The sequence below is a fragment of the Akkermansia muciniphila genome, assembly GCF_018709685.1.
Lineage (GTDB): Bacteria > Verrucomicrobiota > Verrucomicrobiia > Verrucomicrobiales > Akkermansiaceae > Akkermansia > Akkermansia muciniphila_E.
On record NZ_JABDHQ010000001.1, the window covers coordinates 1 to 57671 of the forward strand.

At 58.6% G+C, this 57671-nt stretch carries 36 protein-coding genes (1 of these 36 running past the window's edge); 19 read left to right on the forward strand and 17 right to left on the reverse strand.

Annotated elements, in window-relative coordinates; translation table 11 throughout:
• The first annotated feature begins 271 nt into the window (after positions 1-271).
• Positions 272-1240 (forward strand): PEP-CTERM sorting domain-containing protein, encoded by a 969-nt coding sequence (locus HHJ06_RS00005; protein WP_215426761.1) that lies wholly within the window; start codon positions 272-274, stop codon positions 1238-1240.
• 124 nt (positions 1241-1364) lie between these two features.
• Here the strand turns inward: HHJ06_RS00005 and clpB are convergent, their stop codons facing one another.
• Positions 1365-3947, reverse strand: a complete 2583-nt coding sequence (gene clpB / locus HHJ06_RS00010; RefSeq protein ID WP_215426762.1) for an ATP-dependent chaperone ClpB — start codon at positions 3945-3947, stop codon at positions 1365-1367.
• A 189-nt stretch (positions 3948-4136) separates the two neighbouring features.
• On the opposite strand from clpB, the gene HHJ06_RS00015 reads away from it, so the two are divergent.
• A complete protein-coding gene (locus HHJ06_RS00015) occupies positions 4137-5741 on the forward strand; it encodes a putative Ig domain-containing protein (protein WP_215426763.1) in 1605 nt (534 codons plus the stop codon).
• A gap of 151 nt (positions 5742-5892) precedes the next feature.
• Here the strand turns inward: HHJ06_RS00015 and kdpC are convergent, their stop codons facing one another.
• From kdpC to HHJ06_RS00045, 6 genes are all read right to left on the reverse strand, one after another.
• Positions 5893-6459, reverse strand: coding sequence for a potassium-transporting ATPase subunit KdpC (gene kdpC / locus HHJ06_RS00020; RefSeq protein WP_215426764.1), 567 nt, complete (start codon positions 6457-6459; stop codon positions 5893-5895).
• A gap of 29 nt (positions 6460-6488) precedes the next feature.
• Positions 6489-8600, reverse strand: a complete 2112-nt coding sequence (kdpB, locus tag HHJ06_RS00025; protein WP_343206582.1) for a potassium-transporting ATPase subunit KdpB — start codon at positions 8598-8600, stop codon at positions 6489-6491.
• A gap of 33 nt (positions 8601-8633) precedes the next feature.
• A complete protein-coding gene (gene kdpA, locus HHJ06_RS00030; RefSeq protein WP_215426766.1) occupies positions 8634-10334 on the reverse strand; it encodes a potassium-transporting ATPase subunit KdpA in 1701 nt (566 codons plus the stop codon).
• Positions 10335-10447: 113 nt separating this feature from the next.
• Positions 10448-11227: a hypothetical protein gene (locus HHJ06_RS00035; protein WP_215426767.1), complete on the reverse strand. Its 780-nt coding sequence runs from the start codon at positions 11225-11227 to the stop codon at positions 10448-10450.
• A gap of 154 nt (positions 11228-11381) precedes the next feature.
• Positions 11382-12080: a response regulator gene (locus tag HHJ06_RS00040; protein ID WP_215426768.1), complete on the reverse strand. Its 699-nt coding sequence runs from the start codon at positions 12078-12080 to the stop codon at positions 11382-11384.
• A gap of 14 nt (positions 12081-12094) precedes the next feature.
• Complete coding sequence (locus HHJ06_RS00045) at positions 12095-14770, reverse strand: DUF4118 domain-containing protein (RefSeq protein ID WP_215426769.1); 2676 nt, start codon at positions 14768-14770, stop codon at positions 12095-12097.
• A 193-nt stretch (positions 14771-14963) separates the two neighbouring features.
• Here HHJ06_RS00045 and HHJ06_RS00050 point away from each other — a divergent pair, with 193 nt between their 5' ends.
• From HHJ06_RS00050 to HHJ06_RS00060, 3 genes are all read left to right on the forward strand, one after another.
• Positions 14964-18101, forward strand: a complete 3138-nt coding sequence (locus HHJ06_RS00050; RefSeq protein WP_215426770.1) for an exo-alpha-sialidase — start codon at positions 14964-14966, stop codon at positions 18099-18101.
• Between the two features lie 269 nt (positions 18102-18370).
• Entirely contained in the window at positions 18371-19396 is a 1026-nt protein-coding gene (locus tag HHJ06_RS00055) for a hypothetical protein (RefSeq protein WP_215426771.1), read from the forward strand.
• 15 nt (positions 19397-19411) lie between these two features.
• Positions 19412-20080: a PEP-CTERM sorting domain-containing protein gene (locus HHJ06_RS00060; RefSeq protein ID WP_215426772.1), complete on the forward strand. Its 669-nt coding sequence runs from the start codon at positions 19412-19414 to the stop codon at positions 20078-20080.
• Between the two features lie 286 nt (positions 20081-20366).
• On the opposite strand, the gene HHJ06_RS00065 is transcribed toward HHJ06_RS00060, so the two are convergent.
• Positions 20367-24161 carry a glycoside hydrolase family 2 TIM barrel-domain containing protein gene (locus HHJ06_RS00065; protein ID WP_215426773.1) on the reverse strand — a complete coding sequence of 1265 codons (3795 nt, stop codon included), beginning with the start codon at positions 24159-24161 and terminating at the stop codon, positions 20367-20369.
• 139 nt (positions 24162-24300) lie between these two features.
• A complete protein-coding gene (locus tag HHJ06_RS00070; protein ID WP_215426774.1) occupies positions 24301-25362 on the reverse strand; it encodes a lipid A deacylase LpxR family protein in 1062 nt (353 codons plus the stop codon).
• Between the two features lie 124 nt (positions 25363-25486).
• On the opposite strand from HHJ06_RS00070, the gene HHJ06_RS00075 reads away from it, so the two are divergent.
• The 5 genes from HHJ06_RS00075 (at position 25487) to HHJ06_RS00095 (ending at position 29887) form a co-directional block, all read left to right on the forward strand.
• Positions 25487-26302: a TatD family hydrolase gene (locus HHJ06_RS00075; protein ID WP_215426775.1), complete on the forward strand. Its 816-nt coding sequence runs from the start codon at positions 25487-25489 to the stop codon at positions 26300-26302.
• 69 nt (positions 26303-26371) lie between these two features.
• The gene (locus HHJ06_RS00080) at positions 26372-26860 is read left to right on the forward strand and encodes a LysM peptidoglycan-binding domain-containing protein (RefSeq protein WP_215426776.1); all 489 of its coding nucleotides are present in this window, start codon (positions 26372-26374) and stop codon (positions 26858-26860) included.
• A gap of 30 nt (positions 26861-26890) precedes the next feature.
• Positions 26891-27598 carry a L,D-transpeptidase family protein gene (locus tag HHJ06_RS00085; protein WP_215426777.1) on the forward strand — a complete coding sequence of 236 codons (708 nt, stop codon included), beginning with the start codon at positions 26891-26893 and terminating at the stop codon, positions 27596-27598.
• A 687-nt stretch (positions 27599-28285) separates the two neighbouring features.
• Positions 28286-29344, forward strand: a complete 1059-nt coding sequence (locus HHJ06_RS00090; protein ID WP_215426778.1) for a hypothetical protein — start codon at positions 28286-28288, stop codon at positions 29342-29344.
• 102 nt (positions 29345-29446) lie between these two features.
• Positions 29447-29887: a hypothetical protein gene (locus HHJ06_RS00095; protein WP_215426779.1), complete on the forward strand. Its 441-nt coding sequence runs from the start codon at positions 29447-29449 to the stop codon at positions 29885-29887.
• A gap of 307 nt (positions 29888-30194) precedes the next feature.
• Here the strand turns inward: HHJ06_RS00095 and dnaN are convergent, their stop codons facing one another.
• Positions 30195-31295, reverse strand: coding sequence for a DNA polymerase III subunit beta (dnaN, locus tag HHJ06_RS00100; RefSeq protein ID WP_046436403.1), 1101 nt, complete (start codon positions 31293-31295; stop codon positions 30195-30197).
• A gap of 476 nt (positions 31296-31771) precedes the next feature.
• Between dnaN and HHJ06_RS00105 the strand changes: the two genes are divergently transcribed.
• Positions 31772-32482: a LamG domain-containing protein gene (locus HHJ06_RS00105; RefSeq protein WP_215426780.1), complete on the forward strand. Its 711-nt coding sequence runs from the start codon at positions 31772-31774 to the stop codon at positions 32480-32482.
• Between the two features lie 79 nt (positions 32483-32561).
• Here the strand turns inward: HHJ06_RS00105 and HHJ06_RS00110 are convergent, their stop codons facing one another.
• Positions 32562-33479 (reverse strand): hypothetical protein, encoded by a 918-nt coding sequence (locus HHJ06_RS00110; protein WP_215426781.1) that lies wholly within the window; start codon positions 33477-33479, stop codon positions 32562-32564.
• Positions 33480-33801: 322 nt separating this feature from the next.
• Here HHJ06_RS00110 and ribD point away from each other — a divergent pair, with 322 nt between their 5' ends.
• Positions 33802-34857: a bifunctional diaminohydroxyphosphoribosylaminopyrimidine deaminase/5-amino-6-(5-phosphoribosylamino)uracil reductase RibD gene (gene ribD, locus HHJ06_RS00115; protein ID WP_215426782.1), complete on the forward strand. Its 1056-nt coding sequence runs from the start codon at positions 33802-33804 to the stop codon at positions 34855-34857.
• Between the two features lie 652 nt (positions 34858-35509).
• Here ribD and mnmG read toward each other — a convergent pair.
• Entirely contained in the window at positions 35510-37387 is a 1878-nt protein-coding gene (mnmG, locus tag HHJ06_RS00120) for a tRNA uridine-5-carboxymethylaminomethyl(34) synthesis enzyme MnmG (RefSeq protein ID WP_215426783.1), read from the reverse strand.
• A complete protein-coding gene (gene holA, locus HHJ06_RS00125; RefSeq protein ID WP_215426784.1) occupies positions 37387-38493 on the reverse strand; it encodes a DNA polymerase III subunit delta in 1107 nt (368 codons plus the stop codon). Before holA ends, mnmG begins: the two co-directional genes overlap by 1 nt.
• A gap of 248 nt (positions 38494-38741) precedes the next feature.
• Here holA and HHJ06_RS00130 point away from each other — a divergent pair, with 248 nt between their 5' ends.
• The 3 genes from HHJ06_RS00130 to hrpA all read left to right on the forward strand — a co-directional run bounded on the left by HHJ06_RS00130 (position 38742) and on the right by hrpA (position 44571).
• The gene (locus HHJ06_RS00130; protein WP_215426785.1) at positions 38742-40205 is read left to right on the forward strand and encodes a trypsin-like peptidase domain-containing protein; all 1464 of its coding nucleotides are present in this window, start codon (positions 38742-38744) and stop codon (positions 40203-40205) included.
• Between the two features lie 123 nt (positions 40206-40328).
• Entirely contained in the window at positions 40329-40811 is a 483-nt protein-coding gene (ilvN, locus tag HHJ06_RS00135; RefSeq protein WP_102712969.1) for an acetolactate synthase small subunit, read from the forward strand.
• 70 nt (positions 40812-40881) lie between these two features.
• Positions 40882-44571 carry an ATP-dependent RNA helicase HrpA gene (gene hrpA / locus HHJ06_RS00140; RefSeq protein ID WP_215426786.1) on the forward strand — a complete coding sequence of 1230 codons (3690 nt, stop codon included), beginning with the start codon at positions 40882-40884 and terminating at the stop codon, positions 44569-44571.
• 33 nt (positions 44572-44604) lie between these two features.
• Here the strand turns inward: hrpA and HHJ06_RS00145 are convergent, their stop codons facing one another.
• On the reverse strand, positions 44605-45309 hold the full coding sequence (locus HHJ06_RS00145; RefSeq protein WP_022396118.1) for a potassium channel family protein: 705 nt from the start codon (positions 45307-45309) through the stop codon (positions 44605-44607).
• 10 nt (positions 45310-45319) lie between these two features.
• Positions 45320-47068: a TrkH family potassium uptake protein gene (locus HHJ06_RS00150; RefSeq protein ID WP_215426787.1), complete on the reverse strand. Its 1749-nt coding sequence runs from the start codon at positions 47066-47068 to the stop codon at positions 45320-45322.
• Between the two features lie 403 nt (positions 47069-47471).
• Between HHJ06_RS00150 and hisF the strand changes: the two genes are divergently transcribed.
• The 4 genes from hisF to HHJ06_RS00170 all read left to right on the forward strand — a co-directional run bounded on the left by hisF (position 47472) and on the right by HHJ06_RS00170 (position 53738).
• Positions 47472-48239 carry an imidazole glycerol phosphate synthase subunit HisF gene (hisF, locus tag HHJ06_RS00155; protein ID WP_215426788.1) on the forward strand — a complete coding sequence of 256 codons (768 nt, stop codon included), beginning with the start codon at positions 47472-47474 and terminating at the stop codon, positions 48237-48239.
• A gap of 132 nt (positions 48240-48371) precedes the next feature.
• Positions 48372-50423, forward strand: a complete 2052-nt coding sequence (locus tag HHJ06_RS00160; RefSeq protein ID WP_215426789.1) for a glycoside hydrolase domain-containing protein — start codon at positions 48372-48374, stop codon at positions 50421-50423.
• Between the two features lie 290 nt (positions 50424-50713).
• Positions 50714-52669 carry a hypothetical protein gene (locus HHJ06_RS00165; RefSeq protein ID WP_215426790.1) on the forward strand — a complete coding sequence of 652 codons (1956 nt, stop codon included), beginning with the start codon at positions 50714-50716 and terminating at the stop codon, positions 52667-52669.
• A gap of 1 nt (position 52670) precedes the next feature.
• The gene (locus tag HHJ06_RS00170) at positions 52671-53738 is read left to right on the forward strand and encodes a hypothetical protein (RefSeq protein ID WP_215426791.1); all 1068 of its coding nucleotides are present in this window, start codon (positions 52671-52673) and stop codon (positions 53736-53738) included.
• 598 nt (positions 53739-54336) lie between these two features.
• On the opposite strand, the gene HHJ06_RS00180 is transcribed toward HHJ06_RS00170, so the two are convergent.
• Both HHJ06_RS00180 and nifJ read right to left on the reverse strand, forming a co-directional pair.
• Positions 54337-54630 (reverse strand): hypothetical protein, encoded by a 294-nt coding sequence (locus HHJ06_RS00180; protein WP_215426793.1) that lies wholly within the window; start codon positions 54628-54630, stop codon positions 54337-54339.
• 207 nt (positions 54631-54837) lie between these two features.
• Positions 54838-57671, reverse strand: the 3' portion of a protein-coding gene (gene nifJ, locus HHJ06_RS00185) for a pyruvate:ferredoxin (flavodoxin) oxidoreductase (protein WP_215426794.1). It continues 745 nt past the right edge of the window; 2834 of the gene's 3579 nt are visible here — the last part of the coding sequence; its start codon lies beyond the right edge, outside the window; it ends in the stop codon at positions 54838-54840.

Here is a 57671-nt window from a genome sequence, read left to right on the forward strand (position 1 = left end):
TCCATATCCTCAACCAAGAGGAAATAGGGCACAAAGGAGAAGGGCAGAGAGTCTTTCCCTTTTATCGGGAAAGGAGGGAAGGGTTCTACTTTTTCTGAAGGGAACCGGGCGCCTTCCCCCGGTTTCCGCCCTCCCCCCTGCATGGCGCGCTCTTTCCATGGAGACGGAATGCCTTCCCATCTTCCCCGAAGGAGGCCGGAGCCGCCGGTTTTCGAATGGACGGAAGGATTTTTTCTGCTATATATAGGAAGTTTTCATTATTTCGCCATTTATGAAAAGATCATTCTGGATTGGAATTATTTGCGCTGTCTGCTGCCTGGGAAGCATCCCTCTTTCATCCGCTGTACAAACAGCCAGTGTAGGCTCCACTTTTTCCTGCACCTTCCTGGATTCCGGCGACCAGGGATTTTTTGATTCGTCAAGCACCCATACATGGGACCAGGGCCAGATAGACGCCGCCCTACGGGCGCTGTCCACCTGGGACAGCTTAATCACTTCTACCCCCGGCAGGACGCTTACCGTGGGCCTCACCTGGTACGACGGCGCCAATTCCTCCACCCTGGCCTCCGCCTATTCCCCTTATTTTTACTACCAGTCCAACGGACCGCAGCAGGTTTCCACCCTGGCGGAGTCCGTCTGGCGCGATGGAAGCACAAGGGCCGGCACAGGTTATGATATTTACATCCAGTGCAATACCGCCCATTTGAATTCCCTTTACTATGAGGCCGCCTTATCCCCGGAGCATACCGGGAAATATGATTTTCAAAGCATTCTGACCCATGAGGTGGGGCATACCGTAGGGTTCCTCTCCCTGGCTACACAGAACAGTACCTTCCAGGTCCAGTCCGGGAATGCTTCCGCAGCATACAGCACCATGCTGTATACCCGGTATGATTCCCTGTTAACCAACCGGGAAGGCCAGTCCATCGTGGAAAAGGCGGGGAACGGAAATACGGCGTTTACACTGGGAGAAACCCTGTCGCTAGCCGATACCGGGTTGACCGCCTATAATCCCTCCACGTGGCAGCAAGGGTCCAGCATGGCCCATATTGACAGCGCGAGCGATCCGGACGCCCTCATGCAGTATTCCCTTTCTCCGGATACCTACCACCGCACCCTGACAGAGGGGGAAATGGAACTGATGCGCTCCATGGGCTGGAACATGGTGCCGGAACCCTGCACCTCCGCGCTTGCCCTTTTGGGGCTGGCCGCGCTGACGTTGCGGAGACGCCGTTGCTGACGGCATGGCGCTCCCGGGTTTTCCTTTATCCACCAGGTTCAGGCATTCATAGCATAAGGGCGCTCCTGACAGGGAGCGCCCTTATGGTTTTCCCGGCAATGCGCCGGAGAAGCAGGTTTTCCGGTTATTTCTTTTCCTTGGTAAAGTCAAGCTTGCCGCCCTTTTCCCTCACCACGATTTCCGTTCCTTCCGGGAATTCCCCTTCCAGGAGCTTGAGGCTGAGGGGATCCAGCAGGTCATGCTGGATGGCGCGCTTGAGCGGACGGGCTCCGTAGACGGGATCAAAGCCATGATCCGCCACCAGGGCCGTAGCCTCCGGAGTCATGCGCAGGAACAGGCCTTTGGCTTCCAGGCGTTTGCGGACACGCTTAAGCTGAATGTCCACAATGCCCTTGAGTTCTTCCGCCGTCAGGCGGTCAAAGATGATGATTTCATCAATGCGGTTCAGGAATTCCGGCCTGAAGTGGCCGCGCAGGGCATCCAGGGCCTTGGCTTCCCGCTGTTCCGGGTTGGATTCATTAAGGATGTACTGGCTGCCTATGTTGGAGGTCATGATGATGACCGTGTTGCGGAAGTCGACCGTACGCCCCTGCCCGTCCGTGATGCGGCCGTCATCCAGTACCTGGAGCAGCACGTTGAAGACGTCCGGATGGGCTTTTTCAATTTCATCAAAGAGGACCACGCAGTACGGATGGCGGCGCACGGCTTCAGAGAGCTGGCCGCCTTCTTCATAACCCACGTATCCGGGAGGCGCTCCAATGAGGCGCGCTACGGAGTGCTTTTCCATGTATTCCGACATGTCAATGCGGACGATGGCGTTTTCATTGTCAAAGAGGAATTCCGCCAACGCCTTGCTGAGCTCCGTCTTGCCCACGCCCGTGGGCCCCAGGAACAGGAAGGAGCCGATGGGCTTGTTTTCATCCTGAAGTCCCGCGCGGGCACGCCTCACGGCGTCGGACACGGCCTTGACGGCCTGCTTCTGCCCGATCACCCGGGCGCCCAGGCGTTCTTCCATGTGCACCAGCTTGACGCGTTCCCCTTCCTGCAGGCGGTCGGCGGGAATGCCCGTCCAGGTAGCCACCACCTTGGCGATGTCCGCCTCCGTGACTTCCTCCTTCAGCAGGCCTCCGTCTTCCTTCTGCATTTTGTTAAGCTTTTCCTTGCCTTCCTTCAGGGCCTGTTCGGCTGCCGGGAGTTCACCGTACGTGATTTCGGAGGCGCGGGTCAAGTCCCCCATCCGCTTGGCCCGTTCACTTTCCAGTTTCAGGGCTTCTATTTTTTCCTGTTCCACACGCACGGCGTCCAGAGCGGCTTTTTCACTCTTCCATTTGGCAATCATGGAGCCTGATTTTTCCTTTAGGTCAGCCAGGTCCTTGGTGATTTTTTCCAGCCGGGCCTTGCTGTCCGCGTCTTTCTCCTTAGCCAGGGCCTGCCGCTCCATTTCAAGCTGCATGCCCTCGCGTTCAATCTGGTCGATCTCCGTGGGCATGGAGTCCAGCTCAATCTTGAGCCTGGCCGCCGCTTCGTCCACCAGGTCCACCGCCTTGTCAGGCAGGAAACGGTCGGAAATGTAACGGTCGGAAAGGGTGGCCGCCGCCACAATGGCGCCGTCCGTAATGCGCACGCCATGGTGCACTTCATAACGCTCCTTCAGGCCGCGCAGGATGGCAATGGTGTCTTCCACGCTGGGTTCCGCCACCATGACGGGCTGGAACCGGCGTTCCAGGGCGGCATCCTTTTCAATGTATTTGCGGTATTCATCCAGCGTTGTCGCGCCGATGGTACGCAGTTCACCGCGGGCCAGCGCAGGCTTGAGCAGGTTGGAGGCGTCCACGGCCCCTTCACTGGCGCCCGCTCCCACAATGGTGTGCAGTTCGTCAATGAACAGGATGATTTCACCGTTGGAGTCCGTCACTTCCTTGAGGAAGGATTTCAGGCGCTCTTCAAATTCGCCGCGGTATTTGGCCCCCGCGAGCATGGACCCGATGTTCAGGGAAATGATGCGCTTGTTGCGCATGCTTTCCGGCACGTCCCCGTTGACAATGCGGCGCGCGAGGCCTTCCGCAATGGCGGTCTTGCCCACGCCGGGCTCCCCGATGAGCACGGGGTTATTCTTGGTCCGGCGGGAAAGGATCTGGAGGACGCGGCGGATTTCCGTATCACGGCCGATGACGGGGTCAATTTTTCCGGCGCGGGCGCGGGCCGTCAGGTCCGTACCGTATTTTTCCAGCGTCTGGTACTTGCCTTCCGGATTGTCGTCCGTCACGCGCTGGTTGCCGCGCACTTCCTTCATGGCGGCCAGATAGTTGTCCTTGGTCAATCCAAAGGTGTCCGTCAGCTGGTGCACCTTGTTCTGCGTATCCAGGGCGCCCAGCATGAAGTGTTCCACGCTGAGGTAGTCGTCCTTGAGCTTTTTGCGCTCTTCTTCCGCGGCGTTCATCACCGTCTCCAGGTCACGCCCCATGCGGGGCTGCGTGGTTGCCCCGCTCTGGGAGGGTTCGCGGGCCACTTCCCTCTGCGCCGCCTGCAGCAGCAGGCCCGGATCACAGGAGGCTTTCCGGAGAATGGGGGACAGGATGCCGCCGTCCTGCTCGAGCAACGCTACCAGAACGTCCAGAGAGGAAATTTCTGGCTTCCCGAGCCGCCCCGCAGTCTGCTGCGCCTGCATCAGCGCTTCCTGAAATTTTGTTGTTAGATTGTTAAGCATGGTATGTTGGTAATTTAGACATAAGAATAACTCCAACCGTTGAATGGGAAAGCAGGATTTTTCCTGTTATCCGGATTTTTTTTGACCCTTCAAACTGCCTGTAATATTCTCATGTGCCCGGCGTATTTTTAAAAAACCCGCATTTTAGCTGCAATTCCTTATTTCCTGTCTCCAGTTTCAGTTGTTCCTATGATCCGCATTCCTTTTCTTTCGTTTCTCTGCTTCGCCCTGCTCGTGGCCCATACAGCCGCTTCCGGCAGGGAAATGCCTTCCCCGTATCCGGCTCCGGAACCGGGCGTGCGCCTGACCCCTCCGGAATCCCCGGCGCCCCTGATTAATGAACCGCGGCTTTTCGGAGCCACTCCCGGCGCGCCCATCCAGATGTCCATCAGCGCGAGCGGGAAGCGTCCGATGAGTTTTGCGGCCGCCAAGCTTCCTCCGGGATTGAAGCTGGACAGGGAAACCGGCGTCATTACCGGAAGAATCAGCCGCCCGGGCACTTACTCCTTTCCCGTGCAGGCGAGCAACAGCCACGGTAAAACCACCGGGACCATGACCGTCCGCATCGGAAAGGAGATCTGCCTGACGCCTCCCATGGGCTGGAGCAGCTGGTATTCCTACAGCGGCGGCGTCAGCCAGGAAAATATCCTGAAAACCGCCCGGCTGATGGTGGAGTCCGGACTGGCCCAGTACGGTTATTCCTACGTCAACATTGACGACTGCTGGCAGGGCAGCCGGGGCGGCAAGTACCGCGCCATCCAGCCCAACAAACGTTTTCCGGACATGAAGTCCATGTGCCGTGAAATCCACCGCCTGGGGCTGAAGGCGGGGATTTATTCCACCCCCTGGATGGGCACTTACGCCGGCTACATGGGCGGCACTTCCCCCAATTCCCAGGGGGATTATTCCTCCCTGGCCCTTCCCGAGAATAAACGCCCGCAGCCCGACCAGCTGTTCGGAGGCTGTCCCGGTTCCCAGCGGCTGGGAGCCGCCAAAATCGGCCCCGTATGGATGGTTTCCCAGGACGCCAAGCAGTGGGCGGAATGGGGTTTTGACTACGTCAAGATGGACTGGTACCTGATCGACGTGCCGAGCACGGAAAGAATTTCCGCCGATTTGAAGAAGAGCGGCCGGGACATCGTCTTGAGCGTTTCCAATTCCACTCCGTTTGAGATTGCCGGCCCCATCAGCAAAACGGCCAACGTCTGGCGTACCACCGGGGATATTGAGGATCACTGGGGGAGCTTGAAGAAGATCGCCTCCTCCCAGGAAAAATGGCAGCCCTATGCCGGACCGGGGCACTGGAATGATCCGGACATGCTCCAGATCGGCCGCCTGGGCAAGGTCGGGAAGGCGAACACCACGTTCCAGCCCACCCGTCTGACGCCGGACGAGCAGTATTTTCAAATGTCCTTCTGGGCCATGATCTCCGCCCCCCTGATTATTTCATGTGATCTGGAGCACCTGGACGATTTCACGCGGGGCATCCTGTGCAACCGGGAAGTGATTGCCGTGAACCAGACGTTTCACGGCCCCTCGGAAAAGGTTTTAGCCCAAGATGGCTGCGAAGTCTGGATCAAGCCCCTGGGGGAAGGCCGTACTGCCGTCGGGTTTTTCAATACGGGCAATGAACGCCAGACCGTGAAGGTTCCCCTTTCCCTGCTTAAACTGAAATCTCCCCAGCATGTCCGCGACGTGTGGAAGCAGGAAAACGCCGGCACGGCGCGCCAGGAAATGAATGTGCAGCTCAACCCGCACGGAGCGGCCCTGTTCCTTCTGGAGGGTAAAAAATAGCCCGTGGGCCGGGAGGCCGCCTTCCGCCGCTTCATCAATAAAAACCGCCCCGGCTGCCGGAGAAAGATGCGGAACCAAGGCGCCGGCTGACGCCGGGCGATTTTCCGCCGGGATTATTCTCCGGACCGGGGCGGCGTGGCGTTCCCTACCGCTAACCACGGGGCAATGTATCCAGCGCGGCGTTCAGGGTCATCACGTTGATCACGTTTTCCCCCAGAATGCCACCCCGGACGAAGTGTTCCGCCACCAGTTCCCGGATTTTTTCCGGGGGCAGTCCGCGCGCGGCGGCCACACGGTTCAACTGGAATTCCGCCGCTTCCGGAGAGATGAAGGATTCCAGTCCGCTGCCGGACGCAAAGAGCATATCCGCCGGAACAGGCGTTTCCTCCGGCAGGTTGTGGGCTTTCAGCAGGGCCGCCCTGCGCTCTGCCACTGTCTTGACCAGCTCCCCGGAGGTCCAGGAGAGGTTGCTGGCTCCGGAAGGCATGGTGGCGTAGTCCCCGGCGGAGGGCCGGGGCCAGAAGTACCGGGCGGAGGTGAAGGGCTGGGCGATGAGCTCCGAGGCGATGACTTCCCCCCGTTCATTCCGGATCAGGGAACCGTGCGCCTGGTGGGGGAACAGAACCAGGCTGACAAGCGTGACAGCCAGGGGGTAAATGCCGCCGGTGATGACGGCCAGCGCCAGAAACAGGCGCAGATTGGGAAATGTCCATTTCATAATGATTCAGCAGGTTGGGTTTGGATTGTTCAGACAAGGCGCAGGGCGGTGACGGCCATGTCAATGAGCTTGATGCCGATGAAAGGCGCAATCAGGCCGCCTACCCCGTAAATGAGGATGTTGCGTTTCAGCAGGGAGGACGCTCCCGCCGGGCGGTAGGAAACCCCTTTCAGGGCCAGCGGGATCAGCGCCACGATAATGAGGGCGTTGAAGATCACGGCGCTGAGGATGGCGCTCTGGGGGGAGTGCAGGCCCATCACGTTCAGGGTGGAGAGCGGCCCCTGGGCCATGCCGCCAGCTACAAAGAGACCGGCAAACATGGCGGGGATGATGGCGAAGTACTTGGCCACGTCATTGGCGAAGGAGAAGGTGGTCAGCGCGCCGCGGGTGATCAGCATTTGCTTGCCGATTTCCACGATTTCAATCAGCTTGGTCGGGTTGCTGTCCAGGTCCACCATGTTGCCGGCCTCCCGGGCGGCCTGCGTGCCGGTGTTCATCGCCACGCCCACGTCGGCCTGGGCCAGGGCGGGAGCGTCGTTGGTGCCGTCCCCGGTCATGGCCACCAGATGGCCTTCCGCCTGTTCTTCACGGATGCGCGCCAGCTTCATTTCCGGCGTAGCTTCCGCAATGAAGTCGTCCACCCCGGCCTCCGCCGCAATGGATGCGGCAGTCAGGGCATTGTCCCCGGTCACCATGACGGTGCGGATGCCCATGGCCCGGAGCCGGGCGAAGCGTTCCTTGATGCCGCCCTTGACGATGTCCTTCAGATAGATGACGCCCAGTACGTCCCTTCCCCGGGCCACCACCAGCGGCGTGCCGCCCGCCCGCGCGACGTTCTGCACGGTCATTTCCACCTCTTGCGGGAAGGTTCCGCCCTGGTCCTTCACCCACTGCGCCACGCTTTCCGCAGCGCCCTTCCGGATGGAAACGGCCGGCTGGCCATCGTGCTCCGCCATGTCCACGCCGCTCATGCGGGTGGAAGCGGAGAATGGAACAAAGGAGATGTGGTCCGCGTCCATGTGGCGGCCCCGGATCCCGAACTGCTTTTTGGCCAGCACCACGATGCTGCGGCCTTCCGGCGTTTCATCAGACAGGGAGGCGAGCTGGGCGGCTTCCGCCAGCTGCCGGTCCTCCACGCCGGGCGCAGGCAGGAATTCATTCGCCATGCGGTTGCCGAAGGTGATAGTTCCGGTCTTGTCCAGCATCAGCACATCAATGTCCCCGGCCGCTTCCACGGCACGGCCGGACGTAGCCAGCACGTTCCGGCGCACCAGCCGGTCAATGCCGCTGATGCCGATGGCGCTCAGCAGGCCGCCGATCGTCGTCGGGATCAGGCACACCAGCAGGGAGACCAGGATGGGCAGGGAGATATGGCCGTCCGCCCTGAAACCGAGCGCCCGGGCGGAATCTTCAATGTATCCGGCCATGGCTGGGAGGGAAAGCACTACGGCAATGAAGACGATGGTCAGCGCCACCAGCAGGATGCCCAGCGCGATTTCATTGGGCGTCTTCTGCCGGCTGGCGCCTTCCACCATGGCGATCATGCGGTCCAGGAAGGTATTGCCCGGTTCCGCCGTGATGCGGATGACGATGCCGTCACTGATCACGCGGGTGCCCCCCGTTACGGCGCTGCGGTCGCCCCCGCTTTCACGGATGACCGGGGCGGATTCCCCGGTAATGGCAGATTCGTCCACGCTGGCGATGCCTTCAATCACCTCGCCGTCCAGCGGGATGACGTCCCCGGCCTCGCACAGCACTTTCTGTCCCTTGCGCAGCTCGGAAACGGAGACGATTTCCTCCGTGCCCTTATCCGTCAGGAGGCGGGCGTTCACATAGACGCGCATTTTTTTCAGGGCGTCCGCCTGGGCCTTTCCACGGCCTTCTGCCAATGCTTCCGCAAAGTTGGCGAACAGGACGGTGAACCAGAGCCAGAGCGTGATTTGCAGGGTAAAGCCGAAGGGCTGCCCGGCAGCGATATCCCTGACAAGGACAATTGTGGCAATCAGGGCGCCGATGGCCGTGACGAACATCACGAAGTTTTTAGACAGGGAGCGCGGGTCAAATTTGCGCAGCGCGTCCCTGAAGGCCGTTTTCAGCATGGCCCCGGTGCACCAGGATTGATTCTTTTTTTCTTCTTTCATCATCGTAACATCTGGATTGTTGGTGAATATGCCTTACAGCATGGTTCCCGAATACAGGAGCAAATGCTCCAGAATGGGCCCCAGGGCCAGGGCCGGGAAGAAGGTGAGGGCGCCTACAATCAGCACCACGGCCACCAGCAGGACCATGAACATCAGGTTGTCCGTCGCCATGGTGCCCTGGGCCGGCGGCGCGGTTTTCTTGGATACCATGCTGCCCGCAATGATCATCACCGGAATGATGGCTCCGAAGCGCGCCAGCAGCATCGCCAGGCCGCCCAGCAGGGAATAGAAAGGCGTATCCCCCACGGCCAGGCCCGCAAAGGCGCTGCCGTTGTTCCCGGCCTGGGAGCCGAAGCAGTACAGGATTTCCGTCAGTCCGTGAGGTCCGGCGTTGCAGATGGATTCACGCCCCACTTCCGTGGCGGCGGCCAGCCCGCTCATGACCAGGACGGCTATGCCGGGCAGCAGAACGCCCACCATGGACCAGCGCACTTCCCGCGCTTCAATTTTTTTGCCCAGGAATTCGGGGGTGCGCCCCACCATCAGGCCGCACAGGAACACAGTGATCATGGCGAACATCAGCATGCCGTACAGGCCGCAGCCCAGACCGCCAAAGATCACCTCCCCCAGCAGCATGTTGAACAGGGCGATGCCGCCGCCCAGCGGGGACATGCTGCAGTGCATGCAGTTCACGGAACCGTTGGAGGAAGCCGTGGTAGCCACGGACCAGAGGGAGCTGTTCGTAACCCCCAGGCGCACTTCCTTGCCCTCCAGCATTTCCATGCCGGGGAACAGCGGGTTGCCCGCGTGTTCCGCCCACTGGGACAGCCCGATAGTCGTCACGAGCAGAAGCATCATGGCGCCGAAGATGATCCAGCCCTGCTTCTTTTTCCCGATCATCACGCCATAAGCGTACGGGCAGGCGCAGCCGATCAGGAGCAGGGAGAGCATTTCAACCATGTTGCTGAAGGGCGTGGGGTTTTCAAAGGGATGCGTGCTGTTGTTCCCGAAGAAGCCGCCGCCGTTCGTCCCAAGCTGCTTGATGGCCACCTGGGAGGCCGCCGGACCGTTGGGGATCACCTGTTCCACGCCATCCATGCCCGGCACGGTGACGGGCCCGTCAAAGGACTGCACCACTCCCTGGGAGACCAGCAGAAGCGCGACGACTACGGAAATCGGAATCAGGAAGTACAGGGTGCTGCGCGTCAGGTCCGCCCAGAAGTTGCCCAGGGTGGAGGCGCATTTCCTTTTCAGCCCGCGGATCAAGGCAGCCATGACGGCCAGCCCCGTGGCGGCGCTGACGAAGTTCTGCACGCCCAGCCCGGTCATCTGCACAAAGTAGCTGATGCCCTCCGGCCCTTCGCCGGAGTAGAACTGCCAGTTCGTATTGGTCATGAAGCTGACGGCCGTATTCAGGGCAATGTCCCACCGCATGTTTTCCGTGCCGGCGGGATTCAGCGGCAGCCATTTCTGGCACAGCAGGGAAAGGAAGAGGATGAGGAATCCGGCGGCGTTGAACAGAAGAACGGCCGCCAGATACTTTTTCCAGTCCATTTCGCGGGAGGGGTCCACGCCGGCCACACGGTACGTGCAGCGCTCCACGGGGCCCAGAACCGGGGAAAGCCAGGTCCGCTTTCCCTGTAAAACATTCGCCAGCCACTTCCCGAGCAACGGGGTGAAGGCGACCAGTATGCCTATGAATAGGACAATGATTAACAAGTCGTGTGAGGACATAACGCTACTCTATACATGTTCCGGAAATTCCGGGTAGTTAACAAAGGGCTTCCGGACATTAAGAAATTGTTAATTTCCCTCCGGAAGCCCGCTTTCATGCCGTCCGTACGCCGTTAGAATTCCACGCCCAGGCGGAAGCCCACCCAGAACTCGTCCCCGGCGTCCTTGCGGCGCAGCACCGTGGCCGCCTGGGAATAGTTGACGGAGCCGGAAAGCGAATAATGTTCCGCAAACCGCCACGTCACGCCCAGGCTCCAGTCAATGCAGTTGGAGCCGTCGTCATAGTCCACGTTATAACCGCCGTTATACCCGTACCTGGCCATGGGGGCCACCGTCACGTTTTCCAGAGGGGACCATTCCAGCCGCACAAAGGCGCTGTAATAGGCTTCAAAATCCTGATGCTCCACTTTTACCTGGGTTTCCGTCCCCACGGTCAGCCAGTCTGTCACGGCACAGGAGACGGTCAGGGCCGGATTGGCTACATTGTAATCCTGCGTGAAATAGAACTGGTGCTCATACCAGGGATTAACGGTCCACTTTCCCAGCTTCCAGGCGTAGCCCAGCACCAGGTCCAGTTCATCGTAATTGGCGGAATCCCCTCCGGCGTACCAGGCGCTGAGTGTAAGGTCCTTCCAGGAAATGCCCGGAGCCACTTCCCAAATGCCGCTGCCCGGCAGGCAGTCCAGCCCTTCCGTCACATATTTGCTGGACCACCCCGCGGAAAGGGAAAAGGCCCAGTCCGTGTCCGTGGAGGGTATGGCGGCCTCCTGCACTCTCGCCAGGGAGGGAGCAGCCGGGAAAGACGTTTCTCCGCCCACGCAGGCGGTTCCTGTTATCATGGCGCAGCCCAGGGCTGCGGCCCCTATGTTTCTTGCGATGTGTGTAATCTTCATAAAGACGTATCGAATACGTCATGAATCCTACACAGCATATTGACCTGCGTGAAGTTAAGCCATGCCCTGCAACCGTTATGAAAAAATATATTTTTCCGGATGCTACAGATAGAATGCCGCAACTTTTCCCGGCCCGCGGGAATGGAAAAAAGAGTTATTCAGCCCCGTCTGCCACAATCCTGTACCCCAGGCCGGATTCCGCGCGGATGATGCGGTTTTCCGGATCGGAATCCCCCAGCTTCTGCCGCAGGTGGGCAATGTGCACCCGGAGGTAGTGCGTATCTTCCTCATGCTGGGGGCCCCAGATTTCACGGAGCAGCTGGCGGTGGGTCATCACCTTGCCCTGGTGAAGCAGCAGCAGGCGCAGAATGCCGTATTCCTTGGAGGTCAGGTGGATTTCCTCCTTCCCCTTCTCCACGCGCCGGGAACTCAGGTCCACGATGATGGATCCCAGCCGGAACACGGAAGGCTCCCTGTCCGGACGGTTGCGCCGCAGCATCACGCGCAGGCGCGCCAGCAATTCCCGGCCGCTGAACGGCTTGGTCAGGTAATCGTCCGCCCCGGCGTCCAGGGCGTCTACCTTCTCATCCTCCCTGTCCCAGGCCGTCAGGATCAGAATGGGCACCTGAGTCCATTCCCGAAGCTGTTTCAATACTTCCAGGCCGCTGATGTCTGGAAGGCCCAGGTCCAGAATAATGGCGTCAGGCCGTTTCAGCGCGGTCTCGCTCAGGCCCAGTTGTCCGTTCTCACACTCGCGGACATGGTAGCCTGCCCCGGCCAGCGTGAGGTTCAGAAGACGGCGTATCTGCCGTTCGTCATCAATAATCAGTATATCAGCAGGAAGGTTGCTCATCAGGCAGGGGGTACTTATTCTTCAGGAACATGATCATGCTCCACCAGGGGAAAGACAAGGCGGAAACAGGTTCCGGCGGGAACGGGCAACAGGGAGACGGTCCCATGCTGGGCCTCCATGAAACCGCGCACGATGGGAAGCCCCAGGCCCAGGCCGCCGGGCCGCGTCGTCCGGAAGCGCTCAAAAATGGTTTCCGCCCGTTCGGGGGGAATGCCCGGCCCCAGGTCATGGACATCCAGCCAGACCTGGCCGCGCGCGGGGTCTGCTCCGCCCTTCAGCGTAATGGGGGTTCCCGCAGGAGTATGCACGCAGGCATTCAGCAGCAGATTGACCAGCACCTGCTCCATCAGGGAAAAATCCGCCTTCACCAGCGGATAATCCGGCGGCAGGGCGACGGACACGGGATGGTTCCGGCGCGCCTCCCTGGTGGCGGCCAGCGCCCCTTCAATCACGTCCCCCAGGTCGCACCAGTCCAGCCGGGGTTTCAGGGCGCCGGATTCCAGGCGGCTCACGTCCAGAAGATTCTTCACCAGACGGCGCAGGCGGCGCGCGGCCAGCAGGATTTCCCCGTACTCCTCCCGTTCCTCAGGCGCGGACGCGGCGCGCCCGGCCAGCTTTTCACAGCCGCCCTCAATCACGGCCAAAGGCGTCTTGAACTCATGGGAAACGCTGTCCAGCAGGGAGCGATGCAGTTTTTCGGATTCCTCCATGAGCCGCGTACGCGCCCGTCCCGCCCGCAATTCTTCGCGTTCCAGCGCCATGGCCAGCTGCGCGCCCATGCTTTCCAGCAAATCCTTCTGTCCGGCCGTAAGACGCTCCCCTTCCTCCGGCCTCACGCCAAGCACGCCCATGCAGCGTTCCCCGGACATCATGGGGAGGTAAAATCCTTCCGCCACCGGGAGCGTATCCGTAAACCTGCCTGCGGGGCGGCGGTGCTCCATGCACCAGGCCGCCACGCTCCATTCCTTCTCACCCATGGGAAAAGCCCCGCCGGACTCCCAAAGCTTCAGCCTGCCGCTGCCTTCCGGCGTCATGGCCGCCAGGCGCACCCCCATGATCTGGCTCATCTGGCCCACGGCCACGGAAACCAGGGACGGAACATCCGCCGCGGAGGCAAGCGCGCGCGAGTACAGGAACAGGGCGTTCGTCTTTTTTTCACGCTCCCGCTCCTCCTGCTCCCGCACCCTCAACCGTGACGTAAGGCGCCCCGTGGACAAGGCCACCAAGAAGAAAAACACGCACATCAGAGCGTCCTCCAGCCGCTCTATCTTGAAGGTCAGGACCGGGGGAATGAACAGCAGGTTCCACAGCAGGGCGCTCAGCGCGGCGGCCATCAGCATGGCCCACCGGGAACGGATGAAAAATCCCAGCCCCACCACTCCGGCCAGGTAAAGAAAACCCGGCGCAAAATATCCCGTAAACGCCGCCATCAGCAGCCCCAGCGCCGTAACCGCCGCCGTCACGCCTGCGGCCAGCCAGTAGTCCCGGCCATATTTTCCCGTTTCACGGTGCCAGCTCTTCCACCGGTTCCGGGCCGGGCCGGGAGCGGCGGGGACTACGTAAATGTCAATCTGGTCGCTCCCCTTCACCAGCTTGTCCACCAGCGAGATGGGGCGCACCAGCCCCCACAGGTAGGATTCCTGCGGTTTTCCCACTACAATCTGGCTGACGTTTCTTAAAAAGGCCATGCGGAGCAGCGTTTCCGCCAGGTCGGAGCCGGGCATCACGACCACCTCCGCCCCCAGCCGCCGCGCCAGTTCCAGATTGGCGTCCAGCCGCTGCTGCTGTCCGGGGGACAGCGGCACGCCCGTATCCACGGAAAGGGCAATCCACGGAGCATTCAGGGCGTAGGCCATGCGGCGCGTCCAGCGCACCAGCCGGGCGGAAAACGGGCTGGGCCCCACCGCCACCATCAGCCGTTCCCCGCTGCGCCAGATGGAGCGGTCCCCGGAAATGGTGCGCACCTCCGTCAGCTCATGGTCCACCTTCTCCGCCATGATGCGGAGGGCCAGCTCCCGTAGGGCCGTCAGGTTGGACTCCTTGAAAAAATGGTCCAGCGCGGCGGATGCCTGGGGAGCGCCGTATACCTTTCCCTCCCTCAGACGGGCGCGGAGCTGGTCCGGGGAAATATCCACCATCTGGATGCAGTCCGCCTCCGCCAGCACGGAATCCGGCACGGTTTCCTGCACGGGAGCGGCGGTAATGTCATGCACGGTATCGGAACGGCTTTCCAGATGCTGCACGTTCAGCGTGGTGTAAACGTCTATGCCTGCGGCCAGCAAATCCTCCACGTCCTGGTAGCGCTTCCTGTGGCGCATTCCGGGGACGTTGGTATGCGCCAGCTCGTCCACCAGAATGAGCTGGGGCTTCACGCGCAGCGCCTCCTCCAGATCAAACTCTTCCATCTCCACACCCCGGTAAACCACCTTTTTCATGGGAAGGCGCGGCAGCCTGCCGATAAGGCGCATCGTATCCTCACGGCCATGCGATTCCGCCACGCCTGTCATGACCTGCACGCCCTTGTCCGCCGCCTGAATGGCCGCCTCCAGCATGGCGTATGTCTTGCCCACCCCCGGCGCCATGCCGAAGAAGATTTTCAACAGGCCGCGGCCGGGGCAGGATTCCTCCCTCCGGATGGAGGCCAGAATTCTGTCTGCCCGCTGGCTGTCCAAATGCGCTTCTGAAAACATGAAAAAGGGGGGTCCTGATAATCTCCGTCTTTTAAACGGATTCACTTTAATGGAACCACGTTCGCGGCGCAAATAAAACAGACCAGAAAAAACGTTAAAATTTTATTAATTTCCCCGGCTCTTCCCCATTTCTGTTTTCTTCCTCCCCTCTTTCCGCTATCACGTATTTTTGGAATCTTTTTCTCTCTTCACCATGAACGCCTTCCACACTCTCCGCCGCGCTTTTGCTTCCGCCGCCGTCCTGTTTCTCCTGTACCTGGGCGCCGGCATGGCGCTGCGGGCGGACGAGACCGTTTCTGAAAACTTTGATTCCTTCCAGACAGGGGGGCTCACCTCCCTCACGACCGCGCTGGGAACCATGACGGCGGAAAGCGGCCATGCCGCCATTGCCAATAACCGCTGGTCTTCCCAGCCCAACTGCCTGCGGCTCATAGGCCTGGGTGCGGGGACAAAAAGCACGGCCACGCTGACGCTGCCCGCTCCCCTGGCCGTTAAAAAAATGCTTTCCCTGACGGGGGAACGCTGGACGTCCGCCAATCCTTTCTCCTTCACCATCCATGCCGTGGACCGGGAAGGGGAGGAAACCCTGGTTGCGGACGGCTCCTCCCTGAAAACGGGCGGCAACCCCATGACCCAGCAAGTGACGGGAATCATCCCTTCCGGCACTGCCGGTCTTATCTTCCGCTGCGAGGCCCCCGCCGGCACGGGCGTCCTCCTGGACGATCTGGCCTTTTCCGAATTCAAGCCTTTCTCCAGCGCCGCGGAAGCGTGGCCGGCCATGATCCGCATGGAGGCCAACGGCATTCTCCGTTTTTCCCTGACGGAAACCCCCTCCACTTATGCCGGCATGGCCGTCACCGTGGACATGAGCCCGTCCGATGACCTGGGAGACATTGAAAGCGTCTCCCTATACACCGGGGACGCCAACAGCATTTACTCCACACCCGCCTACGGCAGCGGCGGCCACGGCGCCATGAGTTCCCCCGGCATCCTGGCCAGCCCCGCCCAGCCGCCGGCCCCCGTCATGACCTTCCCCGTCACTCCGGGGGCGCTCACGGACGGCCAGCAATACTACTTCTGGGTCAGCGTCAAGCTCAAGGATTCCGCCAGCATGGACCACAAGGTGGGCGCCAGAATCGCCTCCGTTACCGTGGACGGGGAAACGACGGATGTTACCGGCAGAGTGACGGCCCGGCAGCGGATAGGCTATGCCATCGCCAAGGCGAACGACCCCGTTTACGGAGGGCCCACGGAAGGAAAGACCTCCAGGAAATTCCGTATTCCGGGCATTGTGCGCGCCAGGAACGGAGACCTGGTCTCCGTCTTTGACATCCGCTACGACGGCCGGAACGACATGCAGGCCAACATTGACACGGGGTGCAGCCGCTCCACGGACAACGGACGTACCTGGACGCCCGTCAACGTGGCCGTCAACTTCAACCCCACGGGCAATTCCGCCAATGATTACAACTCCGGCTACGGCGTCAGCGACCCCTGCATCCTGCTGGATGAAGTCAACGGCACCCTGTGGGTGGCAGGCATCGCCAGGCACGGGCTGGCCTCCTCCAAGGCCAACGTGGATGTGGAAAGCCTGGAAACCGTCCAGTACGTAGTGGCATACAGCACGGATAACGGCCAGACATGGGGGTCCGCAGACCCGGATACCGGGGAGTTCGTGAAAACGAAGCCCCGGAGCATTAACGGGGACATCAAGAACAGGGCCTGGAAATCCTTCTTCCAGGGCCCGGGCCACGGCATTACGATGAAAAAAACGGTCAATGGCGTGCGCCCCATCGTCTTCCCCTCCCAGATATGGACGGGTACCAGCGGCGCGGGCACCCCCCAGTCCTGCATCATTTATTCCCTGGACCGCGGCCAGACCTGGATCAGCGAGGATACCGGAAAATCCGGCACGCTCGGCATCGGGGCCAGCGCCAGCGAATGCGTGGTCACGGAGCTGAGCGACGGGCGCCTGATGCTCAACGCCCGCAATGAAAACAAGAGCGGCTACAGAAAAGTCTTCACGACGGACGACATGGGGAAAACGTGGACGGCCCACTCCACCAACCTGAAAGCGCTGCCGGAGCCCGCCGCCTGCCAGGCCAGCCAGCTTGCCGTGGAAAACTCCGGGAACATCGGCAGGGCCCTTCTCTTCTCCAACCCAGCCAAAACCGCCGCCCCCCGCGCCCTGATGACCCTTAAGGCCTCCTTTGACGAAGGCGCCACGTGGCCCGCGAACCGCCAGGTTCTCTATGATTCCCGCCCCTGCTGCGGCTATTCCGACATCTGCGAGACGGGAGACGGCCACATCGGCGTGCTTTATGAAGGGCTCAACGGGGATGAGAACATCTTCTTCCTCCGCATTCCGCATGGTGAATTCCTCCCCTCCCTGGACGTTCCCGCCGCCGCCCAAACCATCCGCGTGGAGGCGGAAGGAGTGACGGCCGCCACGTTCACCGTCTCCAGCGATGACTCCTGGGAGGCCTCCTCCTCCGCGGGCTGGATCACCGTTTCCCCGGCTTCCGGCTCCGGAAACGGCACAGTTACCTATAGCGTGGACCGCTGGGAGGGCGCGGGAGAACGCACTGGAACTATCACCGTCACCGTTCCCGGCGTCCAGCCGGCCGTGGTCACCATCATCCAGTCCGGCAGGACTCCCGCCCTGGCCGTGTCTCCCGGCGCCCACGTTCTTCCCAAAAACGGGGGAACGGCCATTTTCTCCGTCACCTGTGATGCCGCGTGGACCGTTTCCAAAACGGCGGACTGGGTGAACATCACCGGAACGCAGGGAGCGGAAACGGGTAATGGAACCGTATCCATTGCCGTAGCGGCCAATCCCGGGGAAAGCTCCCGCACGGCCGGATTCTCCTTTTCCTCCTTTGGAACCGTCCGCTCCGCTACCGTGGTTCAGCGGGGGCAAAAACGCACCTGGGATGAATGGAAAGAGGATGAAATCACCTCCCGTGACCCGGACGCAGGCCAGACGGGGCCCAATGACTCCCCTGCGGGGGACGGCATTCCCAACCTGCTGAAATACGCCACGGGCCTGGACCCTCTCAAACCCTGCGGGAGCGTGGTGCAGGTTTCCACGGAGGAAGCGGGCGGCGGCGCTTTTCTGGCACTGGACTGGCCCGTCAATCCGGAAGCCACGGGAATCAGGCATCTGGTGGAAGCCTCTGAAGACCTCCGCACCTGGACGGAAATAACGGAAGTGGAGACGGAGGGCAAAAGCTCCGCCTCCTTCCGGGATACCGTTCCCATGAACGCGGAAGGCCCCCGGAGGCGCTTCCTGCGCCTGAAAATCTCCCGGGAAAGGGAAAACACGCCTTAAGGGCAGAACTACGCGCGGCACAGGAAACCTCCCGGTGAAGGGAGAAAAACTCTCCGGACAGCCTTTCATTCCGGACAGCGGCGGAAAATGCCGCGGGCACGTCTGAAATCACCGATTCCAGCGTTTTCCGTGTTCCCGGCTGCCGGCAGAAGCCGCCATGCCTTCTCCCTCCGGAACACACTCTCTAACAAATAAAATTAAAAAATCGGAATGTTTTTTCCTTTCTTAATTGACAAATCATTCCCTTTCCTCTTAATGATTTAATGTTCATGAATCCGGTACATTGCCTGCCAGCCTCTTTCTGCGCCTGCGCCCTGTTGTCGGGAACAGCCGCTTCCGTCCATGCGGAAACGGCTTACAGCACACCCTGCGGCTACATCCAGACGGACCTGCACGCCAAGACCACCGGGTACCTGGGGCTGGGGGTGCATCCGGAAGCCCTGATGCGGCACACGCTTGAGGAAGGCAACATTACCGTTTCCGGTAATAAAATTACCATCACGGACCCGGACGTTAATTTCAATGACCTGATGGATGCGGATTCCGCCTATGTTCTGGAACTCATTTTCGGAGACGAGGCGATGGCCCTCCCCCTCAACAGGGATGCCTGGAAAAAGCCCGCTCCCTCCTGGACGGGGAATAAAGTGACCGTGGACGATAAAATCACGGCGGACCTGGTTAAAAACACCAAGCCCGTTTCCTACGTCCTGCGCAAGGCGCGCACCCTGAACGACGTTCTGGGCGCGGACAATACGTTCAGCCTGAAAAGCGGCACTTCCGGCACGGCGGATTCCGTTTATATTTCCACGTCGCCCACCATCCAGATTGCAGTTTACCACTCAGCGGCGGACAACAAATGGATGCGCCGCGGCTCCCGGGACGACATGGGCCTTCTCCCCGTGTTCAACCATGAACCTCTCAAAGTCGTCCGGAAAGCGGGCAATGACGTGCAGGCCTTCGTCATCGGGGAGGTGGTGCAGAATCACCAGAAGCTCCAGCTCTCCCAGGAAGGCACGCTGCTCCATACGGGGCTGGCCGTCCCCCAGACGCTTCACAGCATGTCCCTCCACACCACCCTGCCCGACCCCTCCGGCGACGTGGTTTACGTGCCCCTCACTGCGGGAGGCCCCCTGGAGCCGTGTTATTACGATTCCTCCTCCAGCCAGTGGAAAAACAAAAACACGGGTGAAAACGTATCCTCCACGGTGGTGGAAGGCATTCTGAACGTCCTTTCCGGCACCAGGCTTCCCGCCTGTACAACTGTCCAGGCAACTACCTTGTCCAATCCCCAGTAACTATTGATTACCATCATGAAACATTCCTTCCTGCTGTGCGCCGCCGCCGGCCTGGTCCTGACCGGAGCCGCCTCCGCCACGACTCTCTCCGTTTATAATGAAAACGACTACGGAGACGCCCCCGTTACGCCCATTTTTGACGCTTCCGGACATTCTCTGGAAAACGGGTCCGCCATGCTCGGCCATTTGACCAGCAGTACATGGTCCTTTGACCTGGTTAACGGAAACATCCAATGGTCCAGGGACAACACGCCCATGGACCAGCTGAGCTACAGCCAGATGGTGGAAATCAGGCAGAGTTTCGCCAGCAGCCTCTCCGACGTCTCTCCGGAATATCCCGGCACCATCACCAATAACGGCCAGTTCTCCCTTTCCGGCACCGTAGCCTCAGGACTGGAAGGAAAGCCTATTGTGCTGCTGATCACCAATGGTGATTCCTCTGCCGAATTTTCCCTGTTTGCGTTCCGGAACGTGACGACAGGCGAACTGGCCCTGTACCCGGGAGTGGTGGGAGACGACATGCAGCTCTTCTTCGGCTCACAGGAGGAAGCCGCTGCCGAAGGCTATGACTGGTACATCACTCCCCTCCTGGGCGACGATTTCAACCTGGTGGTTCCCGAACCCGCCACCGCTACGCTGAGCCTGCTTGGCCTGGCCGCCCTGATGATGCGCAGACGGCGGTAAAGCGCTTTTCCTCTCCCTCTGGGCCTCCGCACGGGAATGTTTCCGTCCGGAGGCTTTTTAGTGGGCTCCCGCTGCTTCAATTACGCCGTCCGGAACGCTGCACGCCTTGCTCAGCAATCTACCCTGCGGATGCAATCCGTACTGATTTTAAAAGATGCGTTCAGCGGCGCCCGGCCCGGCATCAGCCGCCGCAAACTTTACGACCTCATCATGGGAGGACAAAAACGCCCCGCGCGCTCCTGAAGAGCGGCGGGGCGCCTGTTCAAACGGGTTGAACCCGCAGGAGTTATTTCTTGACGGGAATGATATCCAGTTCCGCTACGGCGGCGTAATCCCGTCCCTTCGTTTCACTGAGGGCGGAGAAACGGAAGTAGCGCGCCTTGACGGGCGCCTGGAACTTCACTTCCTGAAGGTCCGGGCTATCCGGGAAGGCTCCCTTGGCGGCAGGCTGCCATTTTTCACCGTCCGTGCTCACTTCCACGGAATAATCCTTCACGCGGCCATTGCCGCTGCCGTCCTGGCGGGGCAGGTAGGTAATGCCGGAGAACTCCCGCTCCTTGCCCAGGTCCACGGCCAGCACGTGCGGGTGCTTGGTCACGGTCTTGTTGTACTCGGAGTGCCAGAAGGTGCCGGGATCCCCGTCAATGGCGAACTCGGCGTCCGCCTCTCCCTGCTCCTGGCTGGAAACGCTCTTGACGGTGTACTTGTCCGTACGGGTCAGCATGGTCATGTCCAGCTGGGCCGCGGGCACGCGGATTTCACCCTTGTAGGACTTGGAGGTGACGGGACGCATGAAGAAGGACAGCGGGTAGGGCTTGTTGGCCTTGATGATGTCCCTGCTCATGGGGCCGGGGCCGCAGGAGGCGCCCCCCAGGCCGCGCGTGGCGGAGGAGAGGATCAGCACGGTCTTGTCCGTCGTCTTGGGCAGCTCCACGGGGTGGTTGGCCAGAATCAGGTCCGTCGTGGTGTAGGGAATGGCTGAGAAGGCAAACGGGGCGCCCACGGAACCGAAGAGCAGGCCCTGCCCCTTGTCATCCGTGACGGCCACCCAGCGGGTGTCTTCATGGTTGCCGCAATCCTGCGGCCTGCCGTACGGGAAGAAGGAATCCCGGGCCGTCGTCTTGTACACGCCCAGGGGCATGCCGCTCTTGCGGTCCGCATAGTTTTCCTCCGGTCCGCGGCCGTAGTAGGTTACGTTGCCCATGTTCGCCGGAAGCTGGAGTTCATACCCCAGGCGCAGCAGCTCCAGGGGATTGCCGCGCGGCAGCAGCACGGACTGGCAGACGACGGTTCCATCCGGGTAGATAGTCCATTCCAGATTGTTGATGAAATGGGTGTTCGTGTCGTTCAGAGGCTGCTTTCTGGGCGTGATGGCGGTCTTGGTATCACCGTAGCCGCTGATGTTTTCAGCCTGCTTGCCGCTTACCTTGACGGACTGCTTGACGGTGACGCTGGTGCCGTTGTCCACGGCTTCATAACTGAGCAGTTCATGCTTCAGCTCACGGAGGCCGTTGGCCATGCTCTTGGCCATGACGCCCGGCTCATTGCTGGAAGCGGCGCGCAGGGCGTTCACCGCCATGGGCGTCTTGAACAGGGGCTTGCCGTTCACGGTGAACTGGGCCAGTTCCCCGGTGGCCGCGTCAAACTGCACGGAGAAATCCTTGCCGGACACGGTGTACTTGTCCGCGCTGAGGGTTACCTTGCCGGAAGGAGCCTTGAACATGGGCAGGTCTCCCTGCACGGGAAGCTGGAGCTGGTCAAAGGCCAGTTCATAGCCCTTCTTGGCCCAGTCCTTGTCCTTCTTCAGCTTGTAGCCGATGCGCAGGGCGTATTCCGCTCCCGGCTTCCGGTTCTTCAGCTGTGGGATGTCCGGCACGGGCACCACGATCTTCTCCCTGGGTCCGGCCGGAGGCGTATCCAGCTTGCCTTCCGCCACCACATTCCCGTTCTCCGTCAGGGTCCAGGTAATGTCGTACGGAGACAGGTCAGTGAAGAAGTTCTTGTTGAAGATGGCGATCTTGCCGTCGTCCGTCAGGGACGTGGAGATGTTCTGATAAACGTGCTTCACTTCAAAGTAGCCCGGTTCCGGCGTGCGGTCCGCCAGGATGGTGCCGTTGAACACGAACTGCCCGCTGTTGGGATGGTCGTTGAAGTCCCCGCCGTAGGCCAGCATCTTTTCCCCGTTCGGCAGCGTCTTGTACAGGCCCTGGTCCACCCAGTCCCAGATGGCGCCGCCCATGATGCGGTCGGAGGACTCAATGGCCTCCCAGTAATCCGCCAGGTTGCCCATGGCGTTCATCATGTTGTGCGCGTACTCGGAAATGTAGTAGGGCTTCGGGAAGTTCTTGTTGGCCGCCATGGAGCGCGTCCAGTCCACGGAGGGGTACTGGTTGGAGCCCAGGTCCACGATGTCGTTGTTGCGTTCATAGTGGGTGGGGCGGGACATGTCCCTGGCCTTCACGATCTTTTCCGCGCTGCGGAAGTTCTGGCCGGGACCGGCTTCATTCCCCAGGGACCACATGATCACGCTGGGGTGGTTCTTGTTGCGCTCCACCATCGCCATGATGCGGTCCACGTGGGCCGGCATCCATTCGATGGGGTGGGAAAGGGACTCCTTGCCGTAGTAGTAGCCGTGGGACTCGATGTTGGCCTCATCCTGCACATAAATGCCGTACTTGTCGCAAAGGTAGTAGAAATAGGGGTCTGCGGGATAATGGGAGCAGCGCACGTGGTTGATGTTGGCGCGCTTCATCATCTGCACTTCCTCCTCCATCTGCTCCGGGGTCACGTAGTGCCCGGTTTCCGGATGGCTTTCATGGCGGTTCACGCCCTTCACCTTGACCGGCTGGCCGTTCACCAGGAACACGCTGTCCTTAATCACCACGTTGCGGAAGCCCACGCGGGAGGAAACCATCTCCTCCGTCTTGCCGTCACGCTTCAGCGTCAGCACCAGCGTGTACAGGTTGGGGTCCTCCGCGGACCACAGTTTTGGCTTGGCGTAAATGCCCAGCAGGGAAGTCTTGAAATCCTTCATGCCGGTGATGCGCAGGGGCTTTTCCAGCACGCCGTCATACGGGGCGTCCTTGGGCTTGACGGGCTCCACCAGCTTGCCGGAAGCGTCATACAGGGCCATGGATACGGTGCACCCTTCCAGCTTCTCGGTCGCCGGGAACAGGTTGCGCACGTCCACGTCCACCTGGAGGCGCCAGTCCCCGTTCATGGTGCCGGGCTTGGCGGGGTCAATGTTCAGGGCCCAGTCCCTCTGGTCCACCGGATTGGTCTGCGCGAAAAAGTCGCGGATGTGGACCTTCGGCACCGCAAAAATGGAGACGTTGCGGAAAATGCCTGACAGGCGGAACATATCCTGGCATTCCAGGTACGCGCCGTCGGAATGGCGGTACACCTCCGCGGCCACCACGTTTTCCCCCTTCTTGAGGTAGGGGCTGATGTCAAAGCGGGCCGGATTGCGGGAGTCCTTGGAAAAGCCCACGTACTGCCCGTTGATCCAGAGGTAGAAGAAGGAATCCACGCCGTCAAACTGCATGTACACCTCCCTGCCGTCCCAGTCCGCGGGCACTTCAAAGGTGCGGCGGTAGGAGCCTACGGGGTTCCGTTCCTTGTAGGACGTGTAATTCTTGTTGGAGGGCTCCTTCATCACATAGGGCCAGGAGCGTTCAAAGGGGTACGGCTGGTTGGAATAAATGGGGGTGCCGTAGCCCTGCGTCTGCCAGGAGGCGGGCACCTTGATTTCCTTCCAGTCCTTCACGTCGTAATCCGGCTTGTAAAAATCGGCCGGGCGGCTCTGGGGGTCCTTTGCCCAGTGGAACTTCCACTGGCCGTTCAGGGACTTGCGCCATTTGCTGTTTTCAGGCAGCACCTTCAGGGCGGACTGCAAATCGCTGAAAGACGCAAAAAAGGCCGTGGGGGCCTCCTTGTTCAAATGCAGGTTCTGTTCCTGCTCCCATTCCAGCCCGGTGGGGGCGGGGGCGGGGGCGGAATCGCCCGGGGCTCCGAGGCCGCACATGGCGGAGCCTACCGCCAGCGCGGTACAGGATAAAAGCCAGGATCTGGTCGTTCTCATGAAGTAAGTATGTGTCAACGTTGGTATGCAAAAACGGATTGTCCTGTTACATACGAATCCGCAATTCTAATTCTAACAGCAAACTTCACCTTTGCAAGCTGCCGTTGCGTTTATGGACCGCCTGCGGAAAACGCAGCCGTTAAAAAGTATGCCTTAACTGAAGGACGCCCACGCACTGCATGGATTCCTGCTGCGTGTACTCCTTGGTGATGTAATGGAGGCCGAACAGCAGTTCCGTGCGCTTGTACCGGAGGCCGAAGCCATAACCCCATTCCCCCACCACGGGATACTTGTTCACGTACTCCGGAGAGGAGCGAAACACCGTGCCGTCCAGGTACAGGTCATGGGCCACGGCGCGCACGGCGGCGTGCAGGTAGCCGTAATACCCCCAGTTGGCGACGTTCGTCCTGTTGTAAACGAAGGGCGGCGCGGCGCTGGTGGCCCCGCGGATGCTGTTTTCAGGGGAAGTATTGCCCAGATTGTAGCCAAAGCGGAAGGACATGCCGCCGCCCGCCTGCACCTTCACCGTGCCCGCGTCCGCGTGCCAGTAAGCCAGGGCGTCCGTTTCAAAGCCGGAGCTGTAGCGCTTCTCCAGCCCGCGCAGGCGGTAGTAACGCTTGAAAAACAGATTGGCCGTCATTTCTCCGGGAAGCTGGTTGGACCAGCCGGGCCATTGTTCCATGCCCCACAGCTTATGAATGAAATGCTGGGAGCCTTTCGCCAGGGAATTCGTTCCCGTGGTGCCCAGTTGCAGTTCCAGGGAATTGGCCCTGTCTTCATTCTTGACCAGGGAGGTCAGGCCCAGCGTCAGGTTGCCCACATAGGGATGCTGGTTATAAATGGGATAGGTAGCTTTCTGCTCCGGAGTGTACATGAGCTGGGTCAGGTCCAGCCCCCACTGCTGGCGCAGGTTGGGGGAACCGTTCATGCCCATGAAACGCCGCCAGGAAGCCGAAGCGTTCGTACCCCCCAGCACCGTTCCCAGCATGCCGGAAAAGGTGTGGCTCCGGGACGTGGTGCCGGACATCCAGGCAAAGCGGACGCCGTTGGTATAGTTATCGTCATCTCCCACGAACATGTCGTTTTCCAGATGGAAACTGATGACGGGGCCCTCCTGCGGCGCTTCTATCTGCTGGGTTCCTGCCTGAAGGGAAGCCACCGACAACAGGCCGGCGCACATGCACAAAGCCGTACAATTCATGCGCGGCAGTTTGTGCGTTTCATTTGCGCGTGGCAAGGAAAAATCAGGCATGCCCTGCGTTTGCACTTTTCAAAACCGGGAAATATCCACAAACTTTCCCCGCCCTGCCAGGGTTTCTTACGCCATGATTATTGACACGCACTGCCATCTGGCTTCCGCGCAATTCGACCAGTCCCGCCGGGAAGCCTATGTGGAGCATGCCCTCCGGGAAGGCATTGACCGCATGATTACGCTGGGAGCCCGCCCGGATGACTGGGAGGCGAACGCAGCGTGGGCGCGCCAGTTCCCGGGCGTGGTCTTTTGCGCGCTGGGCATCCATCCGGACGACGCCCATGACGCGCCGGAAGGCTGGGCGGACGAGCTCATCCGGAAGGCGCAGGGCGCCCCCCCGGCCGCCATCGGGGAGACAGGGCTGGACTACTTCCACGGAGCGCCGGAGGGGTGGGATACGGAACAATTCCACCGCCTTCAACAGGACCTGCTGGAACAGCACTTTGACCTCGCGGCGCGCCTGGGCCTCAACATCGTGCTGCACACGCGGGACCGGAAAGGCTCCGGAAGCTTTGAAGACGCCCTGGCGATTGCCCGGAACCACGCGGGCCGCGTGCGCCCCGTGTTCCACTGCTTCATAGGAAACACGGCCCAGGCCGCGCGAATCTTTGACGAACTGGACGGCATGGTCTCCTTCACCGGGGTGGCCACCTTTAAAAACGCCCCCGTGGTGGCGGAGACCGCGCGCTGGTGCCCGGAAGACCGTATCATGCTGGAAACGGACTCCCCCTACCTCAGTCCGGAACCCCTCCGGGGCCGCATGAATGAACCCGCCCATCTCATCCATACGGCCCGTTTCATCGCCGCTTCCAGAGGCATGGAACTGGAGGAACTGGCGCGCGTAACGACGCGAAATGCGGAAACCTTTTATAATCTGGACAAGGGCTGAAAAAAAATCCCGGCAATCCGCGCTAGCGCCTTGAATCCGAAATCATAAATTAGTATGAACAGGGCACACATGAAAGCGCCATTCATTTTTACCTGCGCCTGCGCTGCCGCGCTGGTGCTGCCCTTCTCTTCCTGCTCCACCCAGAATTCCTCCACGGCCGGCTATGACACTGCGGAACCGGCCAGCGGTGAAATCCCGCCGTGGATTGCGGAAAGCTCTGATCCCGCTTATGAATCCGGCCATTACAGCCCGGTGAAGAGCTCCTCCAGCTCTTCCAGCTACGCTTACAATCCGCCCGCCAAGCCTTCCGTCAGCAAGAAATCCTCCACGCGGAAAACTACGGCCAGCAGCAAGTCCTCCCGCAATGCGTCTGCCAAGAAGAGCACCTCACGCAAGCCCGCTCCCAAGGCGCGCACCTACACCGTGAAGAAGGGGGACACGCTGGGAGCCATCGCCCGCAGGAACGGCACCTCCGTCAAAGCCCTCAAGAGGGCCAACGGCCTCAAGTCCGACATGATTCACATCAACCAGAAACTGACGATTCCGCGTTCCAAGTAACTCGGGGTATCCGCTCCGGTTTCACCGCTTATGAAGCATCTCTTTCTTCTGGCCGTCCTCCCCGTGGTCCTCATGGGGTGGACGTCCTGCTCCCACTCCGGCAAGGGCCATCCGGCCCTGCCGGACCCGCGTGCCGTGGACAAATCCGTCCCGGAGTATAAAAACCCGTTCCATCCCTCCACGTATGCCCACTTTGTAGCCCGCAAGGACTACCGGAAAACGTATGACGTGTACAAGGATGACGCCCTGCTGAACCGCAAGCCGAAGAAATCCCGCAAAATCTTCGTCTGCCTGGACGAGCAGCGGGGCCAGTACCTGGTGGACGGCCTGGTCGCCATGGACTTTCCCCTCTCCTCCGGCGTCAAGGCTTACCCGACCAAGACAGGGGACTACACGGTCATCTCCAAAAAGGAAGACCACGCCTCCAACCTTTACGGCAAGATGTATGATGCCGAAGGCAAATGCATCAACTACAACGCCGAATCCACGGACCCCGTTCCGGAGGGCGGCCGCTTTGACGGTTCCCCCATGCCCTACTGGCAGCGGCTCACCAACGCGGGCCTGGGCCTGCACGTAGGGAAAGTGCGGCGCCATCCCATCTCCCACGGCTGCGTCCGCCTGCCGCGGAACGTCGCGGAAATTCTCTACAAGCAAACCAGCGTGGGAACGCCCGTGACCATCCAGCGGACTCCCCTGCCCGTGCCGGAAGTGCAGAAAGCCCCTCCGGTGCAATCCTAGGCCATGCGCCGCAATACTCCATTCAATAAAATCCTGCATCCTGACGGATGCGGGATTTTTTATAGCCTGATCTCCGTGAGACGGCTTTTTCTCAAAAAATTACCTGCTGGCTGATGTATCAGCCAGGACGCAACATTCCATGTAAATTTAACGGAGCATCCATGAAATGACCACTCCGCAAATAGGAAATAAATACAGAAGAGTGAATAAAAATTTTGACTTTTTATATATAGTAAAAACATTGAAGAATGATGCCATCCATATCAATATTCCGAGCGATATTGCCAGCAGCGTTTCTTTATTGCCCCCTATCTCCTTGGGAAGAATGTAATATGCCATCGGCACAATCAGCATGATGAAAATCATATAGCTCACGATGGACAGCTCCTCTCTCCTTTGTTCCCTTGGGAAAAAAGATCAACCGTCACTATTCTTTTCCACCTTTCCGGTGTGCCTTTTTCTGTTGATGGTCCATTTCCTCCATACCTTGCCATTTGTTTAATCAGGACACTCTGCAACACTGCTGGCTGTTCGACACGTCAAGGGCCGTGACCCGCAGCAGGCGCAATAAGAAATAACGCTGAATCAAATTACCATCATGCCCCTGTTTTGCAAGCTGCATGGATACTTTCTCTCCATGGGCAGAGAAAGATTGTCCCCTTCCGGCGGAGACCCTACAATACCGCCATGCCTGTGGACCCGGCTCGCATTCTGGAAGATTTGTCCCCCTTCTATCGGCGGAAGGAATTTCCCGTGCTCCTGAACCAGTATGAAACGTGGTCGGAAAGCCGCCCGTTGGAGGGATGCCGCATCATTGACGCCTCCCCCGTGTTCCGGAATACCTGCGCCAAATACGCCGCCCTGCTGGCGGCGGGAGCGGACTTGACGGCAGCCGTCTCTCCCGTGATGCCCCATGATCCGGAAACGGTCGCGCTGCTGGGCCGGTACGGAATACCCGTGGCGGAGGCGGAACGGACGGAAGGCCCCTATGACGTGGTCATGGACTGCGCCGGGGCGCTCAGCCATGTCCTCAGCCGCTACGGGTATGTGGAGCTGACCCGGTCAGGAGCACAGCGCTATGCGGGCTGCCCGCAGCCCGTGTGGATGGTGGATGCCGGAAGGATCAAGCAGATAGAAACCTGCCTGGGAACCGGGGAAAGCTTTTTCCGCGCCCTGGAGGCGCTGGGGGCGGAAAGCGGCCCGGGACGCACGCTCGTCGTCATCGGCTGCGGAAAAGTGGGCCGGGGAATCGTTCTGCACGCCCTCAGCCGGGGCTTGAACGTCACCGTGGCGGATGTGGAGGAAAAGCCTCTTCCCGCTCCTTCCGCCTCCTTCATCCATGCAGCGGATGGAAAAGCGCTCAGCAACGCAGTTAAACAGGCATTCTGCGCCGTCACGGCCACAGGCAGGCGCCATGCCCTGTCAGGGGTGATTGACCCGGCCGTGACCCGCTCCTCCGGCGTTCTGCTGGCCAATATGGGCGTGGAGGACGAATGGGGCCCGGAGATTCCGAAGGAGCGCCTGCTGAACGGAGGGCGCCCCCTCAACTTCATTCTGCCGGACCCCACGCGAATGTGTTACATAGACCCTCCCCTGGCTCTCCACAACCGGGGAGCCGTGGAACTTGCGGCAGGCCGCGCCAGGCCGGGCATCTTTCCGCCGCCGCCGGAAATAGAGGAAGCCTTCCTCTCCCTGATCCGCTCCCGGGGCTCCGTGCCGCGTGAAATGCTGGACTGGATTTCCTGACTTATCCTCTTGTCTTCGCAGGAATCAGAGAGTACCGTATAGAATACGGCTGGGGGTTTTCATCCCCCGTCCGCGTCTGACGCTTCATTGGCTTCGCAACTCATGAACACTTACTATTCCTACCGCAGTTACCGGCTGGGAGGAAGACTCCTCGGCACCCTGGGGTGCGGCCTGGCCTGGGCCTTCTTCGGATCCGGCTGGTGGAGCTTTCTCCTCGGCGCTCTCCTGTTGTTCCTGTGGCTTCCCGTTCTCCTGGGCAGGCCCTACTTCCTGACCGTTACTTCCGCCTCCCTGGCGTGGGGCAACAGCATTTCACGCAGGGAAATTCCGTGGGAACTTATTGAACGCATAGGATGTACGCCGGATCATGAAGCGGAACCGGGACTGATGATTGAACTGAAAGACAGCCGCATCCTGAATGTGGAATCCGCCTGCTTCAGTTCCCTGCCTCCCGTCCGGGAAGCCATTCTCCACGCCTCCGGTTCCTATCCTTTCCACGTGGCTCCGGATTTATTTTCCGCTCCCGGACTGTTGAGCGAATAACAGGCATGCGGAGAGCCGGGCTATCCGGCTTTCCGCCCTGCCCTTCCGGATTCCCACCCATGCCTTCCGGCGCCGGAAGGATTCTCACACCGTTTCTTCCCTGCCCCCCCCCGGGCCCGTGCATGGTATTTTAAACAGGGAAATTCTTCTTTCCGCCCGCGTCCGGACGGTGGAAAATGAAAAATGTTCCACGTAGAACATTAATGTGAATAACCTTGCCTGTTCCTTCACGGTCAACCCATAAAAAACAGGCGCCATGCTTCCACGGCGCCTGTTCCTTGTATGAACGATTTTGTACCAGTCAAAATCAGTTGGGAGATCTCATCGGCATGAGCACGTACAGGAACTCATCGCCAATCTTCAGCACGCCCGGGCTCATTTCATCAATGAGATTCAGCGTAATGATCGTATCCCCGGCCATTGTCTTCAGGGGAGCCATGAAGAAATCCGGGTTGAAGGAAATGGAGAGCGGCCTTCCCGCATAAGTGATCGTCATGGATTCATGGGCTTCACCCACGCCTTCCGCGCTGGAGGCCACTTCCAGCTCGTTTTCACGGAAGTTCAGCTTGATGTTCGTGCTCTTGTCCACGGAGAGGAGGGAAACGCGGCGCACGGTTTCCAGCAGTTCACCGCAGGGAAGTTCTATGCTTTCCTTGCAATCCGTCGGGATGACCTGGCGGTAGTTCGGATAATTGCCGTCAATCAGCTTGCTGATTAAAAGCGTATCATTGATTTCAAAAGCGGCCTGGTTGCGGGTGAACCGGATGGTGACGGTTCCCACTTCATCCAGAAGGCGGCGGAGTTCACCGACAGCCTTGGTGGGCAGGATGGCGTCCAGCTGCTGTTCTTCCGGGAATTCCAGGGCGGTTTCCGCCAGGGCCAGACGGCGGCCGTCCGTAGCCACCAGGGTCATCTTGCCGTTGCGGAAGGAAAGGGAGATGCCGTTCAGCACGTAACGGGTGGTGTCCGTGGAGATGGCGTATTCCGTGCGGCGGATGCAGTCGCGCAGCAAATTCTGGTCCACCTGGTAAACGGTCGCCTGTTCAAAGGAAGGCAATTCGGGGAATTCATCCGCCGGAAGGCCGTTCAGCTTGAATTGGGAGCGGCCGCATTCTACCGTTGCCTGGTTGCGCTGGTTGACGTCCACCTGGACTTCGGCTTCAGGAAGTTCGCTGATGATGCTCACCAGTTTTTTGGCGGGAAGAGTCACGGTGCCCTCGCGCAGCACGTTCGCGGGAACTACGCCGGTAATGCATACGTCAAGATCCGTAGCCGTAAAACGTACCTGGCCGTTTTCAGCTTCAATCTTGACGTTGGAAAGAATGGGCAGCGTCGTCTTGGAAGACACCACGCTGGCAACCTGTCTCAGACCGTCGAGAAATACTTGCTTGGAAATGGTAAACTTCATGTGTCTGTGCTTTTATCTGCCTCGCATCCTCTCATAAGTGCCTCCTGTGATTCAAGCCATTTCTCCGTCAAACCCTAATATTTGGCAGTATTTTTTTAAAAGCATACCATATGTAGTAATATGCTATTTCTCCGGGCATATCTTGCATGAAACGGTTTTTCAAATTATTTAAGTATTCTTAAAAGTCCGTTCTCCGGCGAACAACTTCCGGTTGACGGCCCACGCGGATTTCGAATCCGGGGTCAAATTATTTTTTTAAGAACAAGCCGGTTAACAAAAAGAAAGATCACGGAAAAATAAAAGCATGAAAGGAAACATAAACGGCATTTCTTCCGGATAGTGTATATTGTTCAATGAATTTGCCGCTTTCCAGAGGAAAAAGAACAGCATCCGGATTCGAAATCCGCTACTTTTCCACCAAGCTCCTGTAATTTCAAACAACAAAGAGAATTTCTGTGAAACGTTCATTCATTATTTTGGCTTTACTGGCTGCGGCAGGCATCGCCCACGCGGCTTCTCCCGTTTATTCCTGGGAGTGGACCACGGAAGGAACGCAAATAACTGCTCCCGGCTGGAACGGTTCATTCACTTATACAACCGGCAACGATTATGCCACTTTCGGCAGCGGCTCCGGCGGAGGCACGCCCTACAATTCCGGCATAGCGGGAATTTCAGGCAGTTTCACCGTCAGCTTCGACCTGAAGAACCTGAGTTCCACCGGCAATGCGTGGAAAGACGTTTTCAGCCTGTATTCCAATGGAACGGTTTCCGGAGAATCCAACAGCATGGTCCTGGAATTCAATGAAGCCGGAGAGCTTTATTTTTATAACAAGGGGTTCGGAGGCCAAACCGGCGGCAACATTAACACGGGCGTGACCTGGACGGACCTTCAGCAGGATACGTGGAACAACTTCAGCATCGTCTCCGATCTTTCCTCCCAGACGCTTTCCGTTTACGTCAACGGTGCTCTGGCGGGCACCATTACGGGCTGGAATCCGTCCTCTCCGGCTCTTACAGGCTCCCAGTTCGGCTCCTCCTTTGGAGAGGTGCGCCCCATGAACGGAACCATGGACATCAACAACATCAAGTTTTATGACGGCGTGGTGCTTCCCGTGCCGGAAGCGGCTACGGCTTCCCTTAGCCTGCTTGGCCTGGCCGCCCTGATGATGCGCCGCCGGAGGCGTTAAAACCATTTCCCCCTTTTGCTCAAAAGGCCGCATGTACGGAGGGATTCCTCCGCATGCGGCCTTTTCGCGTTCCGGGAATTCAGTCCTGGTTCATGCCTCCCGCGAACACCTCTCCCGGCATGGTCCAGGTTCCGGGAGGAACTACCCTGCCGGGCAGAACGACGGTATTGGCTCCCAGGCGCACATGATCCCCGATGACGGCGCCCAGCTTGTCCCTTCCCGTATCCTCCAGCCTTCCACCCGCCATCATCCTGTGCTTTCTTCCGTCATGCCGGAAATTGGAGCACACCGTTCCGGCTCCGAAGTTGACATCCGCGCCGATGATGGAATCTCCCGCATAGCTCAGATGCGGAATAAAGGTGTTATCCCCGATGATGCAATTTTTCAGTTCCACCCCCTGCCCCGCCACGCAGCCGTTCCCGATGGAAACACAGCCGCGCAAATGGCAATTGGGCCCTATCCTGCATCCGTCCCCCACCCAGACGGCCCCCTCCACCACCACGCCCGGCATCACCACGGTGCCCTTCCCCACCCGGAGCGCCCCCGTAACGTGAATGCCATCCTGCGCGGAAAAACTCCCTCCTTCCATCCCCTCCATCACTCTTTCCTGCCACGCCAGCAGGTCCCAGGGATAAACCAGGCGCTCCACCGGAGCCTCCTGCCGCGTGAAAACGCGTTTCAGCCCGCTTCCCTGCCCCTTCCGCGCCAGCAGGCGCCCTTCTCCACTCCACGCTTCCCCTGCCCCGCAGGCGGCAAGCCACGCGGCAGCCTGCGGGGAGAAATGATGCATGGACACTTCCACTACTTCCCCGATTCCTTCCGGAACATCTTCTCCAGGATTCAAAACCGTCTCAAAGCCCTCTTCCCGGAGCCGGGAAGCACAATACGCGGCTATGCTCACCCCCGCCACGGAAAAGCCGCAGAAAGGCCTTTCAGGGCCCGTTGCGGGAAAGGTAAGGTCCATCGCCGGGGTGTAAATCAGTCTGGCAGCCCTCATGCATGCATGGTATGATTTCTTCCGGCGCCTCTGCAAGACGGAATGCACTGTCCCGTTCCGCATGCCAATAACCGTGTGAACGGATGCGTTAATTAAGTGTGGGTACTGTGTGAATAAGTTATTCAGATGTTATGCGCATTTCTATGGGCTGAATTTATTCACATTTGCGGAGTCTTGCAATTCCTTCATGGCTAAGGGATAAAAACGTTGTTCACATGAGGCACATGGTAGAAGAAGAAGAAATTTAATATTGTTAAATCTAATATTCTTCAATCACACAACGTGATTGTCCTCCCTCCGGGATTCGTGTTACAAGGTCCGCATGAACACAGAGGACCAGGACGCCCGCTGGATGAACATGGCCGTTGAACTGGCCGCAAACGGAATCGGGCTGACAGCGCCGAACCCCTGTGTAGGAGCGGTCATTGTCCATGGGAACCGGGTAATCGGTTCCGGGTTTCATGAAAAAGCCGGCCTTCCCCATGCGGAAAGGAATGCCATAGCTGATGGAACAGCCAGAGGAAACGCCGGACTGTTTGCAGATTCCACCCTGTACGTCACTCTGGAGCCATGCAGCACCACCGGAAAAACGCCGCCCTGTACGGAAGCCATTCTGGAACATCATTTCAAACGGGTGGTTTACGGTTCGGAGGATCCCAATCCCAGGCACCGCGGCGCTGCCGCTGAAATTCTTCAACGTGCGGGAATCCAGGTCACGCAGGGAATTCTGGAAAAGGAGTGCGACCGCCTGATCCGGGGGTTCCGGCTGAACATGCTGGAAGGGCGTCCGTGGGTGGTCGCAAAAAGTGCCATGTCCCTGGATGGCCGCATTTCACGCAGTCCGGAACGTTCCCAGTGGCTGACGAATGAAGAATCCAGGGCTTTTGTGCATACCCTCCGTGCGGAGTGCGATGCCATTCTCACGGGAGGAAATACCATGCGCATGGATAATCCTTCCCTGACGATCAGGACTCCGGACCGCCCCATTTCTCCCCTGAAAGAGCAGCCCTGGCGCATTGTCCTGACTCATGACGCGGCGTCCATACCTGCGGATTCCATTTGCCTGACGGATGAATTCCGTGACCGTACCCTGATTGTGGAGAATGTTTCCAACTATTTGGAACTGCTACAAAATCTTTATAGTGACAGGAAAATCGGAATCATCCTGCTGGAAGCCGGAGGATGCCTGGTCAAGGAATTCCTGAAAGCAGGCCTGGTTGACGAATGGGTGGGATTTTACGCTCCCATGATCACGGGAGGCGGCGCCGGCGGAGTGGAGGGCGGCGCATTCCTGGAACGCGAAGCCTATCTCAATCAGCCTGTTGTGAGAACCTTCGGGAATGACGTGTGCATCCGCGGTGACGTGCGCTACCGGTAATGACCATGGCTATTTTTACCCGCTGTCAGAAATGTCCAGCGGGGGTGCGGGACTGATTCCTGAAGCGGCTGCGTAGATGGTTTCCTCCATTTTTCCTTCCTCCCGTGGTTCGTTTTTCTTATGACGGTCAGACCATGCGGAAATGCGTGAGGTCTCTCCGCCGCAGATGAGACTGTTTAAGGAAAAGGCAGATGAATCCTGCCGGATATTTTTATTTGCCGTTCCGGAGCTGCTGGAAGAATAATCGTTGTGTTCCGCTCCTCCCTTCTTCCGGGTTTGAAGCCGGGAACACGGCTTCAATTCCTGACGTTCCTGCCAAAGAGCCGTCTTTTCCCCGGTGTATGCGCCTCTTTTTTGTTCCTGTCTCTTTTTGACGGAAAATCCTATGCCGTGGAGGAAATATTGGCAGCCGGGAAAATGTTGATCAAACTGATGGTAGAAAAGGCCATCCTGCAAGCGTGAATTCATGTGACGGTGAACCGGTATGCAAGGCAAACAGGCCGCGATGCTGAAGGAAAAATGACCGGGAATGAACGGAAGCCGGGGTTGCATCAGGCGGCAGTAAAACGGCTGATATTGTGCATGATGTTTTCCATCATCTGCGGAGCCGTTTTTAAAAGTTCCGGGAAAACAGCGCCGGATATCCGGGATGCTATCTTCCGCGCTTTTGCAGATGTACGAGCAGCAGGGCTATATCTGCTGGAGTAATGCCCGGAATGCGTGATGCCTGACCGATGGTGCCGGGGCGTATCTTTCCCAGCTTGACGACGGCCTCCTTTTTTAAGGCATGAACTTGTTCGTAATCAATGTCGGCAGGGATGGCTCTGCTTTCCATCCTTGTGATTTTCTCCGCCTGTTTTTTCTGCCTTTCAATGTGCCCTTCATACTGGATATCCGTGGCAATGGCATCCAAATGTTCCACGTGGAACATTTTTTTCAGTTCTTCAGGCAACATGGTCCAGTCATTGCCGGGCCTCTTAAGCCAGGTGGACAGGGGGACGCCTTCATGTTTAACAAGGGAGGCTTGTGCCGTTCCCTCTTCAATGGCGTTTTGCCGCGCTTCCGTTTTCAGGAATTCCTTACGAGTAATAAGACCGGTTTCAAAAGCAAGGGGGGCCAGGCGCAGGTCCGCATTGTCCTGGCGCAGCAGAAGCCTGAATTCCGCGCGGCTGGTGAACATGCGGTAGGGTTCGTCCGTGCCTTTGGTGACCAGGTCGTCTATCATGACGCCAATGTAGGATTGGTCCCGGCGCAGCACCAGGGAGGGTTTGTCCAGCACCTTCAGCGCTGCGTTTGTTCCCGCCATCAAACCTTGCGCGGCGGCTTCTTCATAACCGGAGGTGCCGTTGATCTGTCCCGCAAAGTACAGGTTTTCCACCAGCTTGGTTTCCAGCGTGGGATGCAGCTGGGTGGGCGGGCAGAAGTCATATTCCACCGCATATCCGGGCCGGATGAGCTGGGCGTTTTCCAGGCCGGGAATGGTGTGGATGAAATCGCATTGGGCGGAGTAGGGCAGGGAGGTGGAAACGCCGTTGAGATAGAATTCCTCCGTGCCGCGCCCTTCCGGTTCCAGGAATACCTGGTGGCTCGTTTTTTCCGCGAAGCGCACGATTTTATCTTCAATGGAGGGGCAGTAACGGGGCCCTATGCCTTCTATGATGCCGCTGTAAAGAGGGCTGAATTTTAAATTCTCCCGGATGATGTCATGCGTAGCCTGGTTGGTGTAGGTAATCCAGCATGGCATCTGCTCCATCCGGAAATCTTCGTCTCCCCAGGTGTTCAGGGTGCAGAAGGGCTCGGAAGAACGTTTCAAGACATCGCGGGAACGGTAGCTGAACAGGGCTTCCGGGGTGTCTCCCGGCTGCACTTCACAGACGGAAAAGTTTATGGACCTGCCATTGACGCGCGGAGAAGTTCCTGTTTTAAGCCGCTCTACCTGAAAGCCCAGAGCGGCCAGGTTCTTGGAGAGGCTGGAAGGGGCGCAGCCCATGCGTCCGCCCGTCACGTGCTGAAGCCCCACATGCAGCAGACCCTGCATGAAAGTCCCGGAGCAGATGACTACGCTGCGCGCGCAGATGGTGTAATCAAGGGAGGTGACGGCCCCCGTCACCTGTTGTTCTCCGTTCACGAGCAGACGGACCACATCCCCCTGGAACAAACGCACGCCGGGAGCAGTTTCCAGAACCATTTTCATTCGTGCGCGGTAGGCTGTTTTATCGCACTGGGCGCGGGGGGCGCGCACGCTGGGGCCCTTGGAGGCGTTCAGCATGCGGAACTGGATGGCGGTGGCGTCCGTGTTCAGTCCCATGGCTCCTCCCATGGCGTCTATTTCCCGGACAATGTGGCCCTTGGCAAGCCCTCCGATAGCCGGGTTGCAGGACATTTGTCCAATCGTATCCAGATTGTGGGTCAGGACGGCGACGGAACATCCCAGGCGGGAGGCCGCCAACGCCGCCTCAATGCCTGCGTGCCCGGCGCCGACGACAAGAACGTCAAACAGGGGGGAGGCTTGGGAAGAAGATGAATTCATCAGGATGCGGAACAGATGGCAAGACGGTGCAGAATCAGGCGCGGATCAAGCGAGGAAGACACCAGGGCCTTGTCTGCCTTCATGCATTCCTTCAGGGTTTGCTTCAACCGTTCGGTTTTGAATTTGGAGGCGTTCTGCGCCGCCAGGAAAAGCGGGTACGCATTGGGAGAGCCGTCTTTTTTCAGAGGAATCAGAGCGGCTGCATAGGAGGGCAGGGAAGAGATGCGGGCCGTAAATTCCTTGAAGTTGGTAGGCTTCAGGTTGAACGCGTCACATAAAAGCCTGGCGGCCAGCAGATTTCTCAGCGTTGGGATGAACGCGGCGCGCATGATCGTGATAGCGTTTTCACCGCGTTCCAGTTGGAAGTCAATGAGGGAGATGGCCGCATCACTCTTTTTATTTTCCAGGGCGCGTGAAATTTCAAAAATAACGCCCGTGCGCGTCAGCGGAACCATGCGCTCCACATCCTCCGGCATCACGGTGCGCCTGTCCGCGCCCAGGTAGAGGTCCAGTTTTTCAATTTCGGAGATGATCTGGCGGGAAGATTCGCTGACGCGGTGAATGAACAACTCCAGGGCGGCGGAGTCAAAGCTCAGACCCCGTGCTCCAGCCTCCTTGTTGATCAGGGGCATCAGGCTGCCTTCCCAGCCGGCCTTGGTGATGTCCGGCTTGTTCAGTTCCTCCGCGGCGGCGGATTGGAGCAGGAATTTGTTAAAGGAACGGCGCTTGTCAAATTCAGAGGCGGAAATAAGCAGCAGGACGTCCGGTCCCAGGCCGCCTTCCAGCAAATGCCTGAGGGAATCAAGAGCGGCCTCCGTGGTGGAGGAGCGCCCCGTGACGGAATCCCCCAGAAAATTGCAGTTCTTCATCCAGACCACCTTGCGGCCCGGGAAGAAGGGAAGCGTGCGCAGGGCTTCCATGACCTGGCGCGTCACCTGGTCCGCTTCGTCGGAATCGCCGCAGGCCGCTTCCAGTATTTCATGGGAAAATTCATTCGTTCCTTCCGTCAGGGCGGTAAAGATGCCGGAAGCCTTTTCACGCACCATTCCTTCATCCGTTCCAAAAACGAGGTAAATGGCTGGTTGTTGTAAAGTGCTGGTGCCCATAAAACCGTACCCGTAGGTATCATAAAACACGCCTTGTTAAAAGACGTATTTGTCATTTGAAACTTTTTTCGTTTGAAGAAATTATGCTTAAATAGTATCAATAGGAGCGGAATGTCAAAAGATGGATGGAGTCTTCCACGCCCGTTTTCAGGCATTTCCCCGGTATTAAGGCGCAAACAGTTTGACCGTTGCTACGGCAAGGCATTTCCATGAGATCAACCATATGGACACGGGCGTTACTTGTCATCATGATGACGGTTATGATGACCGTGGTCGCCGTTGCCTATTGGAGATGGAACAGCCGCGTAACGGAAAAGAACGTTTCCTTCCGGTCTGAGGTTTTTACCATGGCGCGGGAGTCCGAACTCAAGGAGGAGGACGTTCCCATCCTGCACCAGCTCAATGAAGAATATTCCCGTGTAGCCCGGCTGGTGGAGCGCGTGCTGGTCAGCATAGACACTACTGGGGTGGCCACCGTTCCACAGCCTTCCGAGGACGGGGATTCCACGGTGGAGAAAAGGCTGGCGGTTCACGGCCTGGGTTCCGGCGTCATTGTCACTGAAGAAGGGCACATCATCACGGCCTACCATGTCATTCAGAACAAGCATGCTCTGCGCGTCACGCTGAGCAACGGGAAAAGCGTTTCCGTGCGGCTGGTGGGGGTGGACCCGGAGCTGGACATCGCCGTGCTGCAGGTGGAAAACCCAATGACCTTTACCCCTCTTCCGTTCGGCAACAGTGACGAGATTGCTCCCGGCATGATCGTTCTGGCCTGCGGCAACCCCTATGGTCTTGGAACGACGGTTTCCCGCGGCATCATCAGCGCCAGGGAGCGCAAGCTGGTGGATTCCGGCCTGGACCTGATCCAGACGGATGCCAGCATCTTCCCCGGCAATTCCGGCGGACCCCTCATCAACATCCGCGGTGAAGTCATCGGCATCAACAAATCGGTGCTTCCCAACGTGGAAAAGAACTACGCGGGCATCGGCTTCGCCATTCCCTCCAATCTTGTGGTGCACACTTTTGAGCAGATTTGCAGGCATGGACGCCCCATGAGGGGATATCTGGGGCTGGACATTGTACGCAATACGCCGCCCCTCCGCAGTTTTCTGGACTATCATGAAGCCGGAGGCGCCGTGGTCAACATCGTGAAGCCCGGTTCTCCGGCGGAGCAGGCAGGTCTTCAAACGGGAGACGTGATGCTGAGCTTTAATGAAGTGCCCATCCAGACGGACAAGGATGTAAAGGACCGCATAGAAAATCTTTCCATAGGCGACAAATTCCGGCTGAAAATCTGGCGCAAGGGACAAAAAATGAATGTCACCCTGAAGGTGGGGGACAGCATCCTGAAGAACGTCCCCTCTCCCTGGGAGGATTTCATGGAGGGAGTGGGCATGCACCTGCGTGAACTTACGGCGGAGGAGCAATCCATCGGCGCGCGGGGCCTGCTGGTCATCCAGGTGAATCCCAAGAAATCCGTGGGGCAGATTTTGCAGGCGGGAGACATGGTCTTTGCCGTGAACCACGAGAGCGTCAGCACCATGGATGCGCTGGTCAGGGCCCTGAGGGAAGGGCCGGCCCTGCTCACCGTTTCCCGTGACGGACAGCAGTTCAACGTGAAGGTGGATGCCCGTCCGGTTTCCGAAAAGACGTTGCTGCCCCGCATCCCCACGGCAACAAGGAGCAGCGCCATCGTTCCGCGGGAACTCTGAATCCCGCCGGTCCCGCGTCTTCCGGAGCCTCCCGCGGGAAAGCGTTTTCCGGCATCATTCTTCCGCGGGCTTGACTGGCAGCCGGAAGCGCCTATAATGCATCACCTTTAAGAAATTAAAATTATGACTCGTCATACTATCTCCGTACTTGTTGAAAACAAATTTGGCGTGCTTGCCCGCATTGCCGGTTTGTTCAGTGGACGGGGCTACAATATTCATTCGTTGAACGTTGCCCCTAGCCAGGACCCGCGCTTTTCACGGATGACCATCGTCGTACGTGAAAAGGAAGACGTGCTTGACCAGATCATCAAACATCTGGAAAAACTCGTCAACACGGTGGAAGTTGTAGATTTCCGCAATACGGACAACGTGTACCGGGAGACGGTGCTGACCCGCATTGGCGTAGATTCCGCCACGCGGCATGAAGTCATTGAATTCTGCCAGATTCTGGGCGCGAACATTGTGGATGTCACGCGGGACGCCCTGACCATTGAAGTGACGGGCGGCGAACACAAGATTGACCGTTTCCTGTCCCTCATTGAGGATTACGATGTGCAGATGCTGACGCGCAGCGGACGCATCGCCCTTCCCAAACCCCGGCAGTAAAGAAACCCTTTCCGGCTTTTCCATCAAACCCTGCAGGACGTTCTTGCAGGGTTTTTTTCTCCCCTCCATCATGAACATTACTTATCCGGACCTTCCCATTTCCCGCCGCCGGGATGACATTCTGGCGGCCATGCGGGAGCATCAGGTCATTGTGGTGGTGGGTGAGACCGGGTCCGGCAAGACCACCCAGCTTCCCAAGATGGCCATGGAGCTTGCCGGGGAGGCGCGGGGCAGGGTGGGGTGCACCCAGCCCCGGAGGCTGGCTGCGGCATCCGTTTCCCGCCGCGTGGCGGAAGAACTGGACTGCGAGCTGGGCGGCCTGGTGGGCTACCAGGTGCGCTTTGAGGAAAAAGCCGGGCCGGATACGCGCCTGAAGTTCATGACGGACGGCATTCTGCTGGCGGAAACGCAGCATGATCCGGACCTGCGCCAGTACCATACCCTGATTCTGGATGAAGCCCATGAACGAAGCCTCAACATTGATTTTCTGCTGGGCTACCTAAGGCTTCTGCTGGACAGGCGCAAGGACCTGCGGCTGGTCATCAGCTCCGCTACGCTGGATGCGGGGGGCTTTTCCGAATTCTTCGGCGGCGCGCCCATTATCCAGGTGGAGGGCCGTACTTACCCGGTGGACCTTCATTACCTGCCGCCTCTGCGTGACGATGAAGAACTTCCCGCCCATGTGGCGCGCGCCGTGGACTGGCTGGATACCCTGGACGACCGCGGGGACGTGCTCGTTTTCCTCCCCGGAGAGCGTGAAATACGTGAAGTGGCGGAAAAGCTGGAAGGCCGGAATTTAAGGAATACGCGTATCCTGCCGCTCTTTACCAGGCTGGGACTGGCGGACCAGCAGAGGATTTTTCATCCGGAACAGGGCTGCCGCCGCATCGTGCTGGCGACCAACGTGGCGGAAACATCCCTGACCATTCCCGGGATCATTTACGTCATTGATTCCGGGGTGGCGCGCGTCAGCCGGTACAGCCCGGCGCGCCAGGTGCAGCGGCTCCAGATAGAACCCGTCTCCAAAGCCAGCGCCCGCCAGCGCGCGGGCCGCTGCGGGCGCGTGTGCGAGGGCGTATGCATCCGCCTGTACAGTGAGGAGGACTGGGAGGACAGGCCGGACTTTACGGACCCGGAAATCAGGCGCAGCGCCCTGGCCGGGGCTCTTCTCAGGATGAAAGACCTCGGTCTTCCGGAAATGCCGGAATTTCCCCTTCCGGACCCTCCTTCCTCCAAACTGGTGACGGAAGGCTACCGCACCCTGCGGGAAATCGGCGCCCTGGACAAGGCCCGGCAGCTCACGCCCATGGGGCGGAAGCTGGCGCGCCTGCCCATTGACCCGCGCCTGGGCCGCATGCTGCTGGAAGCGCAGCATGAACAGGCCCTCCCTGAAATGCTGGTGATTGTGGCCGGGCTGGGGATTATGGACCCGCGGGAACGCCCGGCGGACGCCGCGCAGAAGGCGGACCAGGCCCACGCCCAGTGGAAGGATGAAGACAGCGATTTCCTGTCCCTGCTCAAGCTCTGGAAGGCCGCATGGGAATTCAGGGAAGGGCGCCGCTGGCGCAAAAACCAGCTCCGGAAATGGTGCGGGAAAAACTTCCTTAACTTCAACCGCATGATGGAATGGTTCAACCTGTGGGAAGACCTTTCCCGCCTGGTCCGGGAAACCCTGAAATGCAAGATTCCTCCCCTGGAGGCGGAAACGGAGCGCCAGGCGTCCTTTGCCATGATTCACCGGAGCATCCTGGCTGGCGTCCCCAGACAGTTCGGGCTCTGGGATGCGGACAACCGTGAATACCGCGGCGCCGGGGGGCGTTCCTTCGGCATCTTTCCCGGTTCCGGCCTGTTCCGCCGCAAAAAGCGCAGTGAATGGGTGATGGGCGTGGAGCTGGTGGACACCACGCGCCTGTGGATGCGCCGCGCCGCCCGGCTGGAGCCGGAATGGGTGGAGCAGGTGGCTCCCCACTTGTGTGAATCCCATTATTCCGGAGCCAGGTGGGACAAGGAGCAGGGAGCGGTTTACGCCGTGGAGCGCGTGGTGTGCGGCGGCCTGCGCATCATTGACAACAGGCGCGTGCACTATGGACGCATCAATCCGGCCCATGCGCGGGAAATCATGATCCGGGAAGGGCTGCTGGGCGGCGGCTTCCGCACCAGGCCCGGCTGCATCACCCATCTGGAAACGCTCCGGGAGGAGGTGCGGCAGATAGAACTGAAGCTGCGCCGCCCGGACCAGGTCTGGTGCGAGGAAGGCGTTTATGAATTCTTTGACAGGCTCATTCCGCAGGACTGCTGCACGGCCAAGGCCTTTCTGCGCTGGGCCGGCAGTGTGGAGAAAAAAGATCCGGACGCCCTGCATGTTCCGCCGCAGGAGGCCATGTATGACTTCTGGGGCAGGGACCTGCTGGACGGCTTCCCGGATGAAATGATGTGTGCCGGGGCAGAGTATGCCGTGTATTACCAGAATGATCCCGGAGCGGAAGATGACGGCGTGACGCTGGGCGTTCACATTGACCAGTTGCCGGACGTGCCTGAATGGCTGCCGGAATGGGGCGTGCCGGGCCATCTGGCCCAGCGGGCGGAGTGCCTGCTGCGCACCCTTCCCAAGGACTTGCGCGTCTTCCTCCAGCCCATCAGCCAGAAGGCCGCCTATTTTGCAGAACTCCGTCATGGCCTGGAGCCGGACGGTCCGCTGGCGCAGAAGCTGGCGGAATTCGTGGAAGCGGAAACCGGGCGATTCTGCGCTCCCTCCTTCTTTGACATGAACCGCATCCCTGCGGAGCTGGTGACGAAAATCTGGGTGTGCGATGACGAAGGCGAAGAGCTTGCCATGGGTACGGACGTTGCGGAGCTGAACGGGCGGCTGGGCAAAAAGCTTTCCCGCCGGTTCCGGGAAACGGCGGCGGACATCGTCTCCGTTACGGGCATGAAGGAATGGACCTGCGGAGATTTGGAAAGCACGGTAGATGTGGCGGGCAGGCCGGGCTACGTGGCCCTGGTGGATGAAGGCGCGTCCGTAGGCGTCCGCGTTTTTGAGGATGAATTGCGCGCGGCGGAATCCCACCGGGGAGGGTGCCTGCGCTTCATGCGCCTGCGCCAGGCGGACCAGCTCAACCACCTCCGCAAAAAATTCCCGCTGAAGCTGGAAGGGAAACTCTCCCTGCACATGCTGGGCCGGGACCCGTCCACCAATCCGGACGACCTGGTAGACGTCTCCGCGGAGCTTGCCATGGGCCGCCCCCTTCCGCGCACGGCGGCCCAATTCGCCGCTGCGGAAATGAGCCTGCGCCAGAACCTTTTTGACGCCGCGCACAGCGTAGCGGACGTATGGGAATTGGTAGCGGCCACGGAACATGCCGCCAGGGACTTTATGGCCGCGCAGCAGGGCGTGCGCCATACGGAACGCATCACGGCTGACCTCCGTCGCCAGCTTGACTGGCTGCTCCGCTCCCGCTTCCTGTGGGCGCATGGAGCGGAACATCTGCCGGACCTGAAACGGTACATGCAGGGCATCGCGGAACGCATCAGGCGCATCGGCCAGCAGCCTCTGGCCAAAGAGCTGGAACGCCTGGACCTCTTTGAACGCGTGTACCTTCCCTGGCATCAGAACCTGCCGGAACATAACGGCGACCCGCGCTGGACGCAGTACGGCTATTCGCTGGAAGAATACCGTCTGGCCGTCTTCGCCCCCGCCATCTCCGTCAAGGGGCGCATCTCTGAAAAGCGCCTGATGAGCGCTTTTGAAGAGCTGTCCTGAAAACCGGGGTCCCGGAATAGTACTGGTCCGGGTTTACAGCCCCTTGGAGAGCTGGGCGAATTCAATCAGGTTTGTTTCCTTGCCGAACAGGATCAGGATGTCGTGGTCTTCAAAGACGAGGTCCGGAGAAGGGGTGCCGATGACGGGAATGCGCGGGATGGAAAGAATTTCCCGGCGCCCCTGCGGGGTCTGGGCTTCTCCGCGGCGGATGGTGAGCAGGTTGAGGTGGTGCTCCGTGCGCAGGCCCACATCCCGGAGCCGCTTGCCCACCCAGATGCGCGGCACGGCTATTTCCACAATGCTGTGGTTTTCATCCATGGGGGAGACCCGCAGGAATTCCGGGGATTCCAGCTGGCTGGCGAGCTGCTTGGAAGCCACGCGGGACAGGTTGATGAGCGCGTACACGTTCATCTGGCTGAGGATGTGCTCGTGCACCGGGCTCATCACGCGGGCGTAGATATAGCGCACGCCCATTTTCTGGAGGTGCGTGACGACGAGAAGGTTTTCTTCAAAGCTGTCCCCGATGGCGACGATGACGGCGGACTGGTCGTCCAGCTCCAGTTCCCGCAGGGCAGCCGGATTGGTGTAATCCGTCACCACGGCATAAGTCACCAGGTCCTTGATCTGCTCCAGTTCTTCATCCGTGGAAGCCACGGCCACTACTTCAATATTGCGGGCGGAGAGCTCCGTGCAGAGCTCCTGCCCAAACTGGCCCAGGCCGATAACGGTATATCTCATAACGGTATGTTCAGGTTAACGGGATTTTGACGGATGGATAGCGGTAATGCCGCGGGGTGGGGGTGCCGGCCAGGGCGATGAGGAAGGCGAAAAGCCCCACGCGGCCGGCGAGCATGTTGATGATGAGAAGATATTTGGAAGGGTCGCTCAGATTGGGCGTGATTCCCCGTGACACGCCTACCGTAGCAAAAGCGCTGCAGTTTTCAAAGAAGATATCCAGTGAGCTCATGGCGGGCTCCAGGCTGCAAATAAGAATGGTGAAGCAGCCGATCCAGGCGCAGGAGACCACCACCGTGATCACGCACCGCGCCACGGTACGCTGCTCAATGCGGCGGTGGAAGAATTCCACATGGTCCCGGCCGCGGAGGATGCGCAGGATTTCCGCGCCTGCAATGGCGCAGGTGGTGGTTCTCATGCCGCCTGCCGTGCCGCCGGGGCTGCCGCCTACCACCATCAGGCCGCACATGATGAGGCTGGCCGCGGGCAGGTAGCGGCTGTAATCACTGATATTGAATCCCGCCGTACGGGCCGTGACGCTGTCAAAAAGGCAGCTCCAGAGATGCTGGCCCAGCGGTTCCGAAGTGTGGGGAGCGGACACCGCGAAGATGGACAGGGCGCCCCCCGCCAGCAGAATGCCCGTGGCGATCATCACCAGTTTGAAATACGGGGTCCACTGCATGCGCAGGCGGCGGTGCTTGGCCAGAAAGCGGTTGACCAGGCGGGAGTTGATTTCCTTGTAAATGCCGAATCCCAGGCCGCCGCATACGATCAGCGCCATGATGACGGCCTGACCGCTGTAGCACAGGCGGATGCCCGGCTCCATCAGATTCATCGGGAACGTGGAAAAGCCCGCGTTGCAGAAGGCGGAAACGGAATGGAAGAGGGAATGCCACCACAGGGGCTCTCCCATCAGGTTGATGTCCTTCCCTTCCCAGGAAAAGTACAGGAGGACGGCGCCGCACAGTTCAATGAACAGCGTGCTGACTACAATGGTGGTGATGAAGGAGACCACGGACCCCAGGTTGCCTTCGTCCAGCAGGTCCGTCAGCAGCACGCGGTCACGCAGGGAAAAACCCTGGCCCGCCACCATGGCCACGAAGTAGGCGAACGTCATGATGCCGAAGCCGCCGATCTGGATCAGGGCAAGCGTGAACATTTCCCCCAGCGGGGTGAAGGTACTGGCGAAGTCCACGGCGTTCAGCCCGGTGACGCACACGGCGCTGGTGCTGGTGAACAGGGCGTCCGTAAAGCTCAGCGTGATGCCCGGATATGTGGAATTGGGGAGCAGGAGAAGTCCGGTGCCAGCCAGGATGACCACTCCCAGGGAGGTCACGAACTGCATGGCGGGAGCCATCAGCGGGCGTCCTTTTTTCTGCTTGCCCAGCAGCCATTCAAAAATCCTGGTCAGGGACATCAGCGTGGGGATGGCGATCAGCCCGGCCGTAATCACCAGGCGGGAAAGCTCCGTAAACCTCATGTAACTGTCCTCCTGCTGCTCCCTGGCGATCAGAAGGAAGATCAGCAGGCAGCAGATAATCTGGAAAATAAGAAGCCTCAGGGAAGGGCGGTTGATCTCCTTCCGGAAATAGGAGCCCAGCACGCCCGCCAGGTGGCCCAGCGTGGCCACGGCCGCAATCAGGCGCGACCACTCATGCTCCGCATGCGTCAGGGGCCACCCCAGCTCCCAGATGACCGCCCCCAGAAGGATGGCAATGCAGATAGCTGCAAGTTTGGTAAATCCCGAGCGTGTGGTTGTCATGGGTGGAGATGCCTTGCGCGGAGTCTACCACCTGGATATGGAAAGAAAAGCTATTAAGCCGTTTGCTCTCTTCGCCCGGTTTCCTCCGGTTATTCCGGGGCTCGTACTGATGGTCCGGTTCCCCGTAAGCTGGCGGCAGTGGCATGGACGTAGATGAAAGCCAGGGGGAAGATACATCCAGGCTTGTTTTTCATGCCATTGGCGGAATTGAGCGTTCATGCCCACGATTATGCATACCATTATTTGTTGAATTTCAGGGATGCGTTTAAAAATCAAAGGCAATGTCAATAAGAGTCAATCCCGGAGCGCGGAGCGGGAAGACGGAAACTTTTAATGAATGCTTTCCGGAGAAAAGGCATATTTTAAGCTTTTTCTTTTCCGGACGGGATGGCTTTATAGGGGCGTGCTGGCAAAAAGAATTATTCCGTGTCTGGACGTGACGGACGGCAGAGTCGTCAAGGGAACCAACTTCGTCAATTTGAGGGACGCCGGGGACCCGGTGGAATGCGCCAGGGCGTATGATGCCCAGCAGGCGGACGAACTTGTTTTTCTGGACATTACCGCTTCTTCCGACGGCCGCGCCACCATGGTGGACGTGGTGCGTCGCACGGCGGCCTGCTGCTTCATGCCGCTGACCGTGGGCGGAGGCATCCGCTCCGTGAAGGACATGCGGGAAATGCTTCTGGCCGGGGCGGACAAGGTCTCTCTCAATACGGCGGCCATCAACCGCCCGGACCTGATTAATGAGGGGGCCGCGGCTTTCGGCAGCCAGTGCATCGTCGTGGCCATTGACGCCAAGAGGCAGGCTCCCGGAAAATGGGGCGTTTCCACCCATGGCGGCCGTAAATTCGTGGGGCTGGATGCCGTGGAATGGGCCGTGGAGGCGGAACGCCGCGGAGCGGGGGAAATCCTGCTGACCAGCATGGATGCGGACGGGGCCAAGACAGGTTACGATATTGAACTGACCCGTGCCGTCAGTGAGGCCGTGCGCATTCCCGTGATTGCCAGCGGCGGAGCGGGCAACCTGGACCACATGGTGGAAGTGCTGGTGGAAGGAAAGGCGGACGCCGTCCTGGCGGCTTCCATCTTCCACTTCGGCGAATATACGGTGCCGGAAGCCAAAACCTACTTTGCCTCCAGGGGCATTCCGGTACGGCCTCTGGCGGAATAGCGGAAATATTCTTTTTTGAGAGAAAATGGAATTCCGGCACGTAGTGTGTACATGCGCCGTCTTCTTTTTCCTCTGTGTTCCGTTATTGCCTTAACGTCTTTTGTTCACGCCCAGTCGCCGGACAGGCACCCCTTGTATGAACCCGCCCTGGTTTCCGCCGGAGCGGCAGGTGATGCGGGCAACCTGTTCTCCGGGGCCAAAGTAACCGCTTCCGGGCATTACGGCAATGACCGTCCGGAACTGGCCGTGGACGGCCAGGCGAACAACGCGGGCAAATACTGGGGCTGTGAGGGCATTCCCGTCTGGCTCCAGATAGACATGGGGAAGCCCCGCACGCTTTCCGCCCTGCATGTCTGGCCGTATTGGGAGGGGGGCCGCATTTACAAATATAAAATAGAAGGTTCCGAAGACGGCAGGAATTGGAAAATGCTGGCGGACCAGTCTTCCAACAGCATTGCCGCCACTTCGGAAGGCGTTCCCTTCAAATTCAATCCCCAGACGGTCCGGTACGTCAAAATCACTTTCCTGGGCAACAGCGCCGGCAATGACAAAGGGGGGCATCTGGTGGAAATCAAGGGTTACGGCCCTGATGCCGCGCTGAACCTGCAAGCCGCAGCGGTGAAGGACTATGACCGCATCCCTTACAGCGGCGCGCCCGGGCAGGAAATGCTTCAGGATGCCGTGCGCCTGTCCGGCTGGAGGGGTGAACGCGCCGGCGGGCAGATTGCCGTCTGGTCTTCCCAGGCGCAGCCCCAGTTGTCCGCTGCCTGCGCCGGGGTAAAAAACGCTGCCGGGCAGGTGATTCCCGTCCGGACCTCCATGATACGCTACACCAAGGGGGGCAACAGGCTCATTTCAGATATCATAGGCAGTGAAAACACCAGCGACCTCCAGGCGGGAGGCGTGCGCCCCGTCTGGGTGGAAGTCAACATTCCCCCGTCCGCCAAACCCGGCGTGTACAAGGGAAAAATAGTGGTTTCCGCTGAAAGCGGCTCTCCCGTGAGCGTTCCCGTAGTTCTGGAAGTGGCTCCGGAATCTCTGCCTGCGCCCGCCAACTGGCAGGTTCACCTGGACCTGTGGCAGCATCCGCAGGCCGTGGCCCGCTGGCATGATGTGGAGCCGTGGTCTCCGGAACATTTCGCGCTGATGAAGCCGGTGATGAAAAGGCTGGCGGACGCCGGGCAGAAAGCCATTACCTGCTCCCTGATTGATGAAGCCTGGAACGCCCAGACTTACGACTGGTTCCCGCCCATGATCGAATGGGTCAAGGACAAAAACGGGACCATGCGCTGGAACTACGCCAACTTTGACAAATGGGTTTCCTTCATGATGAACGAGGTGGGCATCAAGGGCCAGATATCCTGCTACACCATGATTCCGTGGAACATGAAAGTCCGTTATCTGGATGAAGCTACCGGAAAGTACAAGTTCCTGGATCTCAAGCCGGACGATCCTTCCTACGAAGCCATCTGGGGGCCTTTCCTGGCGGATTTCCGCAAGCACGTCAAGAGCAAGGGATGGCTGGAAAAAACCTGCATCGGGCTGGATGAACGGCCGGACGCCATGGTGAAGGCGGCCAAGAACGTGCTGGACAAGTATGCTCCGGAATTCAAGATCGTCTCCGCCGTCAACCGCCCTACCGCCATGACCCGGGACGTGTATGACGTCTCTCCCGTGATCGACCATGCGGGCACAGTCACGGGCGATCTGCTGGCGCAGCGCAAGAAGGAAGGGAAAAAGACGACCTTCTACGTTTGCGTCCATCCCAAAAAGCCCAATACCTTCACCGTTTCCCCGCTGGCGGAGGCGGAATGGCTGCCTCTCTTTGCCGCCGCCAACCATCTGGACGGTTTTCTGAGGTGGGCCTACAATTCCTGGAATCGCAATCCGTTTGAAAAAACGGACTTCGGCAACTGGCCCGCGGGAGACTGCTATCTGGTTTATCCCGGCAACCTCAGTTCCCTGCGGTTTGAAAAACTCCGCGACGGGCTGGAAGAATTTGAAAAGGTCAATATTCTGCGTGCCCGCGCCGCGAAGAACCCGAAGGCGAAAGCCGCCGTGGCCCGCATGGATGAGGAGCTTTCCAAACTTTTCACCGTGGAAAAAAGCCGCGGCGATTCCCACGAGGACGACGTGCGCAAGGCCCGTGAAATCATCCGTAAAACAACGAAAGCCACTAGATGATTTAATAACTTCCGCGTTTTCGATTCTTTATTTTTATAAAAAGCTTGTCTTTGCCTTCAGGTTGCTGGAGGACAACGGGCAAGCTTTATTCATTGTTCTTCCGTTTCTGGGAGCGAGCAGTTTGGGCAGTCCTTTGGACTTTCCGCCCGTAGTGGCAGTATTTATGGAATTTGCTTATTTTCAACAGGATGGAGTAGAGGCACGTATCCTCCGTGTTTAATTCATAAAGTAATGGTTGAATCTCAAAAAACCAATATTTACGATGGCATTCCATAAAAATACTAAATGCAATGAATAACGCAATTTCAGTAAATAACGGTGATTCCCGACATGAAATAAAGATTGAAAACGGGAAGATGGGCTCAACAGGAGCATTAAATCAGAAACATGATCAGGGATATGCGGAAGGCGTCGAATTTAAATATGGATTCATTTCTTCCACGGAAGGAACTTCCGACCGTGCTTCCAGAATCCGGAAATGGTATGCCCTCCGCGGAACAAAAATAGAATACTGGTCTGTAGAAAGTGATCATGTTACATGTGCAGAGCTGGATTCTGACAAAACTTCCGGAGGCATCAAACAAAGAATCATGTTCTTTGAAGACAGGGATTCGTTTAACACTCCGGATTATGCCGCGGGATTTTATGTAATTTCGTGGAAGGACCGGGGCAGGCGCGGTGATGATGGCAACAAGGTTAACAATAGTTACCATGTTAAAGTAACGCTGGGAGACCCGTCGCAGAATACCGGAGAAGTAATCGCCTCGTTGAATGTGAAGGAGGGTGAAATTATCCCGGGGGAATGGAGAGACAGATGTTTGCTGATGCGCCTCAAGCGTTCCCAGGAATTCAATACGGGAAGGGAAGACATATGGCTCTCCATGGAATGTGAGGAAGGCGGAACTTTTGGAACTCTGATTACGGAAGTGGATATTCATCCCGTCACCTTGAAGGCTTTTCCGGCTCCGCTGTTTGGAGTATCGGAAAGATTGGTCGTACCGCAGGAAGATGATCATTCCGATATGCTGGGATATGTGGACGGCAGGAATACTGACACGATTGCATGGATTGATTATGCAGAGACAGGTTCCGGCCAGGAAAGCAGTCCTAGAATGCCTTGTTTGCATTTTGAAATAAAAGGGTTGGATGCCGGGCGTTTTTCCTGGAAAACCAGGCTGACGGTAAGCTACAGCCGCCCGGCGATCCAATATGCAGATGCTCCTGCCGGAACCCGGGATCGCAACCAGGCCGTTTTGGATAAAGATACAGTACATATCCCTTCCATTCCGGAAAATTGGAAAGAACAGCCAGTATCCTTATGGAATATTGCGGAGGATACGGATTGGCTTGAAGAGGTGAATGAAGGCTTTTTTGGAGGAAATGCCAGTCTGGAATTTGAAATTAAATCCAAAAACGGCAACTCCTCCTACACAGGCGCGGATATCTATCGTTTCCGCATCGGAGGGCAGAATCCGGACGATCAAATGTGCACCCGGTATATTCAGTCCTACGTGCTGCAAATGTATCCGGATACTTTAGCCTCCATGGAATGGTGTCTTCCCGCCGTAGGCAAAAGCGAATCATTTGGATATGGCGGCGAGGCGGTTTATTACCCCTTCTCCTGGAGTAATGCCCCGTCATCCTTGTACAATCAATTTTTAGCCGGAGGAAGCAATTACCGGATGGAACCCGGGGCGGAAGGAATTCCGCTTCATAGCCAAGATACCGCCGGCGCCGGCGGTTACGGCATTTTTCAAGTGACGGGAACGGCAGGGGGAGACGGCATATATACCGCCATCCCAAGGGAGCAAATATGGAACTGGCAGAAAAACATTCAGGCAGCCCTTCAAATCATCCTTGTCAAATACAATGAGGCGCACAGGTGGATGCTCCGTCAACTCCAGCAGCAGGAGGCGGAAGCGCCTGAAAATACTCTTCCGGTTTATCGTGCGGCCGATACCAATCCAGGCCAGGGGGTTCCGTACGATTATTCATTTGCGGAAGGAACGGACTGTACTATCGCCCAGCTTTGCACGCTTAAGGCATATAATGGAGCTTCCAAATGTTCCCGGCAGATTAACGAACCCGGCACCAAGGTGCGCTCCCCCGGTTTTCTTTATGATCCCGGAAAAAGCGGCCACTACTGCGCCTGGATGAATACTTCTAGACAATGGTGCATTTCCAGATATAATAGCAATAATTTTGATTATGTGGACAGGGTTCTGTCCCGGGTAAATCAAATTTAGAATGAATGCTTTAATCACAGGATTATGCTTTTTATGCTGCTCTGCCGCCTTGTTAAAGGCGGCAGAGCAGCCGCCTGTTTTTTCCCTTCATTTTTCCCAGCTTCCTTCTTTTCTCCAGTGGAATATTCGCAAACAGGTTTCCAGACAGGGCGATCTTATTGAATCATGGACGGGCTGGAATCCTGCATTAAAGAATTCAGACGGCCCCAACGGCGGCCTTGTTTTTATGCAGGAAATTGATCTTGTGGGAGACAATGGAAAAGAAAGAATTTTCCTGTACCGGAACCCTGAAATAGCTGGAACTCCTCCCCCGCAGGATGAACATGTAAGGTTTATCTGCAATGCGGATAACTCTTATCTTTATACGGTTCCTTCCTTCTGCCTGCACGGGAAGAAAATCGGCAGTGTTTTTCGTGGTGAAGAAGCTTATTATTTTTGTCCTGACAGGTATGTTAACAGGTATCGCTTTACCTATGGATGGAAGCAATGGGAACTGACGGGACAGTATGGCAGGGTATTGGAATGGAGCGGCTGTGAAGAGGACAATCCCAAAGATGGAACCCGCTGGAAAAGCGGCATGGAGCAGACGGAAAGCGTTTATGTAAATACGGGCGTCATTAAGGAAATATGCTCCCTTTCCCCAGGCAGCCGCCGGGTGCCTCTTTCCCAGGAAACCGAGGGTGAAGATCCGTTTGAAACAATAGTAAAAGAAAAGGCCAAATCGCCTGCATCACCTGAACAGGAAAAATTGGCAGAGGACATGCCCTCTGAAACGGTTTGGGTTGTGTCCCTCTTTGAACTTCTTACACAGGATGCTCCCCAGTGGAAATGTTTTAATGCGGTTTCTTTAAAAGAGGCGGAAAAAGAATGGAGAAAAATTTCCGGTCCTGCCCTTGAGCAATCCCGGAAATGGAATCAGAAAGAAGCCGTGCAGGCTATGGATGCGTTTCTTAACGTGGAGAATCCCCAAGGGATAAAAAATTGTCCCTTATTCCAATCTCCAGCTGAAACCGTATTGAAAGTTGATAAAACGCCGCCAGGCAGTCCCATGGGCGGGGGAGAACCGTAAAATGGGAATATCCTTGATTGCGGGCTTGGCGTGTTCATTTGCTGATAGGCTTTCCCCAGCGGGGACATGAGGCCAGAATGGGTACATTCCGCGCACAGAGTTAAGAGGCACTTCCGCATACACTTTCCACGTAAGCAGGCCATTCCCTTCCATGAAGCACAAATGCGCGCCCGGGTTCGTGGCAGTGCAACCGGTGCAGTTTGCCTGCGGCCACCGTTATCATGAAGTAAATGAAGAGGTATTTTACATCATCAGAGGCCATGCCGCCGTGCGTACTCGGGAGGGTGAAAAGAATCTGAAAGAAGGGGATGCGATAGTTCGGAGAGAGCGCACGTTATCCGCAACGGGGCCGTTATGGATAAGCTGGTTTCTCTGGATGTCGGTACCCGCTTCATGCCCGATGTGATGCACTTCCCGGATAAGGTATCCAGAATGGTATGTTCTTCCTCGGGTGTGTACCGTTTCCGGGAATTCTGGGCAGCATCCCTGTTCTGGGGGGTGCTCCCGGCTTTTTCCTGTTGCGGCCTGCGTGCCGTGCCAGCGGAAGGGGATGTCTGAGACCGTTTTTCTTCCCGGCGGATAGCATGAGGGGGTTAGTTTATTCTTTGTCGGGAAGAAAATCCGTACCTATACCTGATATATTCAGACAAATTTCATGTACGGAAATATTGTTTTGCTTGCGTTGTTTTTGTTGTCGTCCATCGTTCCCGGGATGGAGCCGGACACGGCTCATTGCTTTTCTGCAAAGGGGTATTTGATCATAGATTCCCTGCTGTTTGCGGGGTGCTTCTGTTTCCAGCTGGTGATGATTTTCCTCCAGTGCGGGAATCCGTGGAAAGCAGCAGATGCGAAAAACCTTCCCTGAAAAGGTTTCTGCTGTTCCGCGGGTCATGGAGCTTCGGGTACTTTTGGGTATGGGTTCTCGCGGCTGTTACCGTGGGGCAGGCGGTGCATCTGCTGCTGTTCCGGGAGTGGAAGGACGGGTGGCTGTGGATGGATGCGCTGGGGTGCTTGGCGGCCTTCCATCCCTGTTGAATGAATAAAAACGCCCCTGCCGGACGAACCGTGCAGGGGCGTTGAAGTTCAGTGGCCGTACGGTTTATTCCGCGGGCTTGTCGGCGCCCATGTTGGCAATGCTCTGGTACAGGTTCCAGCGGTGCCAGACGTCCTTCTGGGCTTCTTCAAGGAGCTTTTCAAAGCCTTCCTTGTTGGTCTTGGCCAGAAGCTTGAAGCGGTTTTCGCTGAGGAGCACGTCGCGCAGGTCGCCCTTCGGTCCCTTGCCTTCCACAATCAGCGGGCTCTTGCCCTGGAGGGCCAGGTCCGGATTGTAGCGGTAGAGCAGGATGCGGCCTGTGTCCACCCATGCCTTCTGCTGCTGCAGGCCCTTGGCCATGTTGATGCCGTGGGAGATGCAGTGGGAGTAGGCGATGATGATGGCGGGGCCGTCATAGGCTTCCGCTTCCACGAAGGCCTTCAGCGTGTGCTCGTCCTTCGCGCCGAGGGCGACGGAGGCCACGTACACGTTGCCGTAGGTCATGGCCATCAGGCCCAGGTCTTTCTTCACCCCGGGCTTGCCGGTTGTGGCGAACTTGGCCACGGCAGCGCGCGGGGTGGACTTGGAGCACTGGCCGCCGGTGTTGGAGTATACTTCCGTATCCATGACCAGCACCTTCACGTTCTTGCCGCTGGCAAGGATGTGGTCCAGGCCGCCGTAGCCGATGTCATAGGCCCAGCCGTCGCCGCCGAGGATCCAGACGCTCTTGCGGACAAGCTTGTCCGCCATGGTCAGGAGGCGTGCGCATTCCGGCTTGCCGGTGATTCTCTTCTTGAGTTCGGCGACGTTTTCACGCTGCTGTTCGATGTCCGCCTCATCCTTCTGCGGGTTGGTCAGGATCTGGTCAACCAGTTCCTGGCCCACGATCCCGGCGGCGTCACGAAGGAGCTCGATGGCGTGTTCCATCTGCTTGTCCAAGGAGACGCGGAAGCCAAGGCCGAATTCGGCGTTGTCTTCAAAGAGGGAGTTGGACCAGGCCGGTCCGCGTCCTTCCGCATCATGGGACCACGGGGTGGTGGGCAGGTTGCCGCCGTAGATGGAGGAGCAGCCCGTGGCATTGGCGACCACCAGGCGGTTGCCGAAGAGCTGGGAGAGCATCTTCACGTACGGGGTTTCACCGCAGCCGGCGCAGGCGCCGGAGAATTCGAACAGTGGGCGGAGCACCTGCATGGAGCGGATGTTGTCCGTCCTTACCTTGGTGCGGTCCACGTCCGGAAGGCTCATGAAGAAGTCCCAGTTGGCTTCTTCCCTGTCGTGAATCTTCTCGGCGGGAACCATGGTCAGGGCCTTGTGGGTCGGGTCCGTCTTGCTCTTGGCCGGGCAGACGTCGGAGCAGAGCGTGCAGCCCGTGCAGTCGTTCGGGGAGACCTGGATGACGAATTTTTCACCCTTCCAGTCCGGATGCTTGGCATCCAGGGACTCAAAGCTCGCGGGCGCGCTGGAGAGGGCGTCCGGGGCAAAGAACTTGCTGCGGATGGCGGCGTGCGGGCAAACGGCCGTGCACTTGCCGCACTGGATGCAGATGGCGGGGTCCCATTCCGGCAGGTCCAGCGCCAGGTTGCGCTTTTCATACTGGGAAGTGCCGTTCGGGAACGTGCCGTCCACGGGCATCTGGCTGACGGGGATGCTGTCCCCTTCACCGCACATCATTTTGCCGAGGACGTTCTGGACGTAATCCGGAGCGTCTGCGGACATGACGGGGGGAATGGCATGGCCGGTGATGGTCTTGCCGGTGGTGTCCACACGGTGCAGGTTTTCCAGGGTGGCGTCCACGGCGGCGATGTTCTTGTCAACCACTTCCTGGCCCTTCTTGGCGTAGGTCTTGGCAATGGCCTTCTTGATGTAGCCGATGGCTTCGTCAGCGGGAATCACGCCGGCCAGCTTGAAGAAGCAGGTCTGCATGATCATGTTGATGCGGCCGCCCATGCCCGTCTTGCGGGCCACGGAAAAGGCGTCAATCGTGTAAAGCTTGAGGTTCTTGTCCAGAATCTGCTGCTGCATGCGTGCGGGCAGCGTGTCCCACAGCTTGTCCGCGGGGTGCGGGCTGTTCATCAGGAAGGTGGCGCCGTTGGCGGCGTTCTTCAGGAAGTCAAACAGGTTCAGCAGCGTGGGCTGGTGCAGCGCCAGGAAGTTGGCCTTGGTGATCAGGTACGTGGACTTGATCGGGCGCGGACCGAAGCGCAGGTGGGAGATGGTGGAGGAACCGGCCTTCTTGGAGTCGTACACGAAGTAGCCCTGCACATACAGGTTCGTGTGCTGGCCGATGATCTTGATGGCGTCCTTGTTGGCGCCCACGGTGCCGTCGGAACCGAGGCCGAAGAACATGGCGCGCGTCACGTCGTCCGCTTCCGTGGAGTAATCTTCATCGTACGGAATGCTGGTACCCAGCACGTCGTCGTTAATGCCGATGGTGAAGTGGTTCTTGGGGGCGTCCTGTTCCAGGCTGTCATAGATGCCCTTGACCATGGCGGGAGTGAATTCCTTGGAGGAAAGGCCGTAGCGGCCGCCTACCACCTTGGGCATGCCGTTGGTGAAGGAGAGCGTGCCGGAGCCCTGGGCGTCAAAGAGGGCCTGGATGACGTCCTGATGGAGCGGTTCACCCTGGGAACCGGGTTCCTTGGTGCGGTCCAGCACGGCGATCTTTTTGACCGTGGAGGGAAGGGCCTTGATCAGTTCCGCGGCGGGGAAGGGGCGGAACAGGCGCACCTTCAGCACGCCCACCTTGGCGTTTTCACGGGCAATCATGGCTTCCACCGTTTCTTCCACGGCTTCAGCGCCGGAGCCCATCAGGATGATGACGCGTTCAGCGTCCGGGGCGCCGGTGTAGTCCACCAGATGGTAGGAACGGCCCGTGAGGCCTGCAAACCTATCCATGGCCT

Coding starts and splice junctions, on each gene's coding strand:
- HHJ06_RS00005 (WP_215426761.1), top strand. CDS start 272: ATGAAAAGATCATTCTGGATTGGAATTATTTGCGCTGTCTGCTGCCTG.
- clpB (WP_215426762.1), bottom strand. CDS start 3,947: ATGCTTAACAATCTAACAACAAAATTTCAGGAAGCGCTGATGCAGGCG.
- HHJ06_RS00015 (WP_215426763.1), top strand. CDS start 4,137: ATGATCCGCATTCCTTTTCTTTCGTTTCTCTGCTTCGCCCTGCTCGTG.
- kdpC (WP_215426764.1), bottom strand. CDS start 6,459: ATGAAATGGACATTTCCCAATCTGCGCCTGTTTCTGGCGCTGGCCGTC.
- kdpB (WP_343206582.1), bottom strand. CDS start 8,600: ATGAAAGAAGAAAAAAAGAATCAATCCTGGTGCACCGGGGCCATGCTG.
- kdpA (WP_215426766.1), bottom strand. CDS start 10,334: ATGTCCTCACACGACTTGTTAATCATTGTCCTATTCATAGGCATACTG.
- HHJ06_RS00035 (WP_215426767.1), bottom strand. CDS start 11,227: ATGAAGATTACACACATCGCAAGAAACATAGGGGCCGCAGCCCTGGGC.
- HHJ06_RS00040 (WP_215426768.1), bottom strand. CDS start 12,080: ATGAGCAACCTTCCTGCTGATATACTGATTATTGATGACGAACGGCAG.
- HHJ06_RS00045 (WP_215426769.1), bottom strand. CDS start 14,770: ATGTTTTCAGAAGCGCATTTGGACAGCCAGCGGGCAGACAGAATTCTG.
- HHJ06_RS00050 (WP_215426770.1), top strand. CDS start 14,964: ATGAACGCCTTCCACACTCTCCGCCGCGCTTTTGCTTCCGCCGCCGTC.
- HHJ06_RS00055 (WP_215426771.1), top strand. CDS start 18,371: ATGAATCCGGTACATTGCCTGCCAGCCTCTTTCTGCGCCTGCGCCCTG.
- HHJ06_RS00060 (WP_215426772.1), top strand. CDS start 19,412: ATGAAACATTCCTTCCTGCTGTGCGCCGCCGCCGGCCTGGTCCTGACC.
- HHJ06_RS00065 (WP_215426773.1), bottom strand. CDS start 24,161: ATGAGAACGACCAGATCCTGGCTTTTATCCTGTACCGCGCTGGCGGTA.
- HHJ06_RS00070 (WP_215426774.1), bottom strand. CDS start 25,362: ATGAATTGTACGGCTTTGTGCATGTGCGCCGGCCTGTTGTCGGTGGCT.
- HHJ06_RS00075 (WP_215426775.1), top strand. CDS start 25,487: ATGATTATTGACACGCACTGCCATCTGGCTTCCGCGCAATTCGACCAG.
- HHJ06_RS00080 (WP_215426776.1), top strand. CDS start 26,372: ATGAAAGCGCCATTCATTTTTACCTGCGCCTGCGCTGCCGCGCTGGTG.
- HHJ06_RS00085 (WP_215426777.1), top strand. CDS start 26,891: ATGAAGCATCTCTTTCTTCTGGCCGTCCTCCCCGTGGTCCTCATGGGG.
- HHJ06_RS00090 (WP_215426778.1), top strand. CDS start 28,286: ATGCCTGTGGACCCGGCTCGCATTCTGGAAGATTTGTCCCCCTTCTAT.
- HHJ06_RS00095 (WP_215426779.1), top strand. CDS start 29,447: ATGAACACTTACTATTCCTACCGCAGTTACCGGCTGGGAGGAAGACTC.
- dnaN (WP_046436403.1), bottom strand. CDS start 31,295: ATGAAGTTTACCATTTCCAAGCAAGTATTTCTCGACGGTCTGAGACAG.
- HHJ06_RS00110 (WP_215426781.1), bottom strand. CDS start 33,479: ATGAGGGCTGCCAGACTGATTTACACCCCGGCGATGGACCTTACCTTT.
- ribD (WP_215426782.1), top strand. CDS start 33,802: ATGAACACAGAGGACCAGGACGCCCGCTGGATGAACATGGCCGTTGAA.
- mnmG (WP_215426783.1), bottom strand. CDS start 37,387: ATGAATTCATCTTCTTCCCAAGCCTCCCCCCTGTTTGACGTTCTTGTC.
- holA (WP_215426784.1), bottom strand. CDS start 38,493: ATGGGCACCAGCACTTTACAACAACCAGCCATTTACCTCGTTTTTGGA.
- HHJ06_RS00130 (WP_215426785.1), top strand. CDS start 38,742: ATGATGACGGTTATGATGACCGTGGTCGCCGTTGCCTATTGGAGATGG.
- ilvN (WP_102712969.1), top strand. CDS start 40,329: ATGACTCGTCATACTATCTCCGTACTTGTTGAAAACAAATTTGGCGTG.
- hrpA (WP_215426786.1), top strand. CDS start 40,882: ATGAACATTACTTATCCGGACCTTCCCATTTCCCGCCGCCGGGATGAC.
- HHJ06_RS00145 (WP_022396118.1), bottom strand. CDS start 45,309: ATGAGATATACCGTTATCGGCCTGGGCCAGTTTGGGCAGGAGCTCTGC.
- HHJ06_RS00150 (WP_215426787.1), bottom strand. CDS start 47,068: ATGACAACCACACGCTCGGGATTTACCAAACTTGCAGCTATCTGCATT.
- HHJ06_RS00165 (WP_215426790.1), top strand. CDS start 50,714: ATGAATAACGCAATTTCAGTAAATAACGGTGATTCCCGACATGAAATA.
- HHJ06_RS00170 (WP_215426791.1), top strand. CDS start 52,671: ATGAATGCTTTAATCACAGGATTATGCTTTTTATGCTGCTCTGCCGCC.
- HHJ06_RS00180 (WP_215426793.1), bottom strand. CDS start 54,630: ATGACCCGCGGAACAGCAGAAACCTTTTCAGGGAAGGTTTTTCGCATC.